This is a genomic window from Flavobacterium hankyongi (assembly GCF_036840915.1).
GTDB lineage: Bacteria > Bacteroidota > Bacteroidia > Flavobacteriales > Flavobacteriaceae > Flavobacterium > Flavobacterium hankyongi.
The window spans coordinates 115,343-173,013 of sequence record NZ_CP085725.1 but is presented as its reverse complement, the minus strand read 5'-3'; the positions used below and the strand labels follow the sequence as shown (position 1 = coordinate 173,013).

Sequence of the window (57,671 nt, the reverse complement as noted above, 5' to 3'; positions counted from 1 at the left end):
AATTCTTTAAAGGATTGTACTTCAATCACTTCTGCAGTAACTCCATTTTTCGATGTGGCAATACTTCCTCCCAATGCACAAACTGGCACTTTAATTTTTTTTCCTTGAACTTTAATATAAGCTTCTTCTTTTCCTCCTCTAACCCATTTTGGCACCATTACTTCCTGTAAGTACACTTTATCAAAAGCACCAGACTGTTCCATTTGCTGTTTTGTATATAAAACTGCTTTTTCTGCACCTGCTGACCCTGACAATCTATGACCAATGGTATTAGATAAATATTCTAACTGTGAATAGCATTTAGAATTGGTTAAAGCTTGATTATAAATTGCTTTTAATTGCTCTTCATCAGATATTTGGGAAAATCCTGTAAAAGATATAAGTAATAATAGAAACGTTATTTTTTTCATTATTGTGATTTAGTTTTCTCAAAATTAATTTAGTTTTAATTGATTCCCTAATCTTTCAATCAGATTTTTAATTTGAAAAACAAGAAATAAAAAAGCCTCAAAAATTGAGGCCTTAAAATTTAGTTTTACTATTTTGAATATTGATTATTTATTAAATCTATTCTTTACCATCTACATAATCTTGTAGATATTGAAATCTATCTGTTAACTTACCATCTTTGCAAATAGCGGCTCTAGATAAAATTGCGTCTTTATCGTTATTATAAAAAGCTGGAATTACATGCTCTAAAAACATTTCACCAAATCCTTCACTTGCGTCTTTAGGCAGTTCACAAGGTAAATTATCAACAGCCATAACAACTATTGCTGCAGGATGAGTAATATCTACTTCTTTATCTTCACTCGGATAATAACCATATAAAGGTTCTGCGATAGTTGACGCTCTTAATGTACATGCAATCGGTCCGGCTACATCACATGAAATATCAGCAACGACTTTAATTTTATTATCAGCAGCATTTAACATATCTCGAGTCAGTATTACTGGAGCTCCATTTCCATAAAAATGTCCAGCCATAAATATATCCGACACTTTTGTAAAACGTTCAAAATCGGAAGTATACTCTTGCGGATTAATATAAAAATCTTTTTTATCAGATGGTTTCCCATCTATTCTTTTATTGTAATCCAAAACATCAATTTGAGTATAAACTGGCTGAGTATATGTTTTAGTCAAATAATCATCAATTGAAACCTGTTTGATTTTCATATCATCCAAAATTTCCTTTGCTCCCATTCCAACTTTACCATGACCAGTAAGTACAATTTTAATTGGAGGTAACATAGGGCGACGCAAACGTTCAACAAGTGCTGATTTATCTGTTAAAGTTTCTGCCTTTGGTAAATTGAATAATTCATATTTGATACCAAAAGCCCTAAAACCATTATAAGCACCTACAATACCTGCATAACGTCCAAAACCAATTAAACGATGATTAGTCTCATTTACAATAGTTTCGTGGTCAATTAATTCTATATTTTTTTCTAAACACGCAACTAATAATTTTCTGTTATAAGGCTGCTTTTTTATAGTATGTGAAAAGAAAAAATACTTCTTATCAGAGATTAATGCATCAACAGGAACTTCCTTAACACCAATTAAGACATCACAATCAGAAACGTCTTCAGTCACTTCAAAACCTAAATTTCTATATTCGGCATCAGGAAAAATTCTAATATCAGAAGTTTCAACTTTTATTTCCGCTTGAGGGAACTGATTTTTAAGCTTTACCAATTCTTCAGGAGTAAAAACAACTCTTCTATCAGGTGGATTTTTTCTTTCTTTAATAATACCGAATTTCATATAAATATCTGATTTTAAACAAATTGATTATTATAACTAATAATAAAACAATTGTTACAAATATAACAATTTAAAAATCTTTTACAACTCAAAATAAATTTGTTTACAGTATTTTATTTCGCTCTATCTTTATCTATATTTGTTTTTTTCCCTTCAAAAAATGACAATTAGATATACTGTAAACATAATCCTACTAACACTTTTTTTAACCATCTCATCTTCATGTAGTGAGAAAAAAAAGGAAATTAAAATAAAGAAAGAGAAATCAAAAGTTGGCTCTGTATATGCAATGCTTCCTTTTGAAAATAACTTACCTGAAATCAATAAAGCAGAAGCAAACAAGATAAAAGGTACTATTCAAGAATTTTACAATAAAGTATATGTCCCTAACGATTTTTCTGGAAGTATGCTCGTAGCTAAAAATGGACATATTATTTATGAAAGCTACAGAGGAATGGCAAATTTTGAAGAAAAAATACCTATTTCAAAAGAAACACCAATACATATAGCTTCTTTGAGTAAAGTTTTTACTGCAACCGCTACAATGTTGCTTGTTGATTCAAAACAAATTAAATTGGACCAAAAAGTAAACACAATTCTTGATGATTTTCCTTATGAAGATGTAACGGTGAGAACCTTACTTAATCACAGAAGTGGTATTCGTAATTATAGTTATTTTACAGATAAAAGTAGCGAATGGAGCAAAAGGGATACTTTACGAAACAAAGATTTAATTCCTTTTATCAATAAATTTAATGTGAATCTCGAGTTTAAAACAGATTCAAGGTTTAGTTATTGTAATACAAATTATGCTTTGTTAGCCTTAATGATTGAAAAGGTCACAAAAATGGATTATCGCACAGCTATGAAAAAGCTAATTTTTGAGCCGCTAGATATGAAAAACACTTTTGTTTTTGATTTAAAGAAGGATTCAAAAACGGCTAGCCATTCATACAAAGGAAACAAAATAAGATATGCTTACAATTACCTTGACGATATTTACGGAGATAAAAATATATATTCAACACCAAGAGATATATTAAAGTTTGACATGGCAACATACAGTCCTACATTCTTAAACAAAAAATTACTATCGGAAATGTTTAAAGGCTATAGTTATGAAAGCAGAGGCACAAGAAATTATGGTTTAGGAATTAGACTTTTAGAATGGGAAGACGGGAAAAAAATGTTTTACCACAATGGGTGGTGGCATGGAAATACTTCGGCATATATCAAACTTAAAGATGAAAAAGTTACATTAATTTGTTTATCAAACAAATACACCAGATGTACTTATAGATTAAAACTTCTTTCATCATTATTTGGAAATTATCCTTTTGAAATAAAGAGTAAAGAAGAAAGTTTGGAATAAAATTTGATTTAATTTTAGTACTTTTGTCAAAATACTGGGGTCGACTGGTTTTGACAGCGAGTGGAATTAATCAGTAAGCATGTTGAGCATTGAGGTGTTGCTCATTAATATAATGTCTCAAACTTTTACACGGCGAAAATAATTACGCTTTAGCTGCTTAATCCGAATTATAGTACGATTTGCCTAGTTCCTACCAGGTAGGAAAGCTAGATTCTCCTCAAAAGCCTTGGTTTATGGCGGTTGATTTAGGGGAACCGTAAATGTAAACCTAGAGAAGGTAATGCTTTAAATCCTTCTTGACACTGATAAAGCTAAGCAAAAGGTTGCTGTTCTTGGCATCGCCTTTTGTCGAAAATTTAATCAAGAACTAAACATGTAGAAAGCTTTTTGATTGCTTGTTTGGACGAGAGTTCGATTCTCTCCGACTCCACTAGAACAAATTCATTTTGAAGCAAAAGCCTGTAAATCGTATGACTTACAGGCTTTCTTATTTTATAGACTCTTCAAATTATTTAGAAATTCGTTGCAGAACTGACAAAATTACTAGAAAAAATATAATTACTTTTGGCTTTAAAAATTTTACCCAAATTAAAATGTTCAAAAACACCCGCCTATCAATTCTATTTTTTTTCTTGCTAACGCTAGCAACTTCATATGCACAGAACAAGATTATTGATTCGTTAAAAATTGCACTGCAAAACCCGAAACTGCATGACACTACAAGATTGCAGATGATTCATAATGTTGCCCGTACTAAATTTACCAACAACTTTGATCCAAAGTTTCATCAGGTTGTGGACATGTTAGGTGAGATTGCCTTGAAAAATTATAAAAAAAAGAATCCTCCAAAACTACAAACAAGATATTCTAAATGGCTTGCTACTTATTATTCCAGTCTTGCTACCCGATATTTACAGAAAGAAGAATATGATAAATCAGCACAATATTATGATAAAGCCATAGCACTTTATAAAGCAACGAAGTCTTATGAAGACATGTACACAGTTTATCTCACAAAATCTGGACTTTACAAAACAACAAATGAGACGGATAAACAAATAGCGTTGATATTTGAAGCTCTAAAATTTTATGAAAAAGATAAGAAGACTTATGTACATTCCTTGTATTATGCTTATACTACATTGGCGTATGCTTACAGACATCAGAATGAGTATGAGAAAGCGATTGAAAATAGTTTGAAAGCCATACAATATTGCGACATGTCGTATAAGGAATATCCTAGCAATCACACTCTAAACTGGAAAGCTTCCAATTATCAAAATATAGCTTACTGTAATAGCAAACTTAAAAAATATAAAGAAGCTTTAGCAAACAGTTACAAATCGCTCGAGATTACCCGAAAATTAGGAGCAGACACACAAACAATTCTTACTTTATCCGGTGCTGCCGATATGCAAATGAAACTTTCCAATTTTGAGGAAGCCGAAAAACTATTTCAGGAAATCTTAGCCATAAAATCCACTTCCACAAATAGTATGAGTATGGCGGCGGCTTATTATGGTCTTGGGAATATCAGTTTTAATAAAGGAGACCTAAAGAATGCAGGTGATTATCAAGAAAAAGCTTTTGAGTTGAGCAAAAAAACAACCAATAAGACGCTTCAGAAAGATATTGCCGAGATGTTGTACAAGATAAACTTAGCGAACAAGAATTATGAAAAAGCACTTCACTATTATGAATTTGATAAACAAATAACGGATTCTACCCGAATTGCATCCTCAAAAAGAGAAATCTCTGAGCAGCAACTCAAATATGAGTTTGAGAAAAAAGAACTCCAACAAAAAATCATTCAGCAAAAGAAATTAGCTGAAATTAAACTGGAATCGGAAAAGAAAACGGCACTCGAAACTTCGAAAAACAAACTGGCGCAACAGCAATTAAAGTATGATTTTGAACGAAAAGAACTTCAGCAGAAAATCCTGCAAGGAAGGAAAGTATCGGCCGTAAAAATCCTCGGAGAAAAGAAAGCCGCTGCAATCAAACTTGAAAGCGAAAAGAAAACTGCTGTTAAAAACAACTGGCTTATCGGGTTATCGAGTTTACTCTTACTGATACTTGTAGGAGCTTATTTTTATTATCGTAACAGCAAACAGAAACAAGCGATAACCGTTCTTGAAAAAGAGCAAATAAAGCAAAAGCTTCTGATCACACAGATGAACCCTCATTTTATATTCAATTCCATTGATAATATTCAGGGATTAATTCATGATGAAAAAGATAACGAAGCGATTAATTACCTGACCAAATTCTCGAAACTAACCCGTCAAATTCTGGAGAATTCCAATGAAAATTACATTTCACTTTCCGAAGAAATAGAAATGACCCAAAACTATTTGGCCATCCAGCAGCTTTTGTACGATAACAAATTCAGTTTTAACATTACCATTGAGGACGATATCGATCAGGAAGCGATCTTTTTGCCGCCGATGCTTACACAGCCTTTCATTGAGAATGCCATCAAGCACGGTTTAAGCAATACTATTAATCAAGGGCAGATTGACATTCATTTTTACCTCAAGGATCAAAAATTATTTTTTGAGGTAAGTGATAACGGTAAAGGATTTGACGCGATTCAAAAAACAACCAACCACAAATCTTTAGCCATGACCATTACCAAAGAACGATTGGTAAGCTACACCAAAAATCAGGATTTTGTAGTGCATGCCGACAATATTTTAGACAAAGACACTAATGTTGTAGGTGCGAAAGTTAGTTTTGAAATCCCTTATATTTACGAAAATTAAAGACCCATGTTACGAGCCGTAATTATTGACGATATAGAAAACATTAGAAAGAAGAACAGCACCATAATTAAGATGAACTGTCCTTCCGTTACCCTAATTGGTGAAGCCGATTCAGTAGCATCCGGTGTGACGCTTATTAAACAATTGTCGCCCGATCTTGTTTTTTTGGATGTGGAAATGCCCGACGGAACCGGTTTCGATTTGCTTCAGAAATTAAAGCCTTTCAGTTTTAAAGTCATTTTTATTACAGGTTATGAAGACTTTGCGGTTAAAGCGTTCCGTTTTTCAGCAATTGATTATTTGCTGAAACCCCTTGATCCTGATGATTTGGTTGAAGCCGTAAAAAAGGCAGAAAGTTCCCTTAGCAAAGAAGTTTTTGACATGAAACTCAGTAATTTGTTTGCTAACTTGGAACGTCCAAAAAACCTTCAGAACCTTATTCTAAAAACGGCAGACAGGATTTACTCTGTTAATATTCAAGATATTGTAAACTGCGAATCGGATAAAAACTATACTACATTTCATTTTATCAATGCGCCAAAGCTAATTGTTTCTACCAATCTTAAAGAGTATGAAACCCTGCTTACGCCGCACAATTTTTTCCGCACCCATCAGTCTCACTTAATAAATATGGCCTACTTCGATCATTTTATCAAAACTGACGGCGGAAATACCATTGTAATGAAAAACAAAATTACCATTCCGCTTTCCGTTCGTAAAAAAGAAGAGTTCATGCTGCTACTTGAAAACCTTCAGGGATAGATTTTTCGAAAAACGAATTTCCTTTCATCTTCCACGAATTTCCTTTAAAAGGAAACAGATATTCATTGCCCGAAATTGCCATTTTCTTTTGATTTATGTTTGACCTGTAATTAAGAAAACTAAGTACTACTAATTTCAAAAAACAGTTAAACATGAAACAAATTAAAACTAGCGCGCTGATTATTGCATTCCTCTTTTCCTTTACGGCTGCCAATGCACAATTATTCAATAAAGTTAAAAAAGGGGCCGATGATGCCGGAACCGTTATCGAAAATACAAAAGCAGCAGACAAAGTACTGAAATCTGCCAAAGGGAAAGCAGGAAAAGGCGGAAAAAGCGGTGATTTTGGAGGTCTAAAATTAGATTGGACCACTTTCAAACAAACGCCAGCCGTAACTTTCAACTCCCTACTTTACGGAACCACTGCCGGAACCATTAACAGTTATACGGCTACTTTTATTCCCAATAAAACGGTTGATGGCAGAACAGTTAATGCCTTTTCGGATCAGTCGCAGTATTTGAGAATTAAGGTATACAAAGACAATCAATACATGAACTATTTTGAGTATTCAGGAGATCAGGTTTTTGATGACGGAAAGAAAACAAAATTCAATGAACCAAGTAGCCGTTACCAACGTGATGGCGAATGGGTTGGGCATTCAGAATCATTCATTACAGACTGGGGTCCAGGTAATTACAGATTGGATTTTTATGCAGGAGACAAAATGTTTTATTCTTTTGATTTTGAATTGGCGAAACTAACGAATTCAGATCCTTATGCCGCTATGAATGAAATGTATGTAGTACGCGGACCATGGAATAATTTTGCTTATTTAAATCATGCCAATACCGGTAATCTTCTTTTTGGTTTCTATATTACTCATGAAGAATTTATGCCTAACCCTTCTAACAGCAGAAAAACCAACAAAAGTGTGAAATGGTCGGTAAATATGTTCAAAGACAATAAATTGTATGCACAACATTATGGCAACGGACCTAATACTGCTCAAGTAGAACAAGCAAAATGGAATGAAGTTTCATGTGCCTTTAAACTGGTGAACAAACCTGGTGAGATTAAATTTGCTGACCTTACCGACGGCGCTTACAAAATTGAACTTACCATTGAAGGTGAAAACGATCCGAGAATCTACAATTTTACTGTTAAAGATAAAAAGATCGTCCTAATTCCTGAACAAGACAGAACCAAAAATACCGATCCGACAAGATTAATCGAAGGATGGAATGATTATTTCTGGCTTAAAAAACTAAAATAATATCCACTTCAAAAGCAACTCTAGAAAGCCAGTCGATTGACTGGCTTTTCCATTCTCATCTCTTGTATTTCAAATCAAACTCAAAAAAAACGAATTTCCTTTCAATCGCAACAAATGTTAACCCAAAACGAACGAATATTCATTAAGGAAAATCTGTATTTTTATTTACTGTATTATTGTAATATAATTTTTTAAAAACAATGTTAAAGAAATTAATCTTAGATGAAATAATACTTATGTTTGTAGACAAACTGATATAACCACAGTTTTAAAAAGAACTAATTATTAAAATTTAATCCTCAAATAATTTATTAACCAAAACCCTGAAATTAAAGGGAAATGAAAATCAAAATGAAAAAAAAATTACTTTTTATTGCAATCGCAGGTTTATTTAATTCGATGGCTAATGCAGCGGATCTATATGTTAGAGCAACTGGAACAGGTGGAGCTTACACAACCGTTTCTGCAGCGATAACAGCAGCTAACAATGGTGACCGAATTATCATTCAGCCAAAAATAGACGGATCTGCATACATTGAAAACCTTACAATCAACAAATCGTTAACTTTCGTTTCTGAAACCAATTATAACAAATATTTCATCAAAGGAACCATTAACATCAATCCGGCAGCTGGAAGGGTTGTCACAATAAGCAACTTAAGTTCTGGGAATTTTACAATCTACAACATTGTTGCGACTGGAGCAACAACTGGAGGAAGAACAACTATCAATTTATTCAACTGCTATTTGAATAATGTTGATACAACACCTGCAAATACTACCACAAATATGTCTGGATGTACTGTTAGTGGCTATGTATTTTTTTCACACGGAAGAATGACTGGTAACAGAGCACAAAGAATAATGGCTTACAACACATCTTCAGATAATTCTCTTGCAACCAACGATATTGAAATTATAGGAAATGCTACCTCTTCTACAATTGGAAGCCAACAAACCAGCTATAATTTTAAATTCTATAATAACTTTACAAGTGGATTTGGAATTTATAATACCAAAACAAGTGGTACTAACGAAATCCTAAATAACACTATTTATGAACCTAATGGTGGAGACATAGCACCAATCCATATAAGCTTAAATGGCGATCCGGGCACTGGCGGAAACATTACAATTATGAACAATGCAATTTCTTTTGTTGTGGCTCAAACCAATGCTTGTATCCAAAATATTAATAGCGTTGCAATCGTAACAGCTAGCTATAACGTATCTACAAATGCGTTTGTAACTGAAGGGACAGTTACACAAAGCAACAATGTGGGTGCAGCCAATATGAACTTCAATAATACAACTTATACAGTTACTGGTGCCAATGTAAATGCTGGAAACCCTGCAGTAAGTTATACCGATTTAGATTTGACCAGAAATGATGCTGGACATTATGGTGGTTCAAACAGCTGGGAAAATTACTGGCCTGTAGACGGTGGTAATAAAGCACAGATAAATTATTTAGTAACACCAAGAGTTATAACCATCGGAAATACTATAAATATTTCAGGATCAGGGTTTTCTAAATAATCTATAATATTACGATACAGATGAAAAAATACATTTACAGCTTAATCGCTTTGTTAGTGATAAGCCTGTGCAGCGGACAAACCTCTATAAGTCAAGCAGAATATTTTTGGGATAACGATCCTGGTACAGGGAATGGTATAGCAATTGCTGCAGCTGATGGCAATTTCAATAGTACCTTTGAGCAATTAACACAAACAGGGATTCAGTTACCCGGAACAGGATTACATAAACTTTGCATTCGTATTAAAGACAACACAGGCATGTGGGGGCCAGTTTTTGTTAACGTTATTCAGATTAATCCAGCAGCAACCTCATCAATCATGAGTATTTTAGGTGCTGAATATTTCTGGGACACAGATCCAGGAGAAGGAAATGGAACACCAATTTTAGCAACAGATGGCAACTTCGACAGTGCTTTTGAACAACTATCAAAAACAGGAATTGTGCTACCTCCTATTGGACTACATGTTTTCAATATTCGCATAAAAGATAATACAGGTACATGGGGACCTACTTTAAAAAATGTTATCAGTGTACAAACAAATTTAAGCAATTCTGATTTTGAATTGAGTGGTTTAAAAGTTTATCCAAATCCAGTAAAAAATATCTTAAAATTTTCATATGAACATAAGATTACTGGTGTAACGGTTTACAACTTTTTAGGTCAGCAGGTAATGACAAAATCATTTCAAATTAATGAATCTGAAATTGATTTATCTTCACTCACATCGGGAACTTATTTCGTTACAGTAAAATCTGAAAACAAAGCCAAAACAATAAAGATTATCAAAGAATAAGAAATTCTTTAAAAAATATAAAAGCCAAACTTACTGTTATTAAGTTTGGCTTTTATTTTCAAATTTTCTTTGTTAAAATACATGATTACAATTACTAAATATTTTAAAAAAACATATACAAATAAAACAAAATACGATAAAAAAATTTAAAAACTCTTTATAGTGATTAAATTGGATAATTTAAAATCCTTCAGCAATTATAGACAACAATTTAGTGTCAATAATTTCGATTGAACGTCCGTTATTTTCTAAAATACCTTGAGATTCAAAAAAACCAATGACTCTAACTACAGTCTCTTCAGAAGTTTCAGAATATCTCGCTATGTCTAACTTTGTTATTGTGATTTCTGATTTATCATTATCGTCTTTATACTTTTCATTCAAAATCAATAAAATTAAAGCAATTTTTTCTTTTGCTGATTTATGAGATAAAGACGAAATTAAATTTATCCAAACATTAAATTCAAAGCTTAAAATTTTAACTAAATTAAAAGATAAATTAGGAGCCTTCTTCGATATTTCTATAAACTTTTCTCCATCATAGATTTCAATTTGACTCTCTTCTAAAAAAATTGCTGTTACTGGATGCTTTTCATTACTAAGTAAGGGTCTGAAACCAAAAAACTCTCCTTGAGTAAATATATAAACTATTCTTGTTTTTCCGTCTTGATTGAGTTGCTCTATTTTAACTTTACCTTTAGTAAGTCGATAAACAGCTTTAGGTTCACTCCCTTCCTCATATAAAATATCATTTTTAGAAAACAACTCTAAACTTTTTATACTTTCCAACTCAAGCATATATTTAGACTTAACATTATCTAAAAGCTCATTACTCTTAAATAAATATTTTGAAAGTATAAAAGTCATATCTAATTATTTTTAATTCATTGACCGTCGTCAACATTTAGCAGATAAAGTTAATCTAACTTTGTTATAAATTAAAAAGCATTTATTAAAATCATAGCATATAATATGAAGAAAATTATTTTTTTATCTTTCCTTATTACAATTCCCACTGGTATTAATGCTCAAAACAAAACGATCTCAAAAAGTATAATTAGTCCAACTGCTATTATTAAAAAATTTCACGAAAAAACTGAACTTGACGGAATGCAAAAAGGAGATTTAGTAAATTTATATATTGAAAGAATTAATGTTATAAGTAAAAAACTTCCTTTTATTGCTTTAACTAACAAAAGAGGTGTTACTATAAATGATGTAGGAATTCCAGATAACACTGAAAACAATAAAATATTAGAAAAGCAACATCAAACAATTAAGACCTTTATCTCAGAAACTGAAACTTTTGAGAGGACATTAATTCCGTTTGCAGACAAGTCTGATATCATTGATGCAATCTTATTTTGTGAAAATGTCCTTAAAGAATGGAGACTAATTGGTGAGTAAGTAATTTTTTTGAACCTTTTTTATATAAATTTTTGAGTTATATAATTGAAAAAATAAAATCCCGCTTAAAGCGGGATTTTATTTTTGCTAAATATTATACTATTTGCATTTACTATTCGATAATAATTCTTCTCGCTTCTTTTTTACCAGCGCTTTCTATATTTAAAATATATACTCCTGAAGAAATTGTATTTAAATCTATTTCCTTGTTAAAAATTTCTCCTTCTGATTTATGTGATTGATTATAAACTGAACACCCTCTAATATCAAAGACTTCAACTTTAACTTCTTCTGAAGTAGAAAGGACTACATTAAATTTACCTTTAGAAGGATTTGGATAAACGGAGAATTGCTCAAAACTATTTTCTCCTCTTGATAAAGTTCCTTGAACAACAAAATTATCAATAATTACACCTTCTTGATTTGCTGCATCATCTGAAACAAAGGTAAATCTAAAAATTGCATTTGAAGGATTATTAAGCGAAGCTAAACTATGTGAATAATTTCGTTTATTACCGTTTACTCCTGTTCCTCCTGTTGGAGCAGTTGCATAATCACCAGTCCATTGTTTCCCTATACAATTAAAGCAATCCGTACCATTTGGTGTTCTTGAGCTATTATACCAATTTGCATCTGTAGAAGTACCTAAAACGTTCCAAGTAACACCTGAATCTGTAGAATATTCAAAATAAATTATATCCCAGTTAGATTCTAAATCAAACGCCATATCAAAACTCACAGTCGGATTAACTACATTTGATAAGTTATAACATTGAGATACCAAATATGAAGTTGTTTTATCAGGATAATTACCACTTAATTTTGTAGCATATACTTGTGATCCTGCAACTGAATTAGTTAATAATGTTTTAGAAACAGTACCTCTTTCCCACACTGTATTTGTTTTACCACTTTCATCGACAGAAACTAAAACATTAGAGGCGTTTTCAAAAGTATTTACGGTATTAACTACTCCATTATCATTAACAATTATCACTACTGATCTATCATTATTAAATGAATTTGCATCACCAGTAGTTGTTATTGAAACGTTTAGAACATGAAAACCTCTTGTTAATCCAATTACAGATATTGCTTGAGGAACAGATGAACAACTTGCTAAATTTCCAGTCCAATTTATCACCGAATTTGCACCTCCATCAATATTGTATGTTATGGTGGCAGAAGTCAATGCAGCAGTCCCTCCATTTTCAATAACCACTGATGGCGCGAAAGTACTTCCACAAGCAACATTTACATTTCCTCCTGAAATTGATTTTAAAACAGCATCATTAGCTCCTGTTATGTAAGCAACTCCAATGTTTACAGCATTCCAAGCATTTGCAACTGCTTTAGTCTCTGCACTACTAGAACAATAAAGGTTAGAAGCTACTTCCATTGTTGCATTACGAGCATCAAAATAAGTTGCATTTGGCGTTAAATAATCTCTTTCCGCAAAATAAGCAATTTGAGCCGCTTTTAATAAACCAATTCCTGTAACTGAATATGTATCTCTTTCAGCAATAGGAGCATTATTTGTTCCTGACCCCCCTACTGTCAATAGATAAAACCAATAATTTAAAACACCACTATTTGTATGTACACCGCATTGATCATTACCATTGGATGGAGTACATGCATTTTCATCAGCTGTAGCTATCCAGTTAGTTCCGTTGAAACAATTTGGATCTCCTTTACTGTTTGGGTTAGACATTGATCTCAATCCTCCTATTACTATATCTTCACCTACAATCCAAACATTAGCGTTTATTGTACCTCCCATCGATCCAGTTCTTCCATAATGTTCAATACAAGCCCCCCAAATATCAGAGAAACCTTCATTCATTGCTCCAGAATGGTTTTGATACGCTAAATCAGCAGTATAACTACAAACTGCATGACCAATTTCATGTCCACAAACGTCTAAAGCTGTAAATGGTTTTGAAGTACCATCTCCGTAACTCATTACACTTCCATTCCAAAATGCATTTGACATTCCAGTAGTTGTTGCTGGAGTATCATCATAATGAACGTAACTTTTTATTTGAGAATTGTTATCATCAAAACTATTTCTACTAAAAATATTTTTCCAAAAATCATATGTTTTTTCAGCACCCCAATGAGCATCTAAAGCTGCATTGTCTTTACTGGTATGAGCTGCAGTATAATTCCCTGTATTCCAAGTATTAGTAGCATCAGAAAAGTGTGTACTAGGATAAGTATTTGTTTTTCCAGAATTATATGTTACAATTCCGTTACCTCTTGTACCATCTTGTAAAACATATTTATTTAAACCTGCATTAAAAGTAGTTTCTATAGTTTGATTACCACTATATCTTGTAGGTACAGTCGTAGCTACCATTTGTTCAAATTGATTGGCTAACTGATTTTCTCTTCCATCTTCTAAACTTAAGTGTTTAATTATAGGATTTTTATAAAGTATCTCTCCTGAATGTGCATCCACATAAACTTCAGATCTTGAAATAGGTACTACAGCATAAATATCATATTTAAAAGCTAGTTTAATCTCTCCTGAATTTACCTTTGGGAAAATCACCAATTCTCCTTTGGGTATTTCATAATTTAATTCTTTCGCGGATTCTACGTCTTCCCATAAATATTTTTCAGCATTGATACTTTTTTTAGCTAAAACAAAAGCCTCTGCTGCACTAATTGAAGGTTTAAGAACCAAATCTTTTGGATTATATAATTCTCCATTAACACTTTCAACCAAACCATTTCGAGAATGTGTAATAAGTGTTCCAAACTCAACTTTTAAACCATTAAAATATTGTTGATGCCTCTGATGGCTCATCCCTGAAATATCTACCGTTTCTTTTTTCTCAAGAAAAGTGGTATTTTCATCAAGTTTATATGATTTCTTGAATTGCGCAATAGCTTGATCTTTTGCAATGTTGTAATACTCTATCCTTTTTTGAATTGGTTGATTAGGATTATAAACTTTTTTTTGTGCATACATCCCCAATGATAAAAAAGCAAAAAGAGCCAAGTAGTTATTTCTCATCTTTATGGTTTTTGGTAATTTTTTGCGAATATATTAAAAACAAATGGTTTATATATATAATTTCTTAAATTTGAATTAACATAAAAAAAACATAACTATGTCTAAAACAACCCCGTACTTATTAGGCATTATAACAACAATAGTTATTGGATGTTTTTTATATCATCACTTTTGCTGCAAAAAGTGCAATAACCCACCACAAACAAAAAATAAAATAGTCTCAACAAAATCAGAAGAAATAACAAATAATAAATTTCAATTCTCTGATGAAAACATAAATCATTCTTGTGAGAAAAACTTTAATTTTAACGAAAGTGAATTCAACTATATCACACCAGCTGATGACTGTTTAAACATTGGAATAGAAAAACTTAAAAATTATTTTACCAACAATAAAGAAGCTAGACTAATTATTACTGGTTATGCCTCGACTTCTGAAAAAAACACATCAGCTTTTCCGAATCTAGGATTTGCTAGAGCAAATGATATTAAAAATTATTTTGTCTCAAAAGGTATACCTTCTAACCGATTTGAAATTAATGGAGAAATCAAAGAGGGTTTACAAATGGTTGAAAATAAAGTCTTAGGGCCTATTAATTTTGTAATTAATAAAACACAAGCGCTTACTAAGGCTGAAAACTGGAATGGTATTAAAGAAAAATATACCGAAACACCATTGATACTCTTTTTCGATTCAAACCAAACAGAAATTTCATTAACTGATGCTGAAAGAGAAAGTATAGCAGAAATTGCAAAATATATTGACAATGTTCCTAACTCAAAAATAAGCTGTGTTGGGCATACCGACAATAGTGGTAATAGATTAGTTAATATAAATCTTGGATTAGAAAGAGCCAATTTTGTCAAAAACTATTTGATAAAAAACGGAATGTTGGAATCCAAGATAGAAACTTCTTCTAAAGGTCCAGACGAACCCATAGCCGACAATCTAACACCAGAAGGAAAAGGAAAAAACAGAAGAACTGTGATAACATTAAAATAATAACATCATGAATATACCGTGCTTTTTTATACCCATTTTAGTAGGCCTTATTAGTGCTATTTTAGGTTATTTATTAGGTAAAATGACAACTGAAGGCAATCATCTTAATTTAAAATCAAAACTAAAAGCATCTGAGGATGAAAATGAAAGACTAAATTATCAATTGTATTTATTACAAAAAGAAAACTCGGCAGACAAAACAAATAATTTACAGATTGAATTAAATGAATGTATGTCTAAAAATAACACCTTACAAGCAGAAATAGATGATTTAAAATCGAAGCACAGTATTCATTCATTTGTAAGCCCTACAGAAGAAATTATTCCTTTCAATGCTGAATTAGCCTCTTCAGTTTATAGAAAAAAAATCAAACAAGATGATCTAAAAATTGTTGAAGGCATTGGCCCTAAAATTGAAGAGCTGTATCATAAAGCAGGCATAAAAACTTGGAAAGAGCTATCTGAGACTTCGGTAGAAAAGTCAAAAGAAATACTTATTGAAGCTGGAGAGATATACATTATTCACAATCCTTCTACATGGGCAAAACAAGCGTTATTGGCTTATCAAGGAAAATGGCAGGAACTTAAAGATTGGCAAGATGACTTGAATGCTGGTAAAGAATAACTTTTTCTTTTAAAAACTTGCTATACCAATATTCCAATGTTTGGAATTTGAATATCTTAAATTGCCATTTACAACCTCTAACGGACAATCAAAATTGTTAATAAAAAGTGACCCAGTCCCAAGTCCTTGAGGCATTTTGTTATTCTTAGTAAAAGTGTATTGAGCAATTGCGTTGAGACCAATATTAGACTCTAAAGCAGATGTTATCCACCAACCAATATTATACTTTTCAGCCAATACAATCCATTCATCTGTGCCTTTAATGCCACCAATAAAACTAGGCTTTAAAATGATATATTGAGGTTTTATTTTTTTAAGCAAATTTTCTTTTTCTTCGAAAGTAAAAACTCCAATTAATTCTTCATCAAGAGCAATTGGTAATTTAGTTTTCTCACACAAGTCAACCATAATATCGACTTGATTTTTGGCTATAGGTTGTTCGATACTATGGATATCTAATTCTGAAAGTAAATTTAGCTTATGCATAGCATCTTCAACTTTAAAAGCACCATTAGCATCAACTCGTATTTCTATTTGATTTGAAGTGAAATTCTGTCTAATAAACTTAAGAAGTTCCAACTCCTTTTCGAAATCAATTGCTCCTATTTTAAGTTTAATACAAGTGAAATTTTGACTGAGTTTTTCTTCAATTTGCTCCTTCATAAATTGTTGCTCTCCCATCCAAATAAGACCATTAATTGGAATTGATTTTTCTCCCGAAGTGAATTCTGAAGGAAACAAAACAAAAGGATCATTAGTTTGTAATGACAAAAAAGCCATTTCTACTCCAAACTGGATAGATGGAAATTCTATTAAATCATCCCAAAGTACATCTTTACCTAAAGCAATATTAGCACAAACCCATTTAAGTTTTTCTTCATAATCAGGTCTGTCATCGGCAGATAATCCTCTCAAAATTCCGCACTCCCCTATTCCATATTTACCTTCATCTTCAATTATCAGAAACCAGGTTTCTTTTTGATTCAAAACACCTCTAGAAGTTCCTGAAGGTCTTTTAAAATCTAGAATATATCTTTTGTAGGATGCTTTCATTTAAAAAACTAGTTATAAAGTCTCCAAATTTTTTGAATGTTATCCTGTGGAAGATTAGATTTTTTAAATTTATCCAAGTCATTCACCGCTTTATTCTTCCAGGTTTGCTTTGCTGAAATATTCTGATTCATGTATTTTTTATGGATTTCTTTTGCTTTAGAAACTTCATCCATAAACATGTACACGTGTGCTAAATTCATTTGAACTTTCAATTCACTTGCATCTAAATTTTCAGCCGTTTTTAATGCTTTAAGGGCTTTGTCAAACTGATTGGATTGTATATATAATTCAGCTAATGTATTATAATTTAAAGAGGTTGCATTTGGCTTAGCAGTAACTTTGTTATTAATTAATTCTATGGCTTCTTCTGTTTTTCCTTCTTTAGCCAATTTTAAAGCCATTTTACATTGTATATCATTGTAAACAGTAGAAATACCCAGAGCATTAAAGGCTTTTTCTTCCGATTCTTGCACAACTAGTTTCTTTTCTTCAACTGCTAGTTTTTGAAAATCATCAAAACGATATGCTTTAGAAATTAAATCAATCGTCTTATATCCTACTTCAGACTTTTTAGATCCAGTCATTGTTTGAACAATTCCTATTGAATATACTGATGTCAGAACAATCTGCTTGTTCTTTTGTGACCATCCACGACTAGCGACATTGTCTACCCATGGTACAATTTCAAGAACGATTTTTTCGTTCATCAGCCAATTTTGGTTTTCAAAAGCAAACCAAACATTTTTAGTTTCTTCTTTTATACAAGTAGATTTTGCAGAAACAACTTTTGCATCTTTACTGACAGGATTTGGCTGATATAAACAAGCCGTTTTAAAGTCTGCATTTTTAGAGAATTCATTTGCTTTAAACTCATCGGTAAAAACAGCATACGTACATTTATCTGAACCTGAAATTGAAGAAACTAAAGACAAAGCACCACCAGTACCTTTACCAATAAAATATGGATCAGGAATTGATTTTAGTACAGAAGCCAAATCGTTAACCATTTTCTGGTTTTCGTCTAAAAGTGTGATTCTATATACAAATTCGGTAGTTCCAACAGGAAAATCTTCCGATTTAATGATGATTTTATCTCCCGCCGAAAGTTTGATTTCTTTATTGGTTATTCGTTGATTGTCCCAGTATCCATTTACATCTTGTGATTGAGCAGCACCAACTGAAAAAAGTATAAAGGTTGAAAGTAATTTAAATTTCATTTTTTGTTTTTATTATTTACCAGCAATTTAAATGCCAGTTTATCGAATTACCTGGTCCCGATGGAAACGGCATCCTTTTTTGTAGATTGATGTGTCACACTGAGCTTGTCGAAGTGTTCTCGAAGTCTGCAAAAAAGATACAGTGATCTCGTCTTCAGGACCAGAGGAAATAGCTCCTAAAGATCAATACTCTGTCCAATTTCGAGCAGCATAAGATCTTTCCCAACATCAAAAAACTTTTTGATGGATTCATCATGATTAATTTCGATGAAACCGAAAGTATCATAATGATAGCCTAAGATCTTATCACAATCCAGAAAATCTGAAGCCATAATAGCGTCATCAACATCCATCGTGAAATTATCCCCTATTGGCAAAACTGCTAAATCCAGCTTTGTTCTCATTGGGATAAGCTTCATATCCATTGTTAATGCAGTATCACCAGCAATGTAAATGTTTTTATGTTCTCCTTCGATTACAAATCCGCCAGGTTGCCCTCCATAGGTACCATCAGCAAAAGAACTTGTATGAATTGCATTTACATATTTTACATTTCCAAAGTCGAAATCCCAACTTCCTCCATGATTCATGGGGTGATATTTAAGACCTTTTGCTGCATAATGCATTGCAATTTCATAATTAGAAACCACTACAGCATTAGTTCTTTTTCCAATAGTCTCTACATCAAGTACGTGATCATTGTGTGCATGAGTAATTAAAATATAATCGGCTTTTAATTCATCAACATTGATATGAGATGCTTTGGCATTTCCAGAAATAAAAGGATCCACTAAAATGTGTTTGCTTGAAACTTCAATACCAATACAAGCATGTCCGTAGAATGTTATTTTCATAATTTTTAGCTTTTAGAAAATTAAAACCATGGCTAATATTATCGACAATAAAAATGTACTTATTGCTAATTTTTTAAGTTGAGGGTCAAGTCTTCGGTTATCATCACAATAATACACCGTTTTTAAATGACTGAATAATGGGAAATAGGCCGCTAAGAAAGCATACTGATCCCATCTAAAACCTATTCCATTATATATTACCGCAAAAACAAGAACCAACAGCATTGCTCCTCCTACAAGAAAATAATGATAGAACTTGGCTTTTTCTCCGCCCATTTTTACTACCAGAGTATTTTTTCCAGCGTTTTTATCTGAAATTTCATCTCTCATGTTATTCAGGTTTAAAACTCCTGTACTCAACATACCAATTGCAACAGCTGGTAAAACCAATTGCCAATCGAATTGTTTAGAGTATAAAAAGTTAACCCCTAAGGTACTTACCAAACCAAAAAATATAAAAACGAAAACATCACCAAAACCTTTATATCCATAGGCTGAATTACCTACCGTATAACGTATTGCTGATACTATGGCAGCTACTCCTAAAATCAAGAAAAATAACGAATACAACAAATACTTATCGTGAAACGAAACATAAATTAAAAGTACTGCCGAAAGAAACGTCAACAATGCAGTAAAATACATGGCACGTTTCATAGCTGCTGGAGATATTGCCCCACTTTGTATTGCTCTTTGTGGACCAACTCTTTCTTCATTATCTGTTCCTTTTACTCCATCACCATAATCGTTGGCAAAGTTTGACAAAACCTGCAAACCAATTGTTGTAAATATCGAAAGTCCAAAGATTTTCCAGTTAAAAACCTGTGTTGGTGTCAATATATCGTTTGTAGGATTAGCTAAGGCATATAAACTACCTACTAATATGCCTGATACAGATAATGGCAATGTTCGTAATCGAGCAGCTTCAATCCAGTGTTTCATTTTAAAATTAGAATTTAGAATTTAGAGTTTAGAATTTTTAGAAAGTCACTTATTTCTGACTTCAAATTTCGAATTTCTAAATTTTATTACGGTAACCATTTTTTCTCAAAGTTAGGCTTGCGCTTTTCAAGGAAAGCATCACGTCCTTCTTTAGCTTCTTCTGTCATGTAGGCTAAACGAGTTGCTTCACCGGCAAAAACTTGTTGACCAACCATTCCGTCGTCTGTTAAGTTCATTGCAAATTTTAGCATTTTGATAGATGTAGGTGATTTACCCAATACTTCCTGTGCCCACTCATAAGCTGTATCTTCTAATTCGTCATGAGGAATTACAGCATTAACCATTCCCATTTCGAAAGCTTCTTGAGCTGAATAGTTTCTTCCTAAAAAGAAGATTTCGCGAGCCTTTTTCTGTCCCACCATTTTAGCTAAATATGCCGAACCATATCCTCCGTCAAAGCTAGTTACGTCAGCATCGGTTTGTTTAAAAATAGCGTGTTCTTTACTTGCTAAAGTCATATCGCAAACCACATGCAATGAATGTCCGCCACCTACAGCCCAACCCGGAACTACACAAATTACAGCTTTTGGCATGAAACGAATTAAACGTTGCACTTCAAGAATATTTAATCGGTGGTAACCATCGTCACCAACATATCCCTGATGACCTCTTGCCTTTTGATCTCCTCCACTACAAAACGACCAAACACCATCTTTGCTTGAAGGTCCTTCAGCAGAAAGCAAAACCACTCCAATTGAGGTATCTTCCTGAGCATCATGAAACGCAACTAATAATTCAGCAGTTGTTTTAGGACGAAATGCATTTCTTACATCAGGTCTGTTAAAAGCAATACGGGCAACACCATTGCATTTTTTATAGGTAATATCTTCAAACTCTCTAGCGGTTTTCCACTCTATTTTACTCATTTTTTATAGTATTTGGGCGTTCCCACTCCTTTGTAGTGGTCGGGCTTTTCGCAGTGCATGGTACATTGCTACAATCCCTAACGCATATTCGACTTTAATTCAATTTTATCGTAAAATTAAATTATTTAAACTAAACTAAAATGGTCTTATAAAAAGAAATCTTACAAGTTATCACCAAAGTGTTAAAATCGTAAAAAAAAGTGTTACTTATTAGCATTGTAATCCAAAATTTTTTATTTTTATACAACTGAAAATCAACAAATTAGTAGTTGGTTATTTTAGTTCACTGATTTATTAATTTAAAACGAAATTATTGAAAAAATCTGTTTTAATTGTCGCTCTTACATTTGGTGCATTGCTTACAAGTTGTAACAAAAAAGTAGAAGAAACTAATCAAGAACAAATGCCCACTGAGGAAATAACACAAGAGGTTGTAGATAGTACTCAAATTGATACAGTAGCAACTATGGTTGAACCAAAGGACTCGATTAGTAAACCATAATTAAGACTTCAGTCCTTAAAATTATTAATAAACCACAGTTAATAAAGCGAATATTGATTTTGTACTAAACAATCCCCCCGAGTTGTTTGAAGACAAAAACAAAGAAAAAATTGGAATAAGAAAAAGGTTAATGTTAACGATTGCCTTTAGTGAAAGGAATTATTCCGAAAAAGTTTATTTAATTTTTTGATTAGTAAAGATGTTATTATCACTTTACGTATGTTATCGGTTATTCCAAAAGTATAAGTTTGGAGTAATTTGAGAGAAATGCCAACTGGAAAAGGTTGGCATTTTTTGTTGTAAGAATTAAAGTAAATAAATCCCGTCTTCTTTTATATCGATTAGCTTTTGTTTGTACAAAGTCCCAATCGCTTTTTTGAAGGTTTTTTTACTCATTTTAAGCACCGTTTTGATATCTTCTGGGTGAGAATCATCGTTTAAACGTAAAAAACCTCTACTAGCTTTAAGTTCGTCAATAATGTATTGTGCACTAGGTTCTACTTTATCAAAACCAAGTTTAGAAGCTGAAACATCTATTTTACCATCAGGTCTAATGTGTTTTATGTAACCAACGATACGATCACCAGTGCGTAAATCGTCATACACTTCGTTTTTATATAAAAGTCCTTTGTGCTTTTCGTTTATGATTACATTGATACCAACTTCTGTAATGTGAGAAACAATTAAGTCAACTTCTTCACCTTCTTCAACTGTGATATTTTTATTGTCTAAAAACTGGTTTGTTTTACTAGAACCTACTAATCGTTTGGTTTTGTCATCCATGTACATATAAACCAAATAACGCTTCCCTTGTTCCATAGGTCTTGCTTGCTCTTTAAAAGGAACAAACAAATCTTTTTCCATTCCCCAATCCATGAAAGCACCAAATTGGTTGGTATAATTTACTCTTAACAAAGCAAATTCGTTTAAATAAATATAGGGATCAAGTGTTGTTGACACGGGTCGTTCTTCGTGGTCTAAGTAAACAAAAACTTCGATATCCTGACCAATTTCAAATTCTTCAGGAACATATTTGTTAGGTAATAAAACGTCATTTTCTCCATCAGTAAGATACAATCCTACTTTTGTGCTACGTGCAATTTTAAGCACGTTAAATCTTCCTATTTCTATCATTTTCTAATAATAAGACGACAAAGGTACAAACTTAAATTAATAAAAAAACCACGCCTTTAAGCGTGGGTTGTATTTAAAATCTTTCTTTTTATTTATACACACTTTCTTTTTTAAAGTGCTGCGCTAGTAAATAATACACAACAGCTCTATATTTATTTTTATTAGATCTTCCGTATTTTTCAATTACAGCATCAATTCCCTTATCTAGATCTGGACCGTCTTTTAATCCTAATTTATTAATTAAAAAATTGTTCTTAACGGTATCTAATTCTGACTGCTGAGAGCCTGAAACTGTTGCAGCATCTGGATTGTAAATTGATGGTCCGCACCCTATTACAACTTTAGTTAGGAAATCCATATCTGGAGTAACACCACATTTATCTTTCAAATCTGCTGCATATTTCACAATTAATTCATCTCTTTTACTCATAATTGTATCGTTTATGTTTAATAGTCTTTCAAATTTAATCTTTAAAACACTAACATTAAACTATTTATAAGAAAATTTACTGCTTTTTATTTCAAGTTTTTAAAATAGTTTAATAAAACCTGATCGTTACTTTTTGTTGGCGTAAATATTTCTAATATAGATTTTGAGTCTGTTGCAAAAAATGTTTCTAAGTTTTGTTCCAAAGAAGCAACATTTGAAGCCGATTGGTATTCGAAGTGATACATTTTTGCCAAATGTTCTGCAGTTAAGCAATGTGATGTTTCAAAATATTTATTAAACGTATTGGTTTCCTGATGACCTGGTAAAATTCTAAAAATACCACCACCACCATTATTGATCACAATAATTTTGAAATCATTAGGAATATACTCATTCCACAATGCATTACTATCATACAAGAAACTAATATCACCCGTGATTAAAACAGTTTGTTCCTTATTCATTATTGAGGCTCCAATAGCTGTCGAAGTACTTCCATCGATACCACTGGTACCTCTGTTACAAAAAACAGAAATATTTTTATCTATAGGAAACAACTGTGCATAACGAATGGGCGAACTATTGCTTATTTGCAATTGTGCATTGCTTGGAACTTTTGATAAAATTTTCTCAAAAACCTTAAGATCAGAAAATTCGATAGATTTTAAATATTCACCATGTTTAATTGCTCTTTGATTTCTAATCTGCAAAGCAGTATGCTGATAATTTGATTCTATCGAATTAACTTTGGACAAAAATTCTTCAAAAAAAGTATTTGGGGTCACTTCAAAATGCTGAGATAAACAATCAAAGGTATTGTAAGCACGTAACTCATCTATATGCCAATGTTGTTTAGGTTTATACTTTCTTAAAAAAGCCTTCACTCGTTTTGACACTATCATGCCTCCAAACGTAACCAAAATTTCTGGTCTAAAATTTTGAAAATCCTCATCCGTAAACGGAGTAATAATAGTATCAATGTTGGTGATAAAATTATCATGATGCACATTAGAAGTAACTTCGGTCATGACAACTACTGAAGCATCATTTCCTAAAATATTTAAATACTTTTGATCTATAGCTTTAGGCTCATTCCCTCCTATCAGAATCATTTTTTTAGACGATTGATTCCAAAGTGTAATAAACTCCTCTACATTAGGCTTCTCTTTCTTTTCTGGAACCAAATTAACCAAACTAGGTTTTACCGAAAGCCCTTCAACAACTTCATACAACGGTTCTTCAAAAGGGACGTTGATGTGAACTGGTCCTTTTTTGGATATTGCTAAAAATATGGCTTCCTGAATTTTTAAGTCATTTTCTTCAGATGCGTCTTCCAACAAATTAGCATTGTATAAAATGTGATTGACATACACGTTTTCTTGACGAATGGTTTGTCCGTCACCAATGTCAATTTTATCATGTGGTCTGTCTGCCGAAATAACAACCAAAGGAATTTGATTGTAAAAAGCTTCGGCAACCGCCGGATAATAATTAAGCAACGCAGAACCCGAAGTACATACTACAGCAACTGGTTTTTGTATTTGTTGTGCAATTCCAAGAGCAAAAAAAGCAGCACAACGCTCATCGGCAATACTATAACAAGTAAAAGCCAAATTATTTGTAAAGCCAATAGTTAACGGTGCATTTCTGGAACCTGGAGAAATTACTATGTGTTCAATTCCTTTAGCTTTACAAATTTCAATAATACTTTGTGCTAAAGGTATTTTTGGGTAAATCATTCTTTAAAAAAATAGGTTCACAAATATACAAAGTATTTTAATCAGTTACGAATTATGAGTTATGAGTTACATTTTGTTTTACTCGGCTTTACTCGGCTTATGTACGGCTTTGATACGGCTTAAGGTTGGAGTATAGTCAAGGCATTATTTACTTCATTTGTTCTTTAGACACAAATTTATATGACTAAAGATTTTTATTTTTTAAAAAACATTATTTTTGAATTATTATAAGCCTTTAAAAATGAATTGGAAAGCCAAAACCGTTTTGCATAAAAACACTCCTAGAATTGCTGTTTATTTTGAAAAAAACACAAAACTTATTTCACAAATTAAAACTTTTGAAAATGCTTTATGGTCTTCCAGTCAAGGATATTGGCATTTACCAGATACAACAGAAAACCGATTATACTTTAAAATTCCGCTTACTTATACTTTAACTCCCAACCAAGAAGGGATAGATAGCATTACAATATTTAGAAATTATTTAGCCTCTAAACGTTATAGTTCAAACACAATAACTACCTATTGTGATGCTTTAAAATCATTTTTGACTTTTTTTAATACAAAACCTATAGATCAAATCACTAACGAAGATGTAATTTTATATAATAATAGCTATATTTTAAAAAATAAATTATCATCTTCTTATCAAAATCAAATTGTAAATGCTATAAAGCTATTTTTTAAAACGGTTAAAGAAAAGACTATTGAAGTTGAAAAAATTCATCGTCCAAAAAGAGAAAAAAAGCTTCCGAATGTTTTAAGCAAGGAAGAAGTTAAACAAATTATTACTTCACCTATAAACATTAAGCATCGAGTTATGTTGAGTTTAATTTATTCATGTGGATTACGTTGTGGCGAATTATTAGCCTTAGAACCCCAGCATATTGATTCGAAAAGAAACATTGTTATTTTAAAAAACTCAAAAGGCAAAAAAGACAGAATTGTTCCGTTAAGTCCAAAAATACTAGAATTACTTCGAGAATATTACAAACTTTATAAGCCAAAATTTTATTTATTTGAAGGGCAACATCCAGGAAAACAATATTATGCAAGGAGTTTACAACAAGTTTTAAAAAATACATTACAAAAAACAGGAATTCAAAAACCTGTTACTTTGCATTGGTTAAGACATAGTTATGCAACACACTTATTAGAAAGCGGCACAGATTTACGTTATATTCAAGAACTACTTGGTCATAACAGCAGTAAAACAACTGAAATTTACACTCATGTAAGCACAAAAAACATTCAACAAATTAAAAGTCCATTTGATGATTTGTAAGTAATTTTTTTTATTTTTAAAGTCGCAATAAAACTTCGCTTATCTACCCATTTTTGGGTGTATAAAAGATAAAAAGTTGCGCATATAAACAAGTTGGCAGCAAGCTTAAGAAAAATCCTGCAAAAGACAACTTGTTTATAAAATAAAACTTCCATCAAAAATCCGAAAGATTTTTGTAGTATATTTGCTCCATTATGTTCTTTGAGATATGCTTTTTTGACCTTGTGTTAGAATTGTTTTTTAAAGTGTATTAAGTTACACAACCTTTTAGGTTCAGTTGCGAGACTATCTATTGCCCACACACTCATTATGTAGAGTTGAGTAGTATTTATTATTGTAATTATCAGTTATTTTTTTGTAACAGGAATTTATTTGGGATGAAGACGAACTACGACTAGAATTTTAATACGGGTACATTGAAATGTAACAGGCAATTGTGCCTTAATTAAAATTATATTTCAAATGAGAAAAAACAAAAAAAGCAATGTTTTGCGTAAAGCGAAACATAAAAGTCAAAATGAGAACCGTAGTTCGTTCTCGGGAAAAGTTAACGTATTTGCTAACTTGATTAAAAGATTTAAGGAGAAACCTTGGGAAACAGTAATGCTTCTGTACAGGTTTTATAATTTAATCCAATTCATTATTAAGCTCATTACTGCTCTAACTTTATTTTAACCGACATCCTAAATTATTTTCTCTAAACTTTATGAGTATTAAAACTGTTAAACATCTTGCTTTTGTTCTGAAGATTTCTCCTCAGGATTTATTGCAATTGGCCAAAACAGTTGACAACTTCTATTATACAATTAACGAACCTAAACTTGACAAGGACAACAATCCTAAATTCAAAAACGGAAATCAACTTTTTAGAACTCTAAATCCAAGTACAAAAAATTTGAAAATAATTCAGTCAAGAATTCAAAGAAATATAATATCAAAAATAGAACTTCCTGATTATGCTTACGGCGCAGTTAAGGGCAGAGATAACGTGAAAAATGCTTTAAAACATAGAGGCAAAAAATATAATTTCACAACTGATTTATCAAATTATTTTCCAAGTATAACAAATAGACAGGTTTATAATATGTTTGTCGAAAATAATTTTTCTCCAACTGTAGCAAGAGTTTTAACTCAATTAACAACTTATAATGGAAAGCTACCACAAGGCGCACCAACTTCTCCAACAATTTCTAATCTAGTATTCGTAAAAACTGGCATGAAATTACAAGCAATTGCAAACAATCAAAATTTAATATTTACTTCATTTATTGATGATTTGACTTTTTCGTCCAAGACAGACTTTAAAGAATTAATCCCAGAATTAATACAAATCGTTCTTAACGATAACTTCATCATTAGTCATCAAAAAACATTTTACAAAACTTATCGTCCGACAGTTACAGGCGTTATTGTTACAAACAATTATTTGCTTCTAACAGAAAAGTTTAAAAAGAAACTTTCAGATTTGGAAAATAAAACTCCGGAACAAATATTGGGACTGAAAAATTATGCTCTGAAAATTAAAAAAGCAAACTCTAAATAAAGCCAGCTGCCAACAGCGGTTTCGCGCTATTGCTAGTTTTTCTTGGATTGAACTTCTTTCTTCACGAAAATATTTTATCTTAGCAGAAAGTACGCAGTTCGCTGGATTCGCAACAGACGCGAAGCCGCGGAACGTTGGTAGCAATATTTCCGCAAAATCGTAAAAAAATGAACGATGAAATTTTAGACAATTTAAATGAACAACAACTTCAAGCTGTAAAAACAACTGAAGGTTATGTTCGCGTGATTGCAGGAGCAGGTTCAGGAAAGACAAAAGCTTTAACTTCTAGATTTGCATATATTGTGAATAGGCTTGGAATAAATTCTTCTAATATTCTTTGTGTAACTTTTACAAACAAAGCTGCACAAGAAATGAAGAAAAGAGTAAAAGCCATTATTGGAGATACATTTGATGTAAGCCTAATTACAACATATCACGGTTTTTGTGTTAGATTTTTACGAGAAGAAATAAATAAAATACATTATCCAAAAAGTTTTATAATTCTTGATGTTGAAGATCAAAAAACAATTTTAAGAGACGTTTTTACAGAGTTAAATATTAATTCCAAAGAATTAACATTTAAACAAGTATTAAGATTTATTTCAAAGTCTAAAAGTGGTTCTGAATATTTAAATTATATCATTGAAAACGATACAATTAAAAATAAAGAAGAAGAAAATTTACTTGAAAAGGTTTTTCAAAAATATTTAGAAAAACAAAAAAGAAATTATGCTTTAGATTTTGATGATTTAATAAATTATACAATCTATATTCTAAAAAACTTCAACGATGTTTTACTAAAATGGCAGAAAAACCTACATTACATTCAAGTTGACGAAGCTCAAGATAGTTCTGATAATCAATTTCTACTGGTAGAAATGCTTTCAAGAACGCATAATAATTTATTTATGGTTGGCGACCCAGACCAAACAATTTATGAATGGCGTGGTGCAAAACCAGAGTATTTAGTTGATTTTGATAAATTATTTCCCAATTGCGAAACGATAATAATGAACCAAAATTATCGTTCAACTCCTAACATTTTAAAATTAGGAAATCATATTATCAAAAATAATAAAATTAGAGTTGACAAAGATATGATAACTCAAAACCCAGAGGGTTTTGAAGTTGTCCATTTTCACGGACAAAATGATTTTGAAGAAACTCTTTGGGTTTCAAACGAAATTAAAGAAATTGTAAAAACTGAAAATGCCAAATATTCTGACATCACAATACTTTACAGAGCCAATCATATTTCAAGAAATATAGAACAATCTCTTATTAGAGAAAATATACCATATACAGTTTTTGGTGGAATAAAATTCTTTGAAAGAAAAGAAATAAAAGATGTTTTATCATTTTTACGCCTTATTGTATTCGAAGATGACATTTCATTTTTAAGAATGTATAATAATCCAACGAAAGGACTTGGAAAAAAATTTATCGAAAATTTAAATTCAATTGCTCAATCTCAAAATCTTTCACTTTTCAAAGCACTTGAAAAAAATATTAACCATAAAGAACTATCAAAAAAAGGTTCAATAGAATTTATAAATTTAGTTACAGAATTAAAAGAAATATCTAAAACAAAATCAATCTCTGATTTAGTAAAAGATATATTAGACAAAAGTGGTTTATCTGAACTATATAGAAAAGATGGAGATGAAGATAGATTAGAAAACATAAAAGAATTGGTCAATTCAATGATTATTCTTGAAAATGAAAATAAAGAAATTATAAACATTGAAGAATATTTACAAGAAGTTTCTTTATTTACAGATTTAGACACAAATAATGATAATCAAGACAAAGTAAAATTAATGACAATCCATATTTCAAAAGGATTGGAGTTTCCATATGTTTTTCTTTGCGGTTTTACAGAAGGAGTTTTGCCGAGTGCAATGTCTATAAAAGAACGAAGAAAAAGAGCTTTAGAAGAAGAAAGAAGGCTTACTTATGTTGCAATAACAAGAGCTGAAAAAAGGTTTTACATGACCGAATCTGAAGGTTTCAATTTTACAAACGGATTAAATAAATATCCGTCAAGATTTCTTTTCGAAATCAGTGATGAATTTTACATTAGAAAAGGAGAATTAAGCCAAGAAATAATTGAAGAAGCAAAATTACAACTTAAAAGAAATGATATTGAGAACACAGAAGTTTTCAATATTGGCGATTTAGTTTTTCACGACATTTGGAAAAAAGGAATAGTTAAAGAAGTTGATGTTGATAAAAACGAATATCTAATTGATTTCTTTGAAATAGGAAAAGAAAAACCAATTGATTTTTCTTTTCGATTTCTTAAAAAATTCGTTGATGAAGAAGTCTTAACAGATGAAATGAAAATTGAAAAACAAAAATCTGATGAAGATTGGGAAAAATATTCCAATTTAATTGAAAACGAACTTCCCAAAGAAGAAGATGTTTTTCAACAGATTAAAGTTAGTAATGATGAAATAACATTTGAAGATGAAAATATTATCTTTAACAATGAAATTTCAAATATTGAATTTAAGAATGATAATATTGAAAATATAATAAAATCGAAAATACGCAAGTTTGCAAAAAAAGAATATCCAAGCGACATTGAAATGCAAGATTACATCTTCAATAATCAATTAATAGCATTTGAATATATGCAAAATGTATCGGATATTGAAATATTTGATTTTGCAGTTAGTCAATATAAAGATGATTATGAAATGCAAAAGCATATTTACGAAAAAAATATTGTTGCAAAAAAGTTTATGAATTCTTTAATCGAAGATGAAATTAAACAAAATGCAGAATTAGATTATCCGAAAGATTATGAAATGCAACAATATATTTATGAAAAACAAATTGCGGCAAAAAAAATAATGGATGAACTACCAAATTGTTCCAAAAAAGAAAGAGCAATAAATGATTATCCAAAAGATTACGAAATGCAAATATATATCTTTGAACAATTAAATGAAGAAGAAACTATTGTGGAAGAAATTGAAATCATAGAAATTCAAAATGGAAATGTTTCTGAGGATTTAATTAATACAGAAATAGAAGAGCAAAAAAGCGAAGATAATTTGAAAAAAACTAAAAAATGGTGGCAATTTTAGTTCAAATTAATACTGCTACCAACACAGGTTTTACGCTATTGCGGGTTTTGGGCTTAATTTAAAGTTTGTTTTGTATCTTTGAAGTCAGTGCAAAACTGAAAGTTTCGGCTTCTTTAGTCCGCAACAGACGTAAAGCCTGGGAACGTTATCTGTCATTCTACCAGCGACCGTGCAAAAATCAACGAACGAAAAACATTGACATAAATTTTGTAATTTAGCGACCTAATTTTAACGAAAAAATAGAATGGCAAACAAATATGTAAACTTTATATCAGACGAACATTTACTGAACTGTATTGAAAATTTGCACAAAGCTTATTTGAGAGCCAAAAACAATATTTCTAAAAAGAGTTTTTACACCAACAAAGTTGATACCATCAAGCTGACTTTTGACGCTAAATTCAACGACATCAATGAAGACGATTTAATTCAATCTGAAATTCTTCGTCAAATTGATAAGTCAATCAACAACTCAATCGGAACTTTTCACGAACAAATTTTAGGAGGAATAAAAGGTTTTGAAGTTGGAAATTTAAGCGGTTTTGACATTAAAGCGACTGACAATACACTTTTTGCCGACATCAAAAACAAGCACAACACAATGAACAGCAGTTCAGCCGAAGCTTTGTTTCAAAAATTGGCTCGTTACGCAGACGACTACAAAAAAGCAAAATGTTATTGGGTTCAGATTTTAGCAAAAGGCAGTTTCAACGAACATTGGCAAGGCGAAATCAACGGAAAAGAATATAGTCATTCACGAGTTTTTAAAATTTCTGGTGACCAGTTTTATGCTTTACTTTCAGGGCAAGAAAACGCACTTTTTCAATTATACAAAGCGTTACCAAAAGCAATTAACGACTATTTGAAATCCGTAGAAAAAGACGACAGCATAAAAGAAAATTCGGCTTTGGAAGAAATCACTTCCGAAACCGAAAAATCAAAACGCTCTATTCTCGACCAAATTACTTTCGAGAATTACAGCTATTATTTGGGATTTGAAAAGCTGTAATATTGGTTCAAAAATTTTACAATCGAATAGCCAACTTCACGACCTAAATTGACAGGAACGGCATTACCAATTTGTTTATATTGTTGTGCCAACGAACCAGCAAATTCCCAATCATCAGGAAAAGTTTGTATTCGTGCATATTCCCGAACGGTAAACGGTCGGGTTTCGTCAGGGTGACAACGTTCGGTTTGTTTTTGTGCAGGACTGCAAGTCAAAGTTAAACAAGGTTCGTCCCAACCAATTCTACGAGCAATACCTGTTTTCCCACCGCCTAAATGGAAACTTCCACCCATAAATTCCTTTTGAATTTCCAAAGGCAAATCACGCCAATATCCTTTTGGTGGCACTAAATCTAAAACATCTTTTTTACTTTGTGGATATTTAGCTCCGTTGGATTTCGGAACATTGCTATCAAACAATTCGCCCTTTTTTAAAGCGTCTTTTAAGTTGTAAATTTTCTTGTAAGGTTTTGGATATTCGTATTTTACATCAATATCTTTTCGGACACCAACCAAAATCAAACGCTCTCTTTTTTGTGGAACTTTGTAATTTATAGCTTTCAAAACTTCAACAGGAACAACATTATAACCAATTTCATCTAAAATCGAAATCATTCCTTGCAAGGTTTTTCCGTTTTCGTGGCTCAACAATCCACGAACATTTTCGCCTATACAAATCGGCGGATTAACTTCTTTGACAACTCTTGCAAATTCATAAAAAAGTGTTCCTCTTGCATCTGCCAAACCTAATTTTTTTCCTGCATAACTAAACGCTTGACAAGGAAATCCGCCAGTTACAACATCAACTTTACCGTTGTATTCCGAGAAATCAAAATCTTTAATATCGCCTTCCAAAACTTTCCAATTCGGCCGATTTTTTCGCAAAGTAGCACAAGCAAATTTGTCAATTTCATTAAGAGCTTCGCATTTCAAACCTGCCTTTTCCATTCCGACAGCCAAACCACCCGCACCTGCAAAAAGTTCTAAAACTTTATACTCAAAATTTGGCTCAACATAATTAGAAATAGGCTCTTTTACATCAACCTGCATAAAGTTTGAAAACATCTCTAAAACTTCTGACTTTCGATAAACTCTATAATTGCTCATCGGCTCACGAACAGCTGACAATTTGCCTTCATCGTCCCACCTACGCAAAGTTTTTGTACTTTTATTCAGCATTTTTGCTGTTTCTGAAATCGTTAAATATTCACTCATAACCAAATTATACAACATTAGACATTGGTTACAAATTTAGAACAAACTTTTGAACTAACAAAACAAACGGACGAAAAAAGAACGACAGATAACAAGGGTTTTGCAAGAGAGCGGGTTTAGTACTTCGTATGAAACTTTTTCGTAAATTTGAACATTCGTGCTTCGTATCAAAGGTAGTGCTAAAAATCCGCTCCCTCGCAAAGCCCTGGAACGTTATGCGATATTTAGGAAAAACGAGACGCAATGGAAGAAGTCAATCGATATTTATGTTTTTACGAAAAGGATAGTGATAAGTTTGTTGGAGAAAAACTAATAGATAAAATCAATCTAAATGATCTACTAGAATTGATTACACCTTCAGTTTATGGATTAGATAACTTATTGTATAATTGTTACTTATTGAACGAAGAAAAACTTAGTAAATTGTCTAAATTATTAAACGAAAACATTGTCTATAATTTAGATAAATATGAATATTTTTTAGAAGCAACATCAAAATAATCTAAATCAATAATGAACAGAAATGTATGGCGGGAAAATTGGTTACGTTCTATAAATGAACTAACTTCAATCGAATTACAAGGAAAAACATGGTTCAGCAATGAAAACCCTCATTATTCATTTGTTGAATTTATGAATTGTTATTTTGACGATTTATTTCTTAGAGATAATTATAAAACTGTTTTAAATCAAGGTTTAATTACCAAACAAGAATTTGAAATAATCAAAGATTGGCATCTAAAACTGGATAATTATACAGCACCAAATAATGACGATTATAATCATAAACTTATTCTTGAAGATTTGAATTGGATATCTATTGTAAAATTAGGTGAGAAAGCCAAAAACAATTTATCCACAATTATAACTTACGAAGAAAGAATATTACTGAACGAAAAGATAAACATCGCATAACAAAGAACTGTGCTTAAAAACAAATAAAAAATGATTTATTTTTAGTTTTTAACTACTAGTTTACTTCTATAGTTTTCATTGTACTCTACTCCTGACTTTGCTATTGCAAATGCTTGTTTTAAAAGCTTGTTGCATACCGCTATTAAAGCTAGTTTCTTGCTTTTTCCTTTGTTAACTATTCGTTCATAAAGTTCCCTACAAGCTTTATTGCATTTACAAGCAGTAAAACTGCACATAAACAGTAAATTTCTGAGTTTGGAATTACCAACTTTACTTATCCTAACCTTTCCTTTTATACTACTTCCTGACTGCCTAATTACTGGAGTTAAACCACAAAATGAACACAATTGTGAACTGTCCTCAAAACGTTTAAAACCATCTGTTAAAACTAAAAGCATCATCGCTGTTTTACGTCCAATTCCTGGAATACTCTCTACCTTAGTCAACATCTCTTGTTGTTCTGATTTGACCAAAACCAACAACTCTGCTTCTAGCAAACCAATCTCTTTTTGTAAATGTTTTAGAATCTTCTTTAATGAACTAACCACTATTTTACAAGGATTACCCAATACCTCCTCTGCTTGTATTTTATTCTTTAAAGCAGCACTTTGCTTGGTATAAGTGTCTAATAATCTCAACATTTGCAAACACTGTGTCTGGTATTTTGAATAACCAAACCATAAGGGAAGCTCTTGTTGCTGACCATACAAACAAATCATCTTAGCATCTGATTTATCCGTCTTTACCCTACTCAGTTTCATTTGAATAAAGCGCTTTATCGATAACGGATTTTCTACCGATACTGCAATATGATGATCTACTAAAAAATATGCCAATTGATAATGATAATAACCCGTTGCCTCCATAACACAATGGGAAGTGGCATCCAACAATTTCAAAAACTTTAAAAAGTCTTTTAAATTGTTAGAGAATTGATAATAATTACCTGAACAATCTACAACATCAAATGTATCTTTACTGATGTCAATACCAAATGTTTTTTTATCTTTACTCATAACAAAATTTTTTTGGAAAGGACAGACTACTTGATTTTCATCACCTTAAAATCGAGATTAAATCTCACAGAACTGTTCGAAATTTAAGTAGAAAAGAGAGGGGATTATCACTGTTGACGGAATCTATAGTTCCTGCGGTTATCGTAAACCTTACTCCTCTCTTTTGTTCTTTCTGTTTATAATATAAATTTATCAATTGTAAACTTAAGGCGGTTTTGTGCAAGCGAGGTTTTGGGATTTATCGGTAAAGGCTTGGTGTTTGCATTTTCTTATTTCTTTTGGGCTTTTTCCTTTATAACTTTTCGGTATATTTGTAAGCATCAGTAATAAAAATCCTCGCCTGACACAAAGCCGGCGGGACGTTAGCAGTAATGGCACAGCAGAACGTAAAACAAACAAAAACAATAAGTTATGAAATACATAATGATTTCTTTTTTTCTTATATTTTTTAATTATATTCAAGCACAATCTTCTGAATTAGAAAATGTTGAAAAATACTTAACTGAAGATTGGAAGGAATCTTTTGAAAATTTCAACATTAAAGATTTTATTAAAGTTGACAGTATTGCTGAATTTCAAAATGTTGAAAAACAGAACTTCAAAAAGTTGGAAAAATTCTTATCAATTTACAATCCAATTATAACTTACAATAATAATCAAGAAAAATTCATTGATATTTATAGTTATCAACTTAATCTTGAAAAAAAAGATGGAAAATATTTCTCGACAAAAAATTCTGGACAAGCAATATATTTATGCGATATAAAAGCTAAATATTGGCAAAGAATTTTTTACGGAGAATATTCACACGTTATAAATGATGTAATTTGGATTGATGAAAACAATTTTATTCTTATTGGAATTGAAAAAGATGAAAATGGTAAAAACTCTCCTATAATTTATTTAGGAAATACAAAAAACAAAAATTTTGAAATATTGATTAATACAAACAAAAAATGTGTTCAAACTAATCCGACCTACAAATCGAAAAAATTAAACGCAATAAATATTGAAAACTAAAGCCACTACTGCTAACAGGCGTTTGGCAAGATTGCGAATTTTGTAGTAAATACACGTTTATTTCTCGCAAGAAATTTTATCTTTAACAGAAAATAATCAGTTCCGAAGCTCGCAACCTCGCCAAGCGCCGGAACGTTAGCGGTCATGCTACGAAAATAGTGCTAAAATGAAAAAACGACACCTTGAAATTACAATTATAACCTATCGTAATCCCAAAATATCGCTTTTATTATCTAAATTAATTGTCTTTTTTTGGCGTAATCAAATTTAATCCCAAAACAAATCTTCTGCGACTTGATCTTCTGAAAATAACCAAACTTGAACAATTTTACCATCAAGAACTTCATACAAATCGTTTCCGTTCATTTCAACTGACTTGTTACCATTTTTTGCGCTAAATCTAACTGGACAAGAAACGAAATTCCCATTAACCATCATCTCTCCTGCGGGTTTAATAGCTAATGAACCTTGTGTTACTGCCATCATTTCAGATAACATTTTACCAATAGCTTCAAGACCTGTTTGTGTACCTGAAAATTTGTTGTTTCCTGGTTGATGCCATTTTGCATTTGGATTAAAATGCGAAAATGCTGTTGGAACATCACCTTTTGAAAGAGCTATTGAGTAAGCTTCTACTACTTCTTTTGCTGTCATATTTTTAGTTTTTAAATTATTACAATTATCTATTAAGAAATTCATTAGTGTTTATCACATCAGCATAGAAAAAAGATAAAGCACTTAAAAATGCGTTGTGAGCATCTTCTGCTTTTACTGTTTTACCGTTAATCTCTAAATTTCTGGAAGCACAAGCATCTCCAATTACCGTGCATTCAAATTCAAAATCTTTTGCAGCTCTCACGGTAGCATCAACGCACATATGTGTCATCATACCTGAAACTACAAGCTCTGTTATATTTTGAGATTTTAGGTATTCGAAAAGATCGGTATCTCTAAAACTATTTGGGTAATATTTTGTAATTACTTTTTCCCCTTCTAATGGTTTTACATTATCATGAATTTCTTGTCCTTTTGTTTCTGGTAGAAAAAAAACAGAACCTGGCGCAACAGAAAGATGCTGTATGTGAACGATTGGTAGATTTTCTTTTCTGAATTTTGACAAAACGAGTTTGGTGTTTTCGCTTGCTGGTAAAGAACCTACTAACTCCATTGCTCCATTTTCGAAATAGTCATTTTGAATGTCTATTATTATTAATGCTTTGCTCATAAATTTTATTTTTTAATAAAGTTATTTGTGCAAAGTTAACAATTAACTTACCTTTGTACAAGTACTTACCAAAAAGTAAAGTACTCACTAAATAGTTAGAATTAATTATTACTTATGGAAAATAACCTAAAAATAAATGAAGCTTTTGGCGAAAAATGTCCCGTTAGAGCTTCTTTAGCACTTTTAAGCGGTAAATGGACATTAATGATTCTATTTCAAATCAATGAAAATGTTATGAGATATGGCGAACTGAAAAGAGCCGTTACTGGCATAAGTGAAAAAATGCTGATACAAGAACTTAACATGCTTGTTGAAAACAAATTAGTTAGTAAAGAAGTTTATCCACAAATTCCACCTAAAGTAGAATACAGATTAACTGAATTGGGTTTAAAAACTTTACCAATAGTTGATCAACTTGCTGAATTCGGTTTAGCAAATTTAGTTTAGTTTTAAAAGCACGAACCGCTAACAGGCGTTTGGCAAGATTGCGAATTTTGTAGTAATTACACGTTTATTTCTCGCAAGAAATTTTATCTTTGATAGAAAATAATCAGTTCCGAAATTCGCAACCTCGCCAAGCGCCGGAACGTTAGTGGCAAGGCTAACAGACCGCAGAACAAAACAAAACCGTAAGACAAAAATATGACAAAAATAATCGTAAGACCAGCAGCTTTAGTTAAACAAGGACAACTGACACTTTATTCAACTTCATTGAAAGTTTCGGACTTGTTAATTCCAAACTTTTACAGCGTTGAGACTTTAGACCCAGATGACGACAATGACAAAGGTTATCAAAGACTTTTGAACCGAGCGAGAGCAAAAAGACTTGCAGACTACATTATTGACGGTCAAGAAACAAAAGACGCTTTTTTACCAACAAGTATATTTATGGCTACACATAAAAATATTGACTTCAATCCAACCAACAACACTATTGAAATCAACATTGATACAATTGGACCTTTCAGCGTAGTTGACGGACAACACAGAGTTGAAGGCTTGAAAATGGCAGCTGAAAAAGACACAAGAGTTTTAGACTTTGAAGTTCCTGTTAACATTGCTATCAATCTTCCTAAAATAGCTCAAATGTGCCATTTTCTTATTGTGAATACTACGCAAAAAAGTGTTGAGAAAGGAGTTGAACAAAGGATTTACCAAAGACTAACTCAAGCCTTGGAAATAGAAGACATTCCAAATTTGCCAAAATGGATTTCTAAGACAATTGAAAAAGGAGAAGATGATTTAGCATTAAAGTATGTTGACTTTTTAAATTCTGACCCTGACAGCCCTTGGCTCAACAAAATCAAAATGGCTAATCAAGAAAGCAATGACGGAAGTATCAATCAACAAAGCTTTGTAAAGTCAATCAAAAAATATGTTTTGGTAGCAAACAACCCAATTACCATTCAAACGGCAGACAAACAACACAAGATATTTTTAAACTATTGGAAAGCAATCACAAACATTTTAGGAATTGAAGAACCTACTGTATTGTTCAAGTATAATGGAGTTGAATTGTTCTGCAAATTTTCCGTTCCGTTTTTCAACAAGATGATAAATATGCCTGACTTTAAGGTTTCAACAATGCAAAGTCTTTTAGAGCAAGCTTTTGAAGAAGTTGAAGGCGACTATGCAGGTGTAGGACATACTGACTTTTGGACAAAAGGTAGCACAGCAAGTTTTTTAAATTCAGGTGCCTTAAACGTGATTAATGCTGAAATGGTAAAAGCATTACATAAAACTAATTTTCAAAGAGACATTGAAATATGAAAGTTGAAGAGTTGACACCAAAACCGATAGACAAAGTGCAGTTTAAACTTGCATCTTTTAAATCAGTGCCACACGACAATGGCTGTTACATTCTGACAACCTTTGAAAATGACATTCTCTATATTGGTTTAGCTGTAAATCTGAATAATAGATTTAAGCAACATTTGGAAAATCCAGAAAAGACAAATCCAACTTCAGAAGGAAAAGCCATTTGGTTTTACTATACAACTTTCGACCCTAAAAATTTACCAAAACTTGAACGAACTTGGTTAAATCAGTTTACAAATATTCACGGACGACTTCCAATTTTAAACAAAGTAAACTCGCCAATAAGCTGACAATGGAAAGTATAATAAGTATAGACGGAAAAGGAAGCCCAGCCACTAACAGCCGTTTTGCAAAAGCGGGGGTTTCGTGCTTCTATGACAGTGAAGTGCTAAATTCAGGTTTTGTGCTTCTAATGAAGTTTAGTGCTGAAAATCCCCGCCTTCGCAAAGCGGCAAAACGTTATATGAAACCTATTGAATTACTAAATGGAAAAAGAAACAAATCCAGATGAATTTTACGCATCACAACGTGTTGTTGGTAAAACATATTTTTCAGAAAGTTTTGAGACACAATTCTCCAAATTTAAGAAAAAATTTGCTCATAAAATCTTAGATTTCGAAGGTAATGAGTTTCTTTTAAAAGATGAAACAACGTTAGGTTATTCAATAAATGGTTTAAGACAACTTAAGGCATTATTTTTACAAAATGAAAATAGATCAATTGAAAAACTAATTATTCAACAATTTGGACCACAAAATAACCCAATAAAAAACGTTACAAAAGAAGCTTCATTTCATCGAGCAGAAGTTGAAAATCTTTATAAATTTCTAAAAAGTATAAAAGAAGTTGAATTTCCATCAGACCATACTTTTAATGTTAATGATGAAACACTTTCTAAAATGCTGCTAAACAAAGAGCAAGCAACTAAAATAATCGCAGAAAACATTGAAATTCTTCAAGAAGCATTAAACAATAACATAACTTCAAAAGATTTAATAAATTTTGGATATAGAAAAAGTCAACTTGAAATTTTCCACAAACTACTTCATCAAGAAGGTTATTTTGAAGAATATAAAGAAGCTCTAAAAGAAAAATTAAATAAAAATCAAAATGATGAAGCAGTTTGGCAAAAATTCTTTGAAAAAAATACTTGGATTTTAGGTTATGGTTTAGACTATATTTTCAATTCGGAACTTGATTCTAAAAAATTAGAGCAAGTTACTTCTGGTTCAGATTTTGCATCTAATGGCAAAAGAATTGATGCTTTACTAAAATCACAAGGAGCAATTAATTCATTATGTTTTTGTGAACTAAAATTAGACACTCATAAATTACTTAAACAAGTAAAAGATGCGTATCGTGAAGAAGCTTGGCAAATTTCTGATGAATTATCAGGAGCTATTGCTCAAGTTCAGAGAACTATACAAAAAGCAATAAAGGAAATTTCAACAAAAACAGAAACCAAAGACCACCAAGATTTTTTGACAGGTGAAACTTTATATTTGTATAATCCTAAGGCTTTTATATTAATTGGAAACCTAAATGAATTTATCAAAGATGACAGAATTAACGAAATTAAGTTTTCATCTTTTGAAATGTTCAGAAAGAACTTAAAAAATATTGATATAATTACTTATGACGAGTTATATCAAAGAGCATTTTATATTTGTAATAAGAAAGAAACAGATTTAGGCTTCATATAACAAAGAACTGTGCTTAAAAACAAATAAAAAATGATTTATTTTTAGTTTTTAACTACTAGTTTACTTCTATAGTTTTCATTGTACTCTACTCCTGACTTTGCTATTGCAAATGCTTGTTTTAAAAGCTTGTTGCATACCGCTATTAAAGCTAGTTTCTTGCTTTTTCCTTTGTTAACTATTCGTTCATAAAGTTCCCTACAAGCTTTATTGCATTTACAAGCAGTAAAACTGCACATAAACAGTAAATTTCTGAGTTTGGAATTACCAACTTTACTTATCCTAACCTTTCCTTTTATACTACTTCCTGACTGCCTAATTACTGGAGTTAAACCACAAAATGAACACAATTGTGAACTGTCCTCAAAACGTTTAAAACCATCTGTTAAAACTAAAAGCATCATCGCTGTTTTACGTCCAATTCCTGGAATACTCTCTACCTTAGTCAACATCTCTTGTTGTTCTGATTTGACCAAAACCAACAACTCTGCTTCTAGCAAACCAATCTCTTTTTGTAAATGTTTTAGAATCTTCTTTAATGAACTAACCACTATTTTACAAGGATTACCCAATACCTCCTCTGCTTGTATTTTATTCTTTAAAGCAGCACTTTGCTTGGTATAAGTGTCTAATAATCTCAACATTTGCAAACACTGTGTCTGGTATTTTGAATAACCAAACCATAAGGGAAGCTCTTGTTGCTGACCATACAAACAAATCATCTTAGCATCTGATTTATCCGTCTTTACCCTACTCAGTTTCATTTGAATAAAGCGCTTTATCGATAACGGATTTTCTACCGATACTGCAATATGATGATCTACTAAAAAATATGCCAATTGATAATGATAATAACCCGTTGCCTCCATAACACAATGGGAAGTGGCATCCAACAATTTCAAAAACTTTAAAAAGTCTTTTAAATTGTTAGAGAATTGATAATAATTACCTGAACAATCTACAACATCAAATGTATCTTTACTGATGTCAATACCAAATGTTTTTTTATCTTTACTCATAACAAAATTTTTTTGGAAAGGACAGACTACTTGATTTTCATCACCTTAAAATCGAGATTAAATCTCACAGAACTGTTCGAAATTTAAGTAGAAAAGAGAGGGGATTATCACTGTTGACGGAATCTATAGTTCCTGCGGTTATCGTAAACCTTACTCCTCTCTTTTGTTCTTTCTGTTTATAATATAAATTTATCAATTGTAAACTTAAGGCGGTTTCACGAAATGGTGAGAATATTACTAAATTCATATTTATTTTTCGCTTTTAAACTCTATCTTAGTGGAAAATAAATCGTCCCGAAGTTCACCACTTCGTGAAGCCGGCGGGACGTTAGCGGTTATTGCAAAACAAAACCCAAGAACAATTATTCACAATAATCCAAATATTTTAAACAGTAAACAAAAATTAAATTAAAGAACGAAAAATGAATGTAACAATTACCATTATGACAGCAGTGTTACTGCTCACTTTGTTTTCTCCTTTTGGGGTTTATTATGGAGTAAAAATAGCAAAGAAAAAGGATTATAAAGCCCATCGAAAAATCCAAAATATTATTTTTATTGTCTGTGTTATCGGAGTATTAGCTTTAGAAGGATTAATTCGTTCAGAAGGCGGATCTGGCAGCTTAGCTTCTTCAAGTAATTTTTATGATACTAAATTCTTTAAAATTACTTTATACTCTCATATTATTGTAGCAATTCTAAGTTACTTACTATGGGCAATTCTGATTATAATTTCCAATAATAAATTCCAAAAAAGTCTTCCTGGGAAACTGTCAAAATTCCATAAAACAACAGGTTATATTATTTTTGGTGGCTTAATTTATACAGCAATTACAGCACTTTTAGTATATATGATGACTTTGAATATTATATAAATATTGTTTGAAATCTTCCATAAGCTTAATACGCTGAAAAAACAACAAACCGCTAACATTGTATAAGCGTAATGCGGGATTTATTGCTAAATTGAAAAATTATTCACGCAATAAAATTCAGGATAAAATGAAAATCCCGTATTCGAAAACCCGCACTACGCTTATACTTGACCGTTATGCCCAATGCTATGACGACCGTGCAAAATGACTAACCCACTCCAAAAAACGACAAAAAAAGTTTAACTTTGTAGAATAAAATTTTATAATAAAAGAAGATGAGTTATTACGACAGAATAAGAGAATTAACAAAAAATGTTCCTGTAGAATTGGTTGACTTTGAACAACCAAGAGATTTGGCAAGAACACCAACACAAGCATCTTCAAACTTTATTACAAATAAAGAACAAGGTGATTGGGCTGAAAACCTTGTCACAAGAGCAATAAATGAAAATTCTAAAAACTTTGTCGCAGTAAAATATGGCAAATCCGATGATTTAGTAGCTGGAGAAGATGGATTTGATACTTTTTATCAAGATTTTCAAACAGAACTTGACACAATTGGAAAGCGACCTGATTTACTTATTTTTAAGAAATCTGATTTTGACGATAATTTAGGATTTGACATTAGCCAAATTCCACATAATCATATTACAGATTATGTAAAAAAAGCAATTGCAGGAATTGAAGTTCGCTCAAGTGCTTTTTTAATTGACAAATATGAGGAAGCAATGCAAGTAAGAACTCAAAAGTTCACTGAAATTGCTTTTCAAACTAGAGATATAATACTAGCAGAATTTATAGATGTTTTAGAACATCCAAGTAGAACAAAATACATTACTTTATTAAGCACATTAACTCCTGAAACTATTTCTATTTTTGATTTCAAAGTTCCAGGTTGGAGGTCAAATGAAAGACTTATAGAAGTAAATAATTTATTCAAAAGATTAAAAGTTGCTATAAAAGAAATTCAAAAAAGAGACTACCTTTCAATAACACCAAAAGTTGAAGACATTAAAGTTGTTTACAAATGGATAGAAACATTCAATGTACCACATTTTTATTTTCAAGTATTTTTTGATAAAGTATTTGGTATTTCATTTGAACAAATTCTAACAATTATCTCCAATTCTGATAATGATGGCGTAATTTTTTCGGTTGAAAAAGATGTACAAAATCAAAATAAAACAACAATAAAAATCAACTCAAAAACTGGTTATCCGATTGCTTCAAAGGTTGATGAACCAACTCACGAAAGTATCAGAAAAGAAATGGACAGAGGGCGTTTGTTGTTTTATGTAACATTTAAAGGTGGAACCGCTTACCTTGATTTAGATAATTTACGAACTATTTTAGGAATTGAAGAAGCTGAATTTTAATGGTAGAAACAACGGAACATATTATCAATAATTCCATTGAAAGTGATTACTCAAAATCAATTTCTTTAGAGCATCGTAAAAGATTTGCACAATTTTTTACGCCTTTTTCCATTGCTAACGCAATGGCTAAATGGATTTTAGGCAACAAACAATTAAAAACTGTACTTGAACCTGCTTTCGGTCTTGGTGTTTTTTCAAGAGCAATTTTAAGTCAAAATAAAGAAATCAATATAAAAGGGTTTGAAGTTGATGAAACTATTTTCGGAAACGCAAAAGAATATTTTGATGATTTTGAAAATGTAAATCTTCATTTGCAAGATTATATGTATAATGATTGGAAAAACAAATATGATGGGATTATTTGTAATCCGCCGTACTTTAAATTTCACGATTACGACAATAAAAATATTTTAAAAGAAATTGAAACCAATTTGAAGTGCAAATTGAATGGTTTTACAAATCTATATACCTTATTTTTATTAAAATCAATTCATCAATTAAGTAAAAATGGACGTTGTGCTTATATAATTCCTTCCGAATTTTTAAATTCGGATTATGGAAAATTAGTAAAAACTTATTTAATAAAAAGTAAAACATTAAGACATATTATTGTAATTGACTTTGAAGAAAACGTATTTGATGACGCTTTAACAACTGCATCAATTATACTTTGTGCAAATGACAATTTAACAGATAAAGTTCAGTTTAGTAATATCCAGTCATTACAAGATTTAAGTAAGATAGATGAAATAATAAATAAATATCCGAACCTTTCAGAAACAGAACAGACATATAGTTTTACTGAATTAAATCCAGAGATTAAATGGAAAGCTTACTATCAAAAGCAAAATAGCATTAAATTTAAAAATCTTGTGCCATTTTCGACTTATGCAAAAGTAGTTCGTGGCATTGCAACAGGTTCTAATGAATATTTTACTTTTAATCTTTCAAAAGCCAAGGAATTTAATATTGACGAACAATATTTATTACCTTGTATTTGCAGTGCAAAAGATGCCAAAACATCATTTTTCACTAAACAAGATTTTGAAGAATTAAAGAAAAGTAACAAATCTGTTTTTCTTTTTAACGCTCAAAATTCAACTGATAAAAATATAAGTTCATATATCCAAAAAGGTGAAAGTGAAGAGATAAATAAACGCTTTCTTACTGCAAGTAGAACTCCTTGGTATTCATTAGAAAACAGAAAACCTGCACCAATTTGGGTTTCTGTTTTCAATCGGTCAGGTTTGCGGTTTATTAGAAATGAAGCTAATATTTCTAACTTAACTTCATACCACTGCATTTATCCAAAACAAACAAGTTTGTTTTCTGAAATTGATATTGATTTACTTTTTGCTTATCTATTAACAGATACTGCTAAACAAATTTTTGAAGACAACAGTAGACAATATGGTAATGGACTTCAAAAATTTGAACCTAACGACCTCAATAAAGGAATGATGCTTGATTTAGGATTACTTGACAAACAGACATCAAATGATATTTTAAAACTGTATAAGGAATACAAAAGTTTAATTCTTGACAATAAAAATGGAGATGAAATAATTTATAAAATAGACCAAATATTAAAAGAAAAATATAGCGAAAAAAAGCACTGGGCATAACAGCAGTTTGGCAAAATGGCGGGTTCAGTGCTAAATTGAACATTTGGTTTTCAAATGAACATTTGTGTTAAATTGAAAGTAAGTGCTTCTAAATCCGCCACTTCGCCAAGCTGCAAAACGTTATGGGCGATTTTAAGAACGACACCACCACTAACAAACAGACAAAAAATAGAAATGAGTTTTTACGCAAAAATCAAAGACCAAGTAACCGAACTGACCGGACAGTTCAACTACCCAAATGACGGCACTGCATTCGGACATTTTATTTTACGTGAGTGCTTCAACAAAATCATAGACTTTGAATATGATGGAACGGACTATGACAGTTTTATTAAAGACCATATTGTTGATATGGCAAACGACTTGGGAAATGATGCAATTTTTACCAATCAAAAAAACCGTGAAATAATTGTTTTTCAATTCAAGTATTCCAACGGACAGCTTTTAAACACCAATGAAATCAAGAAAAACAAAAAATTCGTTGACTGGATTTTAAACATAAGTCCAGACCATTTGACACCAAACCCAAAACTGAAAAAGATACTTGATGAAGAAATTTCGCTAATTCTAACGCCTGAGAATATAGCAACAAACAATTACAGTGTTAGCTTCTACTACATTGACAACGGATTTGAAGGAACAATTAAAACAGATATAAAAGCCCTTTACACCAATTACAATGACAAGGGCATTAACTTTCAAATCAAGTTTTACAACTATGAAGAGCTTGAAGAACTCTATGACGACATAGAAATTCCTAAGAATGAAGTTACTTTGAAAGTTGTTCCAAATGAATACTTCATTAAAAAGGTAAGCTATCACGACACTATTGAAACACCAGTTGAAACAATCGTAACAAGTATTATGGCTAATTCATTGAAGCCAATAATTGAAGAAAAGAAAGAGCTAATACTTGCCTTGAATGTTCGCTATTACAAGGGTGAAAATGACATAAACTCAAAAATAAAAACGGAATATTCCAAAGGGAAAAAATCAAATTTTTGGATTTTGAACAACGGAATAAATGCCGTTTGTGAAGATTTTGAAATTGACAACGGTTCTTTAAAAATCAAAAACTTTCAAATCGTTAACGGTGGACAAACAACAAAGACACTTACAAGAATTGTCAATGATTTGCCCGATGAAGTCCAAATATTAATGCGACTTACGAAAATCAAAGACAAGACACAGACCTCAAAAATTTCAATGGACATCGCTGTTGCAAGCAACAGTCAAAATGCAATTAGTGCAAGGGACTTGCATTCAGGCGACAGAATACAAAATAAAATATTCGCCAATCTTGATGCAGTTGGTATCTTCTACGACAAAAAGGACGGAGAATGGGCGACACTTTCAAAAAAGAAATACCGCAATCCATTTGGCAATAGTCCAATGCATTTGAAAATACACAACACAGACTTAGGTGTAGCATATCTATCTTTCTATTTACAAGTTCCAATCTCAACGGCTGGTAGACACAAACTTGTTTTCTCTGAAATATACTATGACCAAATTTTCAGTATGACGACAAACGAAGACGACCAATTTTATAAGCTAATGTTGGCTTACAGAATAGCGGAACGAGTAAATCGTATCAAGACAGAAAAAATAAACAGTTACGAAATTCTTCAGAACAACTATATCAATGATGTTCTAGTAGCCTTAGCAGGTATTTACTTTTTCAAAGACAACCTAACAAAAATTGCGACTGTTGAAGATTTGACAGAGAAACTCAAAGAAGTAAAAGGACAACCTAACATTAACTCAACAGAGAAATATACATTAAATCTTGACCCAACTTTTGACGACTTTATACTTAAAGAAATAGGTTCAGTTCAAAACATACTTGACGTAAAAAAAGAAGCAAAGAAAGAATTTGCTAATGCTGACTGGATACCAAACGACACCAACAACTGGTTAAAGAAGGACGGAACTTACAGAGAAATTTATGAGAAGGTCATTAAAAAATTGAAACAGTAGTGGTGGACGGACAAAGAAAAACCGCCTATAACACGGGTTTTGCGTCAGGCGGGCTGACGTGCAAACTTGTAGCTTTGTGCTACTATTAAACTTTAGTAAAAAATGAAACTTTGTGCTCCGAAACCCGCCCGAACGCAAAGCCCCAAAACGTTAGCAGTAATGATTTTGACGCACATCTTAAAAAAGTAATTATGAATAAAAAAGCAAAAAAATGGTTTTTAATTTTAAGCATAATTCTTATTTCGACTTTCTTATTTTTTAAAATAAATCAGAGAATAAAAATAATAGAACTAACTTCAATTAATGTTGAAACGGAAAACGAAATTGACGTTGAAAAGGTAAAAATTTATCAAGGTTACTATACAATAAACAGAGAAAATGACGCCGAAATTTTCAATGATAAGTCTGCGAAAATTGTATTTGACGGAAAATCTAATGGAAGAGCAAAAACTGAATACGGCGAAAATGATTTCTTGCTAATCTATGACAATAAATATTACTTTCAATTCAGACAATTTTGTACGAATGACAATGATTTTTATGAATACAATCTCAAACTTTTAAAAAAGGAAAATAAATTATACTTAAATGCAGAAATAAGTAGCGGAATGAAATTTGAAAAACCACTAAACTTAATAAGCGAAGCGAAAAATTTAAGATGCAACGGAAAAATAGATGACGAAAAAGGTTTGTATAACGGAATTGAACTTAAATAAAATATCACTACTGCTAACAAGCGTTTGGCACAATTGCGAAATTTGTAGTAAATTCACGTTTACATTTCGCAAGAAATATTAACTTTAAAAGAAAATAATCAGTTCCGAAGCTCGCAACTGACGCCAAGCGCCGAAACGTTAGTAGCTAGTTATACCGAAATTACGCAGATAAAAATAATTAGGAATAAACATTTGTTTTCGCAGAAACTTACAAAGCAGAAGCGTGAAAATTGGATTTTGAAAAGCAGAAAACTAAAAAGCGTTGCGCTGAAAATTCTAAACCGAAAAGTAAAATTGGAATGTGAATATCAGAAACGTGAAAGTTGGATTTGCTAACAGAAACTGGAAAAGCAGAAACTGGAAAATTGGAATCGAAAAGTAGAAACCGAAAAAACAGAAAAGCAAAAAATAATAAGCCGAAAATTACGAACCAAAAAGCGAAACTTGAAAATTGGAATTTGCCAACAGAAGCGTGAAAAGTTTGCGGTTAAATTCATAATTTCGGTCAAAATAACCAGCTACTAACACTTGCTACAAGAGATTTGGGCAATTGGTTTAATTTAAAAATGGTCTTGTATTTGGAATGTTTTGGCAAATCCGAAAATAAGGCTTTATTTAATCCCAAACCTCTTGTAGCAAGGGGACGTTGTGCGACACCCTTGCCGAACTGACCGCAAAAACCAAACTTCCGAAAATATTTTGGACTTTATTTGTCCATTTTAAAAATAATTGTATCTTTGGACAAAATATGACCAAATGACTACAATTAAAAAACATACATCTTTTGGCGAACTTTTGAGAGGTTTGAGAGAGGAAACGGGACAGACTTTAAAAACTGTTGCTGAAAATTTGGAAATGGACACTTCCCTACTTGCGAAAATTGAACGCAACGAAAGACAACCAACAAAATTAATTATAAGTCAAGTAGCTGAATATTTTAATGTTGATAAAAAAGAATTGCAAACTGAATTTTTAAGCGACCAAATCGCTTATAAAATTTTAGACGAAGAAGCGGACATTGAAATCCTAAAAGTTGCTGAAGAAAAAGTAAAATACCTAAAAACTGTGAACAATGGAAAATAAAATAAAAGTTGTCGAATTGTTTGCAGGTGTTGGCGGTTTCAGACTTGGATTAGAAGGCTGGAACGGAAAATCTGCGTCTTCAAATTACAAAGAAAAATTTGAAAGTCCTTACGAAGTTGTTTGGAGCAATCAATGGGAACCTTCAACAAAAATTCAACACGCATCTGCTGTTTACGAAAATCGTTTTGGTATGGACAACCATTCCAACAAAGATATTGCAAGCGTTGAAGTTTCTGAAATTCCCGACCACGATTTGTTGGTTGGCGGTTTTCCTTGTCAAGATTATTCGGTTGCAACAACACTGAAAAATTCTAAAGGTTTAATCGGTAAAAAAGGCGTTTTGTGGTGGTCAATTCACAAAATTCTTTCAGAAAAAGAAAACAAACCAAAGTACTTGTTTCTTGAAAACGTGGACAGACTTTTAATTTCGCCATCAGGACAACGTGGACGAGATTTTGCAATTATTCTTCAAAGTTTAAACGAATTAGGTTACGCTGTAGAATGGCGAGTAATAAATGCTGCTGATTTTGGAATGCCACAAAGACGAAGAAGAATTTTTATTTTGGCATATTTAAACAATACCGAAATTTACGAAAACATTAAAAACATTAAACCAATCGAGTGGATTTTGGAAGACGGAACGTTGGCAAATTCTTTTCCTGTAACAACCGAAAACAAACTATTCCCAAAAGAATTTAAACTAAAAGGCGACATTGTTTCTATTTCGGAAAACTTCAATAAAAACGGAAAAACAGGAATGTTTGAAAACTCTGGATTGATGATTGACGGAAATGTTACAACCATAAAAACACAACCAAATTACGAGGGAAAATTTACAATTTTAAAAGACTTAATCCAAAACGGAGAAGTTACCGAAGAATTTTATATCAGCAATGAAGAACTTGACAAATGGAAATATTTGAAAGGTCCGAAAAAAGAAATGCGTAAAAATGCAGACGGTTTTGAGTACAATTATAGCGAAGGTGGAATGATTTTTCCTGATCCATTAGACAAACCATCACGAACAATTATAACAGGCGAAGGCGGAAAATCTGCATCAAGATTTAAACATGTTATTCAAACGCCAAAAGGTTTTAGAAGATTATCGCCAGTAGAATTAGAGCGTTTAAATATGTTTCCGGACGATCACACAAAATTAAACGGAATTTCAGACACAAAACGAGCGTTTTTTATGGGAAATGCTTTGGTTGTTGGTGTCATAGAAAAAATAGGAATTGCTCTAACAGAAAAAATAAAGAATGAAGTTACCGTATAATCCGAGCGACAAAAACTCTGTTATTGAGTACGCAAAAAAATTGAAAGGAAAATCTTTACGCCAAGTTTGTGACCCAACAATTTTGGAGCATTCTTATTCAGGTAAAGGAAATTTTGGACAAGTTTTAGAAAAATTTTACTTTGGTTACGAACCCAATTCAACAGCAGAAGCCGATTTTGCTCAAATTGGAATGGAGTTAAAATCTTCGCCTCTAAAACAACTTAAAAATAATGAATATCGTTCAAAAGAGCGATTGGTTTTAAACATCATCAATTACTTTAATGTTGTAAACCAAAATTTTGAAAATAGTGATTTCATTAAAAAGAATGCAAGCATTCTTTTGATTTTCTATTTGCATCAAGCTGGTTACGACATTTTGGATTTAATTATAAAGTTGGTTGACGAATGGAGTTTTCCATCAACAGATTTAGAAATCATCAAGAAAGATTGGGAAACAATCACTAAAAAAATTGCTGACGGAAAAGCACACGAACTTTCGGAAGGCGACACTTTTTATCTTGGAGCTTGCACCAAAGGTGCAAACGCTTCATCGGTAAGAAAACAACCTTTTTCTGAAATTCCTGCAAAACAAAGAGCATATTCATTTAAGCAAGGTTATGTTAATCATATAATTGCATCAATTGCAAATGAACCAACGGAAATTTATGGTAAATTAATTTCATCGGTTGCTGTTGCAAAAAAACAGACAATTGAAGAAATTGTAATTTCAAAATTCAAACCATATTACGGAAAAACACAAGAGGAAATTGTGAAAAGTTTGAAAATTGAAATCAACACAAAAGCAAAAAGTTTTTATGCAAACTTGACAAAATCAATTCTTGGAATTTCTCTTGACAAAGAAATTGAAGAATTTGAAAAAGCAGAAATTATTGTAAAAACTGTTCGCTTAAAAGAAAATAATTTGCCAAAAGAAGACATTTCTTTTCCAACATTCAAGTACGAAGAAATCGTAAATGAAGATTGGGAAAACTCTGATTTTAAAGACATTTTAGAACATAAATTTTTGTTTGTATTCTTTCAATTTGAAAACGAAAAATTGGTTTTACGAAAAGTGAAATTTTGGAATATGCCTTATACAGATTTGCTAGAAGTTGAAAAAGTTTGGACAAAAACACAACAAATCGTTGCAAAGGGAGAAATAGTAAAAGGTTTCAAAACAGACAAAAATGGAAAAGTAAGTCGTGAAACTAATTTTCCAAACAAAGAATTTAGTAAAATATCACACGTTCGACCTCACGCAAAAGATGCTTCCGACACATATTCGTTACCTAAAAAAGATAAATTGACAAAAGAAAATGAATACACAAAACATTGCTTTTGGCTGAATAACAGCTATGTGAGAGATGAAATATATTTGAAAAAATGAACGGAATAAAAAAGGGCGATCGCACAACAGCAGTTTGGCAAAATGGCGGGTTCAGTGCTAAATTGAACATTTGGATTTCTAATAAACATTAGTGCTAAATTGAAAGTAAGTGCTTCGAAATCCGCCACTTCGCCAAGCTGCAAAACGTTAACCGCAACTACCAAAAAACGAGACGCTTAAAATATTTTTGATTAAAAGAAAACACTACAATTATATGTTAGTTCCTAAAATAAAAAAACCTCATATTTCTATGAGGCTTCTTATTATTGAGACTGACCAGATTTAAACCCTGCCTTTTTCAGGCTGTCCAGATTTTAACCCTATCTCATTATCGTATAACGTCCCGCAGGATTAATATTCTTATTTGATAATACAAATGTAAAACAACTGTATAATTAACTACTATATTATCTATACTATTATCTTATAGTATTACACATATGAATAATTTTTTTCTATCGTTATAAGTTTCTTATTCTTCTGCTCTATAACTATCCACTTCAACAACTTTAGAATTAACAAGTCGATAAAGAGTTGAATCATCATCTATAAACTCTATTGCATATTGATTATCACCTAAATTAAATCCTTCTTTACTCATTGCAGTAACGATAGTTACTTCAAGTTTATTTAAACTAATAAAGTGATATTCAACTACTACATTTAGTGTTTCTTTATCATCAAACTTTTGTCTTAATACAACTCTTAAATTTCTCCTTCTATCTTTAGGTGGTGGATGATTGACAAATAATAAATCCCTATGTTTTAAAGCATAATACATTAGATACTTATATGACTTAATAACTAGTGGCTCAACAAATTCAAACTCTATACCTTCTCTTTCTCCATCGCCATCACCCTTGTGTAACCTATCCCAGTAATGTTTATCATACCAAAACTCTACTTGAAGTGTTTCAACAAAATTAGTATGATGTCTTACATTATTAGAAGAGCAATTCTCGTGCCAAGCTTCAGAATCTACTACAACTTCACCTTGCTGTTGTGGTCTAAAGATTCTATTTCTTCTTTCTCTCCTATTCATTAATATTGGTTTTTAATAGATTGCAAATATACATAACAAAACAATCTTCCTTTATATTTACACTAAAAACAATCTTCAAATCAACTTGTTTAAAAATGAAATAAGTAGCAGCGGTTAACAAAGAACTGTGCTTAAAAACAAATAAAAAATGATTTATTTTTAGTTTTTAACTACTAGTTTACTTCTATAGTTTTCATTGTACTCTACTCCTGACTTTGCTATTGCAAATGCTTGTTTTAAAAGCTTGTTGCATACCGCTATTAAAGCTAGTTTCTTGCTTTTTCCTTTGTTAACTATTCGTTCATAAAGTTCCCTACAAGCTTTATTGCATTTACAAGCAGTAAAACTGCACATAAACAGTAAATTTCTGAGTTTGGAATTACCAACTTTACTTATCCTAACCTTTCCTTTTATACTACTTCCTGACTGCCTAATTACTGGAGTTAAACCACAAAATGAACACAATTGTGAACTGTCCTCAAAACGTTTAAAACCATCTGTTAAAACTAAAAGCATCATCGCTGTTTTACGTCCAATTCCTGGAATACTCTCTACCTTAGTCAACATCTCTTGTTGTTCTGATTTGACCAAAACCAACAACTCTGCTTCTAGCAAACCAATCTCTTTTTGTAAATGTTTTAGAATCTTCTTTAATGAACTAACCACTATTTTACAAGGATTACCCAATACCTCCTCTGCTTGTATTTTATTCTTTAAAGCAGCACTTTGCTTGGTATAAGTGTCTAATAATCTCAACATTTGCAAACACTGTGTCTGGTATTTTGAATAACCAAACCATAAGGGAAGCTCTTGTTGCTGACCATACAAACAAATCATCTTAGCATCTGATTTATCCGTCTTTACCCTACTCAGTTTCATTTGAATAAAGCGCTTTATCGATAACGGATTTTCTACCGATACTGCAATATGATGATCTACTAAAAAATATGCCAATTGATAATGATAATAACCCGTTGCCTCCATAACACAATGGGAAGTGGCATCCAACAATTTCAAAAACTTTAAAAAGTCTTTTAAATTGTTAGAGAATTGATAATAATTACCTGAACAATCTACAACATCAAATGTATCTTTACTGATGTCAATACCAAATGTTTTTTTATCTTTACTCATAACAAAATTTTTTTGGAAAGGACAGACTACTTGATTTTCATCACCTTAAAATCGAGATTAAATCTCACAGAACTGTTCGAAATTTAAGTAGAAAAGAGAGGGGATTATCACTGTTGACGGAATCTATAGTTCCTGCGGTTATCGTAAACCTTACTCCTCTCTTTTGTTCTTTCTGTTTATAATATAAATTTATCAATTGTAAACTTAAGGTGGTTTGGCGCCATTGTGGGTTGCTGTTTAAGTAGTTTGCCGATTTTCCGCTGGAAAATCTTATCTTAGCGGAAAACAAATTAGTCACGAAACCACAACGGACTGCCAAGCCACGGGACGTTATAGGCAATTTTAAACACCACCACAATTAAATGAAACAGGTTAAAGAAACTGAAAAGTTATTACTTTTCGAGGAAGAAACTGGTACAACAAAAAAAATTTACAGACAGAGTAAAGAAGACGCCGATGCTAAAAAAATTCTAATTTACTCATATGTGAAAAACAATATTGAATACGAATTTGAAGGAACTACGATAAAAAAAATTGTCGTTGAAAACTCTCATGAAATTCCAAGTTTTTTAGGTGCTTTTGGATATGGGTTTCAGGAAAAAAGTTTCAACAACTATTTTAAATTCAATTTTACTAGTGCTGAAATAGATAAAATTGTTTTGAGCGAAACCAAACCATCATCAAAATCGGGAAAGTCATTAATATTAAATTACGACGATGTTGAAAGTCTTTTAACTTCAATAAACCAAGAACAAAGAGCTTGCAATGACACAAAGAAAATATTGATTAAGAACTTGATAGTTCAAGCATTTCCAAAAATCAATTTTGACTTTCAAGAAACAAATAATAATAAAGATTTAATATTAAGAAACTTAAACGATAAGCTAATCGAAAAATTAACTGCTTCTGAAATTCAACAAATTGGGGATTTCTATGTTAAAGCGGCGAGAAAATTTAAAGCTGGTCATATTATAAAAAAAATGACAGCGGGATTACTCAAAAATGCTCAAATCCTCACTTTACATGAAATAATCTTAAAATATGAAAAGCTTTTAAAAGATAATCCTGCAGAAAGCGAATGGCAAAAGTTTTTTGATGAATATATTACTCTTTTTGATAGTCGTTATGTTCACAAAATAAATTATAAAAACATTGCAACCGGACTTACTAAATTTCCAGATTTAGTTTTAGTAGATATTTATGGATATATTGATTTTTATGAACTCAAAAAAAGTGGAACAGAATTGATTCAATATGACAAAAGCCACAAAACATGGTATTGGAGCAAAGATGTTTCAATGGTGATTGCTCAAGCTTCAGATTATTTACAAAAAGCAAAAGAGAATGCTTTGAGTTACTCAAAAGCAATCAAAACAGAAACTGAAACAGAAACCGAAGAAGGTTTAGAAGTAAATATTATTAATCCAAGAGCAATAATAGTTATTGGCACAACTAGTCAATTAGATACTGAAAAGAAAAAGCATCATTTTAAAAACTTAAGAGAGAGTTTAAAAGATATTGAATTTGTATTGTATGATGAGTTGTTAGAAAGGCTCAAAAATCTTTTGGATACTATAAAAATAGATAAATAAAAACTGCCTATAACAAAGAACTGTGCTTAAAAACAAATAAAAAATGATTTATTTTTAGTTTTTAACTACTAGTTTACTTCTATAGTTTTCATTGTACTCTACTCCTGACTTTGCTATTGCAAATGCTTGTTTTAAAAGCTTGTTGCATACCGCTATTAAAGCTAGTTTCTTGCTTTTTCCTTTGTTAACTATTCGTTCATAAAGTTCCCTACAAGCTTTATTGCATTTACAAGCAGTAAAACTGCACATAAACAGTAAATTTCTGAGTTTGGAATTACCAACTTTACTTATCCTAACCTTTCCTTTTATACTACTTCCTGACTGCCTAATTACTGGAGTTAAACCACAAAATGAACACAATTGTGAACTGTCCTCAAAACGTTTAAAACCATCTGTTAAAACTAAAAGCATCATCGCTGTTTTACGTCCAATTCCTGGAATACTCTCTACCTTAGTCAACATCTCTTGTTGTTCTGATTTGACCAAAACCAACAACTCTGCTTCTAGCAAACCAATCTCTTTTTGTAAATGTTTTAGAATCTTCTTTAATGAACTAACCACTATTTTACAAGGATTACCCAATACCTCCTCTGCTTGTATTTTATTCTTTAAAGCAGCACTTTGCTTGGTATAAGTGTCTAATAATCTCAACATTTGCAAACACTGTGTCTGGTATTTTGAATAACCAAACCATAAGGGAAGCTCTTGTTGCTGACCATACAAACAAATCATCTTAGCATCTGATTTATCCGTCTTTACCCTACTCAGTTTCATTTGAATAAAGCGCTTTATCGATAACGGATTTTCTACCGATACTGCAATATGATGATCTACTAAAAAATATGCCAATTGATAATGATAATAACCCGTTGCCTCCATAACACAATGGGAAGTGGCATCCAACAATTTCAAAAACTTTAAAAAGTCTTTTAAATTGTTAGAGAATTGATAATAATTACCTGAACAATCTACAACATCAAATGTATCTTTACTGATGTCAATACCAAATGTTTTTTTATCTTTACTCATAACAAAATTTTTTTGGAAAGGACAGACTACTTGATTTTCATCACCTTAAAATCGAGATTAAATCTCACAGAACTGTTCGAAATTTAAGTAGAAAAGAGAGGGGATTATCACTGTTGACGGAATCTATAGTTCCTGCGGTTATCGTAAACCTTACTCCTCTCTTTTGTTCTTTCTGTTTATAATATAAATTTATCAATTGTAAACTTAAGGTGGTTTTGCGCAATTTGGGCTTTAAGGCTTAATTTAAAGTTGGTTTTGTATTTGTAAACTTAATCTTAAATCGTTAGTTTTGGGAAAACTTATCCCAAACTTCGCAAAGCCACGGGACGTTAGCACTAATTTTACAGCGAACGGAGAATTTAACAACTTAAAAACATGAAAAGTTCAATAATATTATTCATTTTATTTGCGTTGACAACTAATACAAGTTGTTCGCAACAAAAGAATAGCGAAAATTTATATTTAAAAAATTCAGTTGAATATTCGATAGAAAATGTAAGTAATAGTATAAATCCATTAATCAAAAAAATAAATATTCTTTTAAACGATGGAGAAATA

Annotated in this window: 52 protein-coding genes and 1 other RNA gene (2 of these 53 running past the window's edge); 33 read left to right on the top strand and 20 right to left on the bottom strand. The window is 31.5% G+C overall.

Annotated features, from left to right (window positions below; genetic code table 11):
* Together LJY17_RS00830 and LJY17_RS00825 are read right to left on the bottom strand one after the other, a co-directional pair.
* Positions 1–410 carry the start of a M28 family peptidase gene (locus tag LJY17_RS00830; RefSeq protein ID WP_264541979.1) on the bottom strand. It extends 961 nt beyond the left edge of the window, so only the first 410 of its 1,371 coding nucleotides appear in the window; it begins with the start codon at positions 408–410; its stop codon lies beyond the left edge, outside the window.
* Positions 411–567: 157 nt separating this feature from the next.
* Positions 568–1,773, bottom strand: coding sequence for an NAD(P)-dependent oxidoreductase (locus LJY17_RS00825; RefSeq protein WP_264541978.1), 1,206 nt, complete (start codon positions 1,771–1,773; stop codon positions 568–570).
* A gap of 160 nt (positions 1,774–1,933) precedes the next feature.
* Here LJY17_RS00825 and LJY17_RS00820 point away from each other — a divergent pair, with 160 nt between their 5' ends.
* From LJY17_RS00820 to LJY17_RS00790, 7 genes are all read left to right on the top strand, one after another.
* Positions 1,934–3,145, top strand: coding sequence for a serine hydrolase domain-containing protein (locus LJY17_RS00820; RefSeq protein ID WP_264541977.1), 1,212 nt, complete (start codon positions 1,934–1,936; stop codon positions 3,143–3,145).
* Positions 3,146–3,181: 36 nt separating this feature from the next.
* Positions 3,182–3,578, top strand: a transfer-messenger RNA (tmRNA) gene (ssrA, locus tag LJY17_RS00815).
* Positions 3,579–3,591: 13 nt separating this feature from the next.
* Complete coding sequence (locus tag LJY17_RS00810) at positions 3,592–5,910, top strand: tetratricopeptide repeat-containing sensor histidine kinase (protein WP_264541976.1); 2,319 nt, start codon at positions 3,592–3,594, stop codon at positions 5,908–5,910.
* Between the two features lie 6 nt (positions 5,911–5,916).
* On the top strand, positions 5,917–6,672 hold the full coding sequence (locus LJY17_RS00805; protein ID WP_264541975.1) for a LytR/AlgR family response regulator transcription factor: 756 nt from the start codon (positions 5,917–5,919) through the stop codon (positions 6,670–6,672).
* Between the two features lie 152 nt (positions 6,673–6,824).
* Positions 6,825–7,946: a hypothetical protein gene (locus tag LJY17_RS00800; RefSeq protein ID WP_264541974.1), complete on the top strand. Its 1,122-nt coding sequence runs from the start codon at positions 6,825–6,827 to the stop codon at positions 7,944–7,946.
* Between the two features lie 351 nt (positions 7,947–8,297).
* The gene (locus tag LJY17_RS00795) at positions 8,298–9,485 is read left to right on the top strand and encodes a hypothetical protein (protein WP_264541973.1); all 1,188 of its coding nucleotides are present in this window, start codon (positions 8,298–8,300) and stop codon (positions 9,483–9,485) included.
* Positions 9,486–9,505: 20 nt separating this feature from the next.
* On the top strand, positions 9,506–10,282 hold the full coding sequence (locus LJY17_RS00790) for a T9SS type A sorting domain-containing protein (RefSeq protein WP_264541972.1): 777 nt from the start codon (positions 9,506–9,508) through the stop codon (positions 10,280–10,282).
* A 180-nt stretch (positions 10,283–10,462) separates the two neighbouring features.
* On the opposite strand, the gene LJY17_RS00785 is transcribed toward LJY17_RS00790, so the two are convergent.
* Positions 10,463–11,149 carry a Crp/Fnr family transcriptional regulator gene (locus LJY17_RS00785; RefSeq protein WP_264541971.1) on the bottom strand — a complete coding sequence of 229 codons (687 nt, stop codon included), beginning with the start codon at positions 11,147–11,149 and terminating at the stop codon, positions 10,463–10,465.
* A gap of 105 nt (positions 11,150–11,254) precedes the next feature.
* On the opposite strand from LJY17_RS00785, the gene LJY17_RS00780 reads away from it, so the two are divergent.
* Positions 11,255–11,689: a hypothetical protein gene (locus LJY17_RS00780; protein ID WP_264541970.1), complete on the top strand. Its 435-nt coding sequence runs from the start codon at positions 11,255–11,257 to the stop codon at positions 11,687–11,689.
* Positions 11,690–11,801: 112 nt separating this feature from the next.
* On the opposite strand, the gene LJY17_RS00775 is transcribed toward LJY17_RS00780, so the two are convergent.
* Entirely contained in the window at positions 11,802–14,714 is a 2,913-nt protein-coding gene (locus LJY17_RS00775; RefSeq protein WP_264541969.1) for a M4 family metallopeptidase, read from the bottom strand.
* 97 nt (positions 14,715–14,811) lie between these two features.
* Here LJY17_RS00775 and LJY17_RS00770 point away from each other — a divergent pair, with 97 nt between their 5' ends.
* On the top strand, positions 14,812–15,717 hold the full coding sequence (locus tag LJY17_RS00770; RefSeq protein WP_264541968.1) for an OmpA family protein: 906 nt from the start codon (positions 14,812–14,814) through the stop codon (positions 15,715–15,717).
* Between the two features lie 7 nt (positions 15,718–15,724).
* Positions 15,725–16,342 (top strand): hypothetical protein, encoded by a 618-nt coding sequence (locus LJY17_RS00765; RefSeq protein WP_264541967.1) that lies wholly within the window; start codon positions 15,725–15,727, stop codon positions 16,340–16,342.
* 9 nt (positions 16,343–16,351) lie between these two features.
* Here the strand turns inward: LJY17_RS00765 and LJY17_RS00760 are convergent, their stop codons facing one another.
* From LJY17_RS00760 to LJY17_RS00740, 5 genes are all read right to left on the bottom strand, one after another.
* Positions 16,352–17,395: an o-succinylbenzoate synthase gene (locus tag LJY17_RS00760; RefSeq protein ID WP_264541966.1), complete on the bottom strand. Its 1,044-nt coding sequence runs from the start codon at positions 17,393–17,395 to the stop codon at positions 16,352–16,354.
* Between the two features lie 8 nt (positions 17,396–17,403).
* A complete protein-coding gene (locus LJY17_RS00755) occupies positions 17,404–18,612 on the bottom strand; it encodes a tetratricopeptide repeat protein (RefSeq protein WP_264541965.1) in 1,209 nt (402 codons plus the stop codon).
* Positions 18,613–18,788: 176 nt separating this feature from the next.
* Positions 18,789–19,466, bottom strand: coding sequence for a metal-dependent hydrolase (locus LJY17_RS00750; RefSeq protein ID WP_264541964.1), 678 nt, complete (start codon positions 19,464–19,466; stop codon positions 18,789–18,791).
* Between the two features lie 12 nt (positions 19,467–19,478).
* A complete protein-coding gene (menA, locus tag LJY17_RS00745) occupies positions 19,479–20,408 on the bottom strand; it encodes a 1,4-dihydroxy-2-naphthoate octaprenyltransferase (protein ID WP_264541963.1) in 930 nt (309 codons plus the stop codon).
* Positions 20,409–20,494: 86 nt separating this feature from the next.
* Positions 20,495–21,334: a 1,4-dihydroxy-2-naphthoyl-CoA synthase gene (locus LJY17_RS00740; RefSeq protein ID WP_264541962.1), complete on the bottom strand. Its 840-nt coding sequence runs from the start codon at positions 21,332–21,334 to the stop codon at positions 20,495–20,497.
* Positions 21,335–21,647: 313 nt separating this feature from the next.
* Between LJY17_RS00740 and LJY17_RS00735 the strand changes: the two genes are divergently transcribed.
* Positions 21,648–21,836 carry a hypothetical protein gene (locus LJY17_RS00735; protein ID WP_264541961.1) on the top strand — a complete coding sequence of 63 codons (189 nt, stop codon included), beginning with the start codon at positions 21,648–21,650 and terminating at the stop codon, positions 21,834–21,836.
* A 306-nt stretch (positions 21,837–22,142) separates the two neighbouring features.
* Here the strand turns inward: LJY17_RS00735 and LJY17_RS00730 are convergent, their stop codons facing one another.
* The 3 genes from LJY17_RS00730 to menD form a co-directional block, all read right to left on the bottom strand.
* Positions 22,143–22,970, bottom strand: coding sequence for a CvfB family protein (locus LJY17_RS00730; RefSeq protein ID WP_264541960.1), 828 nt, complete (start codon positions 22,968–22,970; stop codon positions 22,143–22,145).
* Between the two features lie 88 nt (positions 22,971–23,058).
* The gene (locus LJY17_RS00725) at positions 23,059–23,400 is read right to left on the bottom strand and encodes a DUF2853 family protein (protein ID WP_264541959.1); all 342 of its coding nucleotides are present in this window, start codon (positions 23,398–23,400) and stop codon (positions 23,059–23,061) included.
* Positions 23,401–23,486: 86 nt separating this feature from the next.
* Positions 23,487–25,139, bottom strand: a complete 1,653-nt coding sequence (menD, locus tag LJY17_RS00720) for a 2-succinyl-5-enolpyruvyl-6-hydroxy-3-cyclohexene-1-carboxylic-acid synthase (RefSeq protein WP_264541958.1) — start codon at positions 25,137–25,139, stop codon at positions 23,487–23,489.
* Positions 25,140–25,380: 241 nt separating this feature from the next.
* Here menD and xerA point away from each other — a divergent pair, with 241 nt between their 5' ends.
* The 4 genes from xerA to LJY17_RS00700 all read left to right on the top strand — a co-directional run bounded on the left by xerA (position 25,381) and on the right by LJY17_RS00700 (position 32,071).
* Positions 25,381–26,424: a site-specific tyrosine recombinase/integron integrase gene (gene xerA / locus LJY17_RS00715; RefSeq protein ID WP_264541957.1), complete on the top strand. Its 1,044-nt coding sequence runs from the start codon at positions 25,381–25,383 to the stop codon at positions 26,422–26,424.
* Between the two features lie 706 nt (positions 26,425–27,130).
* Entirely contained in the window at positions 27,131–27,967 is an 837-nt protein-coding gene (locus LJY17_RS00710) for a reverse transcriptase family protein (RefSeq protein ID WP_264541956.1), read from the top strand.
* Positions 27,968–28,134: 167 nt separating this feature from the next.
* Positions 28,135–31,062, top strand: a complete 2,928-nt coding sequence (locus LJY17_RS00705; RefSeq protein ID WP_264541955.1) for an ATP-dependent helicase — start codon at positions 28,135–28,137, stop codon at positions 31,060–31,062.
* Between the two features lie 244 nt (positions 31,063–31,306).
* Positions 31,307–32,071 carry an Eco47II family restriction endonuclease gene (locus tag LJY17_RS00700; RefSeq protein ID WP_264541954.1) on the top strand — a complete coding sequence of 255 codons (765 nt, stop codon included), beginning with the start codon at positions 31,307–31,309 and terminating at the stop codon, positions 32,069–32,071.
* On the opposite strand, the gene dcm (LJY17_RS00695) is transcribed toward LJY17_RS00700, so the two are convergent.
* Entirely contained in the window at positions 32,047–33,285 is a 1,239-nt protein-coding gene (dcm, locus tag LJY17_RS00695; RefSeq protein WP_413614502.1) for a DNA (cytosine-5-)-methyltransferase, read from the bottom strand. The genes LJY17_RS00700 and dcm (LJY17_RS00695) overlap by 25 nt on opposite strands.
* Positions 33,286–33,528: 243 nt before the next feature.
* Between dcm (LJY17_RS00695) and LJY17_RS00690 the strand changes: the two genes are divergently transcribed.
* Together LJY17_RS00690 and LJY17_RS00685 are read left to right on the top strand one after the other, a co-directional pair.
* Positions 33,529–33,786: a DUF7683 domain-containing protein gene (locus LJY17_RS00690; protein WP_264541953.1), complete on the top strand. Its 258-nt coding sequence runs from the start codon at positions 33,529–33,531 to the stop codon at positions 33,784–33,786.
* A 12-nt stretch (positions 33,787–33,798) separates the two neighbouring features.
* Positions 33,799–34,200, top strand: coding sequence for a hypothetical protein (locus LJY17_RS00685; RefSeq protein ID WP_264541952.1), 402 nt, complete (start codon positions 33,799–33,801; stop codon positions 34,198–34,200).
* 41 nt (positions 34,201–34,241) lie between these two features.
* On the opposite strand, the gene LJY17_RS00680 is transcribed toward LJY17_RS00685, so the two are convergent.
* On the bottom strand, positions 34,242–35,216 hold the full coding sequence (locus LJY17_RS00680) for an IS110 family transposase (RefSeq protein WP_264541936.1): 975 nt from the start codon (positions 35,214–35,216) through the stop codon (positions 34,242–34,244).
* Between the two features lie 411 nt (positions 35,217–35,627).
* Between LJY17_RS00680 and LJY17_RS00675 the strand changes: the two genes are divergently transcribed.
* Positions 35,628–36,236, top strand: a complete 609-nt coding sequence (locus LJY17_RS00675) for a hypothetical protein (RefSeq protein ID WP_264541951.1) — start codon at positions 35,628–35,630, stop codon at positions 36,234–36,236.
* Between the two features lie 267 nt (positions 36,237–36,503).
* Here LJY17_RS00675 and LJY17_RS00670 read toward each other — a convergent pair whose 3' ends face one another.
* Together LJY17_RS00670 and LJY17_RS00665 are read right to left on the bottom strand one after the other, a co-directional pair.
* On the bottom strand, positions 36,504–36,890 hold the full coding sequence (locus LJY17_RS00670; RefSeq protein ID WP_264541950.1) for a nuclear transport factor 2 family protein: 387 nt from the start codon (positions 36,888–36,890) through the stop codon (positions 36,504–36,506).
* Between the two features lie 25 nt (positions 36,891–36,915).
* Entirely contained in the window at positions 36,916–37,461 is a 546-nt protein-coding gene (locus LJY17_RS00665) for a cysteine hydrolase family protein (RefSeq protein ID WP_264541949.1), read from the bottom strand.
* A 114-nt stretch (positions 37,462–37,575) separates the two neighbouring features.
* Here LJY17_RS00665 and LJY17_RS00660 point away from each other — a divergent pair, with 114 nt between their 5' ends.
* The 4 genes from LJY17_RS00660 to LJY17_RS00645 all read left to right on the top strand — a co-directional run bounded on the left by LJY17_RS00660 (position 37,576) and on the right by LJY17_RS00645 (position 40,982).
* The gene (locus tag LJY17_RS00660; protein WP_264541948.1) at positions 37,576–37,908 is read left to right on the top strand and encodes a winged helix-turn-helix transcriptional regulator; all 333 of its coding nucleotides are present in this window, start codon (positions 37,576–37,578) and stop codon (positions 37,906–37,908) included.
* A gap of 195 nt (positions 37,909–38,103) precedes the next feature.
* On the top strand, positions 38,104–39,231 hold the full coding sequence (locus LJY17_RS00655) for a DGQHR domain-containing protein (RefSeq protein WP_119966006.1): 1,128 nt from the start codon (positions 38,104–38,106) through the stop codon (positions 39,229–39,231).
* Positions 39,228–39,569, top strand: a complete 342-nt coding sequence (locus LJY17_RS00650; RefSeq protein WP_119966008.1) for a GIY-YIG nuclease family protein — start codon at positions 39,228–39,230, stop codon at positions 39,567–39,569. Before LJY17_RS00655 ends, LJY17_RS00650 begins: the two co-directional genes overlap by 4 nt.
* 195 nt (positions 39,570–39,764) lie before the next feature.
* The gene (locus tag LJY17_RS00645; RefSeq protein ID WP_264541947.1) at positions 39,765–40,982 is read left to right on the top strand and encodes a Shedu immune nuclease family protein; all 1,218 of its coding nucleotides are present in this window, start codon (positions 39,765–39,767) and stop codon (positions 40,980–40,982) included.
* A 41-nt stretch (positions 40,983–41,023) separates the two neighbouring features.
* Here LJY17_RS00645 and LJY17_RS00640 read toward each other — a convergent pair whose 3' ends face one another.
* Entirely contained in the window at positions 41,024–41,998 is a 975-nt protein-coding gene (locus tag LJY17_RS00640) for an IS110 family transposase (protein ID WP_264541936.1), read from the bottom strand.
* A 277-nt stretch (positions 41,999–42,275) separates the two neighbouring features.
* On the opposite strand from LJY17_RS00640, the gene LJY17_RS00635 reads away from it, so the two are divergent.
* From LJY17_RS00635 to LJY17_RS00595, 9 genes are all read left to right on the top strand, one after another.
* On the top strand, positions 42,276–42,410 hold the full coding sequence (locus LJY17_RS00635) for a hypothetical protein (protein WP_264541946.1): 135 nt from the start codon (positions 42,276–42,278) through the stop codon (positions 42,408–42,410).
* Between the two features lie 10 nt (positions 42,411–42,420).
* Complete coding sequence (locus LJY17_RS00630) at positions 42,421–42,873, top strand: DUF420 domain-containing protein (protein WP_264541945.1); 453 nt, start codon at positions 42,421–42,423, stop codon at positions 42,871–42,873.
* A gap of 275 nt (positions 42,874–43,148) precedes the next feature.
* Entirely contained in the window at positions 43,149–44,249 is a 1,101-nt protein-coding gene (locus LJY17_RS00625) for an AccI family restriction endonuclease (protein ID WP_264541944.1), read from the top strand.
* Complete coding sequence (locus LJY17_RS00620; protein ID WP_264541943.1) at positions 44,249–45,874, top strand: HsdM family class I SAM-dependent methyltransferase; 1,626 nt, start codon at positions 44,249–44,251, stop codon at positions 45,872–45,874. Before LJY17_RS00625 ends, LJY17_RS00620 begins: the two co-directional genes overlap by 1 nt.
* 174 nt (positions 45,875–46,048) lie before the next feature.
* Positions 46,049–47,854: an AIPR family protein gene (locus LJY17_RS00615; protein ID WP_264541942.1), complete on the top strand. Its 1,806-nt coding sequence runs from the start codon at positions 46,049–46,051 to the stop codon at positions 47,852–47,854.
* A 191-nt stretch (positions 47,855–48,045) separates the two neighbouring features.
* Positions 48,046–48,570, top strand: coding sequence for a hypothetical protein (locus LJY17_RS00610; RefSeq protein WP_264541941.1), 525 nt, complete (start codon positions 48,046–48,048; stop codon positions 48,568–48,570).
* Between the two features lie 756 nt (positions 48,571–49,326).
* The gene (locus LJY17_RS00605) at positions 49,327–49,653 is read left to right on the top strand and encodes a helix-turn-helix domain-containing protein (protein ID WP_103727046.1); all 327 of its coding nucleotides are present in this window, start codon (positions 49,327–49,329) and stop codon (positions 49,651–49,653) included.
* Positions 49,643–50,929, top strand: coding sequence for a DNA (cytosine-5-)-methyltransferase (gene dcm / locus LJY17_RS00600; protein ID WP_264541940.1), 1,287 nt, complete (start codon positions 49,643–49,645; stop codon positions 50,927–50,929). Before LJY17_RS00605 ends, dcm (LJY17_RS00600) begins: the two co-directional genes overlap by 11 nt.
* Positions 50,913–52,316: a Sau3AI family type II restriction endonuclease gene (locus LJY17_RS00595; protein ID WP_264541939.1), complete on the top strand. Its 1,404-nt coding sequence runs from the start codon at positions 50,913–50,915 to the stop codon at positions 52,314–52,316. The genes dcm (LJY17_RS00600) and LJY17_RS00595 overlap by 17 nt, the downstream gene beginning before the upstream one ends.
* 472 nt (positions 52,317–52,788) lie before the next feature.
* Here LJY17_RS00595 and LJY17_RS00590 read toward each other — a convergent pair whose 3' ends face one another.
* Together LJY17_RS00590 and LJY17_RS00585 are read right to left on the bottom strand one after the other, a co-directional pair.
* The gene (locus tag LJY17_RS00590) at positions 52,789–53,358 is read right to left on the bottom strand and encodes a hypothetical protein (protein WP_264541938.1); all 570 of its coding nucleotides are present in this window, start codon (positions 53,356–53,358) and stop codon (positions 52,789–52,791) included.
* Positions 53,359–53,517: 159 nt separating this feature from the next.
* On the bottom strand, positions 53,518–54,492 hold the full coding sequence (locus tag LJY17_RS00585; RefSeq protein WP_264541936.1) for an IS110 family transposase: 975 nt from the start codon (positions 54,490–54,492) through the stop codon (positions 53,518–53,520).
* Positions 54,493–54,854: 362 nt separating this feature from the next.
* Between LJY17_RS00585 and LJY17_RS00580 the strand changes: the two genes are divergently transcribed.
* The gene (locus tag LJY17_RS00580; protein ID WP_264541937.1) at positions 54,855–56,084 is read left to right on the top strand and encodes a Shedu immune nuclease family protein; all 1,230 of its coding nucleotides are present in this window, start codon (positions 54,855–54,857) and stop codon (positions 56,082–56,084) included.
* A gap of 54 nt (positions 56,085–56,138) precedes the next feature.
* Here the strand turns inward: LJY17_RS00580 and LJY17_RS00575 are convergent, their stop codons facing one another.
* Positions 56,139–57,113 (bottom strand): IS110 family transposase, encoded by a 975-nt coding sequence (locus LJY17_RS00575; protein ID WP_264541936.1) that lies wholly within the window; start codon positions 57,111–57,113, stop codon positions 56,139–56,141.
* A gap of 375 nt (positions 57,114–57,488) precedes the next feature.
* On the opposite strand from LJY17_RS00575, the gene LJY17_RS00570 reads away from it, so the two are divergent.
* Positions 57,489–57,671, top strand: the 5' end (the start) of a protein-coding gene (locus tag LJY17_RS00570) for a hypothetical protein (protein WP_264541935.1). The gene runs 390 nt beyond the window's last position; 183 of the gene's 573 nt are visible here — the first part of the coding sequence; its start codon is at positions 57,489–57,491; the stop codon falls past the right edge of the window.

Bases quoted from the DNA above. Each gene is read 5' to 3' on its own strand.
- LJY17_RS00825 (WP_264541978.1), bottom strand. From the start codon at position 1,773: ATGAAATTCGGTATTATTAAAGAAAGAAAAAATCCACCTGATAGAAGA.
- LJY17_RS00820 (WP_264541977.1), top strand. From the start codon at position 1,934: ATGACAATTAGATATACTGTAAACATAATCCTACTAACACTTTTTTTA.
- LJY17_RS00805 (WP_264541975.1), top strand. From the start codon at position 5,917: ATGTTACGAGCCGTAATTATTGACGATATAGAAAACATTAGAAAGAAG.
- LJY17_RS00800 (WP_264541974.1), top strand. From the start codon at position 6,825: ATGAAACAAATTAAAACTAGCGCGCTGATTATTGCATTCCTCTTTTCC.
- LJY17_RS00795 (WP_264541973.1), top strand. From the start codon at position 8,298: ATGAAAAAAAAATTACTTTTTATTGCAATCGCAGGTTTATTTAATTCG.
- LJY17_RS00790 (WP_264541972.1), top strand. From the start codon at position 9,506: ATGAAAAAATACATTTACAGCTTAATCGCTTTGTTAGTGATAAGCCTG.
- LJY17_RS00785 (WP_264541971.1), bottom strand. From the start codon at position 11,149: ATGACTTTTATACTTTCAAAATATTTATTTAAGAGTAATGAGCTTTTA.
- LJY17_RS00780 (WP_264541970.1), top strand. From the start codon at position 11,255: ATGAAGAAAATTATTTTTTTATCTTTCCTTATTACAATTCCCACTGGT.
- LJY17_RS00775 (WP_264541969.1), bottom strand. From the start codon at position 14,714: ATGAGAAATAACTACTTGGCTCTTTTTGCTTTTTTATCATTGGGGATG.
- LJY17_RS00770 (WP_264541968.1), top strand. From the start codon at position 14,812: ATGTCTAAAACAACCCCGTACTTATTAGGCATTATAACAACAATAGTT.
- LJY17_RS00765 (WP_264541967.1), top strand. From the start codon at position 15,725: ATGAATATACCGTGCTTTTTTATACCCATTTTAGTAGGCCTTATTAGT.
- LJY17_RS00760 (WP_264541966.1), bottom strand. From the start codon at position 17,395: ATGAAAGCATCCTACAAAAGATATATTCTAGATTTTAAAAGACCTTCA.
- LJY17_RS00755 (WP_264541965.1), bottom strand. From the start codon at position 18,612: ATGAAATTTAAATTACTTTCAACCTTTATACTTTTTTCAGTTGGTGCT.
- LJY17_RS00750 (WP_264541964.1), bottom strand. From the start codon at position 19,466: ATGAAAATAACATTCTACGGACATGCTTGTATTGGTATTGAAGTTTCA.
- menA (WP_264541963.1), bottom strand. From the start codon at position 20,408: ATGAAACACTGGATTGAAGCTGCTCGATTACGAACATTGCCATTATCT.
- LJY17_RS00740 (WP_264541962.1), bottom strand. From the start codon at position 21,334: ATGAGTAAAATAGAGTGGAAAACCGCTAGAGAGTTTGAAGATATTACC.
- LJY17_RS00730 (WP_264541960.1), bottom strand. From the start codon at position 22,970: ATGATAGAAATAGGAAGATTTAACGTGCTTAAAATTGCACGTAGCACA.
- LJY17_RS00725 (WP_264541959.1), bottom strand. From the start codon at position 23,400: ATGAGTAAAAGAGATGAATTAATTGTGAAATATGCAGCAGATTTGAAA.
- menD (WP_264541958.1), bottom strand. From the start codon at position 25,139: ATGATTTACCCAAAAATACCTTTAGCACAAAGTATTATTGAAATTTGT.
- xerA (WP_264541957.1), top strand. From the start codon at position 25,381: ATGAATTGGAAAGCCAAAACCGTTTTGCATAAAAACACTCCTAGAATT.
- LJY17_RS00710 (WP_264541956.1), top strand. From the start codon at position 27,131: ATGAGTATTAAAACTGTTAAACATCTTGCTTTTGTTCTGAAGATTTCT.
- LJY17_RS00705 (WP_264541955.1), top strand. From the start codon at position 28,135: ATGAACGATGAAATTTTAGACAATTTAAATGAACAACAACTTCAAGCT.
- LJY17_RS00700 (WP_264541954.1), top strand. From the start codon at position 31,307: ATGGCAAACAAATATGTAAACTTTATATCAGACGAACATTTACTGAAC.
- dcm (WP_413614502.1), bottom strand. From the start codon at position 33,285: ATGAGTGAATATTTAACGATTTCAGAAACAGCAAAAATGCTGAATAAA.
- LJY17_RS00690 (WP_264541953.1), top strand. From the start codon at position 33,529: ATGGAAGAAGTCAATCGATATTTATGTTTTTACGAAAAGGATAGTGAT.
- LJY17_RS00685 (WP_264541952.1), top strand. From the start codon at position 33,799: ATGAACAGAAATGTATGGCGGGAAAATTGGTTACGTTCTATAAATGAA.
- LJY17_RS00680 (WP_264541936.1), bottom strand. From the start codon at position 35,216: ATGAGTAAAGATAAAAAAACATTTGGTATTGACATCAGTAAAGATACA.
- LJY17_RS00675 (WP_264541951.1), top strand. From the start codon at position 35,628: ATGAAATACATAATGATTTCTTTTTTTCTTATATTTTTTAATTATATT.
- LJY17_RS00670 (WP_264541950.1), bottom strand. From the start codon at position 36,890: ATGACAGCAAAAGAAGTAGTAGAAGCTTACTCAATAGCTCTTTCAAAA.
- LJY17_RS00665 (WP_264541949.1), bottom strand. From the start codon at position 37,461: ATGAGCAAAGCATTAATAATAATAGACATTCAAAATGACTATTTCGAA.
- LJY17_RS00660 (WP_264541948.1), top strand. From the start codon at position 37,576: ATGGAAAATAACCTAAAAATAAATGAAGCTTTTGGCGAAAAATGTCCC.
- LJY17_RS00655 (WP_119966006.1), top strand. From the start codon at position 38,104: ATGACAAAAATAATCGTAAGACCAGCAGCTTTAGTTAAACAAGGACAA.
- LJY17_RS00650 (WP_119966008.1), top strand. From the start codon at position 39,228: ATGAAAGTTGAAGAGTTGACACCAAAACCGATAGACAAAGTGCAGTTT.
- LJY17_RS00645 (WP_264541947.1), top strand. From the start codon at position 39,765: ATGGAAAAAGAAACAAATCCAGATGAATTTTACGCATCACAACGTGTT.
- LJY17_RS00640 (WP_264541936.1), bottom strand. From the start codon at position 41,998: ATGAGTAAAGATAAAAAAACATTTGGTATTGACATCAGTAAAGATACA.
- LJY17_RS00630 (WP_264541945.1), top strand. From the start codon at position 42,421: ATGAATGTAACAATTACCATTATGACAGCAGTGTTACTGCTCACTTTG.
- LJY17_RS00625 (WP_264541944.1), top strand. From the start codon at position 43,149: ATGAGTTATTACGACAGAATAAGAGAATTAACAAAAAATGTTCCTGTA.
- LJY17_RS00620 (WP_264541943.1), top strand. From the start codon at position 44,249: ATGGTAGAAACAACGGAACATATTATCAATAATTCCATTGAAAGTGAT.
- LJY17_RS00615 (WP_264541942.1), top strand. From the start codon at position 46,049: ATGAGTTTTTACGCAAAAATCAAAGACCAAGTAACCGAACTGACCGGA.
- LJY17_RS00610 (WP_264541941.1), top strand. From the start codon at position 48,046: ATGAATAAAAAAGCAAAAAAATGGTTTTTAATTTTAAGCATAATTCTT.
- LJY17_RS00605 (WP_103727046.1), top strand. From the start codon at position 49,327: ATGACTACAATTAAAAAACATACATCTTTTGGCGAACTTTTGAGAGGT.
- dcm (WP_264541940.1), top strand. From the start codon at position 49,643: ATGGAAAATAAAATAAAAGTTGTCGAATTGTTTGCAGGTGTTGGCGGT.
- LJY17_RS00595 (WP_264541939.1), top strand. From the start codon at position 50,913: ATGAAGTTACCGTATAATCCGAGCGACAAAAACTCTGTTATTGAGTAC.
- LJY17_RS00590 (WP_264541938.1), bottom strand. From the start codon at position 53,358: ATGAATAGGAGAGAAAGAAGAAATAGAATCTTTAGACCACAACAGCAA.
- LJY17_RS00585 (WP_264541936.1), bottom strand. From the start codon at position 54,492: ATGAGTAAAGATAAAAAAACATTTGGTATTGACATCAGTAAAGATACA.
- LJY17_RS00580 (WP_264541937.1), top strand. From the start codon at position 54,855: ATGAAACAGGTTAAAGAAACTGAAAAGTTATTACTTTTCGAGGAAGAA.
- LJY17_RS00575 (WP_264541936.1), bottom strand. From the start codon at position 57,113: ATGAGTAAAGATAAAAAAACATTTGGTATTGACATCAGTAAAGATACA.